The 54,918-nt window shown below is 63.6% G+C and carries 45 protein-coding genes, 1 tRNA gene and 1 pseudogene; 22 read left to right on the forward strand and 25 right to left on the reverse strand.

Features of this window, described 5'->3' with window-relative positions; all coding sequences use genetic code 11:
• Nucleotides 1–114: 114 nt before the first annotated feature.
• Nucleotides 115–2,526: a hypothetical protein gene (locus B8446_RS11195; RefSeq protein WP_148505964.1), complete on the reverse strand. Its 2,412-nt coding sequence runs from the start codon at nucleotides 2,524–2,526 to the stop codon at nucleotides 115–117.
• A 212-nt stretch (nucleotides 2,527–2,738) separates the two neighbouring features.
• Here B8446_RS11195 and B8446_RS11200 point away from each other — a divergent pair, with 212 nt between their 5' ends.
• The 5 genes from B8446_RS11200 (at nucleotide 2,739) to B8446_RS11220 (ending at nucleotide 9,424) form a co-directional block, all read left to right on the forward strand.
• Nucleotides 2,739–3,116, forward strand: coding sequence for a hypothetical protein (locus tag B8446_RS11200; RefSeq protein WP_048849643.1), 378 nt, complete (start codon nucleotides 2,739–2,741; stop codon nucleotides 3,114–3,116).
• Nucleotides 3,117–3,800: 684 nt separating this feature from the next.
• The gene (gene dnaN, locus B8446_RS11205; RefSeq protein ID WP_048849645.1) at nucleotides 3,801–4,925 is read left to right on the forward strand and encodes a DNA polymerase III subunit beta; all 1,125 of its coding nucleotides are present in this window, start codon (nucleotides 3,801–3,803) and stop codon (nucleotides 4,923–4,925) included.
• A gap of 11 nt (nucleotides 4,926–4,936) precedes the next feature.
• Nucleotides 4,937–6,046, forward strand: coding sequence for a DNA replication/repair protein RecF (recF, locus tag B8446_RS11210; RefSeq protein WP_148505965.1), 1,110 nt, complete (start codon nucleotides 4,937–4,939; stop codon nucleotides 6,044–6,046).
• A gap of 116 nt (nucleotides 6,047–6,162) precedes the next feature.
• Nucleotides 6,163–8,634 (forward strand): DNA topoisomerase (ATP-hydrolyzing) subunit B, encoded by a 2,472-nt coding sequence (gene gyrB, locus B8446_RS11215; protein ID WP_048849649.1) that lies wholly within the window; start codon nucleotides 6,163–6,165, stop codon nucleotides 8,632–8,634.
• Entirely contained in the window at nucleotides 8,624–9,424 is an 801-nt protein-coding gene (locus tag B8446_RS11220; RefSeq protein WP_053053832.1) for a DUF3108 domain-containing protein, read from the forward strand. The genes gyrB and B8446_RS11220 overlap by 11 nt, the downstream gene beginning before the upstream one ends.
• A gap of 38 nt (nucleotides 9,425–9,462) precedes the next feature.
• Here B8446_RS11220 and gph read toward each other — a convergent pair whose 3' ends face one another.
• The gene (gph, locus tag B8446_RS11225; protein ID WP_241767754.1) at nucleotides 9,463–10,131 is read right to left on the reverse strand and encodes a phosphoglycolate phosphatase; all 669 of its coding nucleotides are present in this window, start codon (nucleotides 10,129–10,131) and stop codon (nucleotides 9,463–9,465) included.
• A 125-nt stretch (nucleotides 10,132–10,256) separates the two neighbouring features.
• On the opposite strand from gph, the gene glmU reads away from it, so the two are divergent.
• From glmU to B8446_RS11260, 7 genes are all read left to right on the forward strand, one after another.
• Nucleotides 10,257–11,618 carry a bifunctional UDP-N-acetylglucosamine diphosphorylase/glucosamine-1-phosphate N-acetyltransferase GlmU gene (gene glmU / locus B8446_RS11230; protein ID WP_048849650.1) on the forward strand — a complete coding sequence of 454 codons (1,362 nt, stop codon included), beginning with the start codon at nucleotides 10,257–10,259 and terminating at the stop codon, nucleotides 11,616–11,618.
• Nucleotides 11,618–13,441 carry a glutamine--fructose-6-phosphate transaminase (isomerizing) gene (gene glmS, locus B8446_RS11235; RefSeq protein WP_048849653.1) on the forward strand — a complete coding sequence of 608 codons (1,824 nt, stop codon included), beginning with the start codon at nucleotides 11,618–11,620 and terminating at the stop codon, nucleotides 13,439–13,441. The genes glmU and glmS overlap by 1 nt, the downstream gene beginning before the upstream one ends.
• A gap of 4 nt (nucleotides 13,442–13,445) precedes the next feature.
• Nucleotides 13,446–14,411, forward strand: a complete 966-nt coding sequence (locus B8446_RS11240; protein WP_048849655.1) for an FAD-dependent oxidoreductase — start codon at nucleotides 13,446–13,448, stop codon at nucleotides 14,409–14,411.
• 35 nt (nucleotides 14,412–14,446) lie between these two features.
• Complete coding sequence (gene thiS / locus B8446_RS11245) at nucleotides 14,447–14,644, forward strand: sulfur carrier protein ThiS (RefSeq protein WP_048849657.1); 198 nt, start codon at nucleotides 14,447–14,449, stop codon at nucleotides 14,642–14,644.
• Between the two features lie 2 nt (nucleotides 14,645–14,646).
• Nucleotides 14,647–15,417 (forward strand): thiazole synthase, encoded by a 771-nt coding sequence (locus B8446_RS11250; RefSeq protein WP_048849659.1) that lies wholly within the window; start codon nucleotides 14,647–14,649, stop codon nucleotides 15,415–15,417.
• Nucleotides 15,414–16,049, forward strand: coding sequence for a thiamine phosphate synthase (locus tag B8446_RS11255; RefSeq protein WP_048849661.1), 636 nt, complete (start codon nucleotides 15,414–15,416; stop codon nucleotides 16,047–16,049). The genes B8446_RS11250 and B8446_RS11255 overlap by 4 nt, the downstream gene beginning before the upstream one ends.
• Nucleotides 16,050–16,209: 160 nt before the next feature.
• Nucleotides 16,210–18,771 (forward strand): cation:proton antiporter, encoded by a 2,562-nt coding sequence (locus tag B8446_RS11260; RefSeq protein ID WP_048849664.1) that lies wholly within the window; start codon nucleotides 16,210–16,212, stop codon nucleotides 18,769–18,771.
• On the opposite strand, the gene B8446_RS11265 is transcribed toward B8446_RS11260, so the two are convergent.
• The 4 genes from B8446_RS11265 to B8446_RS11280 form a co-directional block, all read right to left on the reverse strand.
• A complete protein-coding gene (locus tag B8446_RS11265; RefSeq protein ID WP_048849666.1) occupies nucleotides 18,768–20,150 on the reverse strand; it encodes a POT-type proton-dependent oligopeptide transporter in 1,383 nt (460 codons plus the stop codon). The two genes, B8446_RS11260 and B8446_RS11265, sit on opposite strands and share 4 nt — an antisense overlap.
• 726 nt (nucleotides 20,151–20,876) lie before the next feature.
• Nucleotides 20,877–22,382: a SpoVR family protein gene (locus B8446_RS11270; protein ID WP_048849668.1), complete on the reverse strand. Its 1,506-nt coding sequence runs from the start codon at nucleotides 22,380–22,382 to the stop codon at nucleotides 20,877–20,879.
• Nucleotides 22,383–22,414: 32 nt separating this feature from the next.
• Nucleotides 22,415–23,719 (reverse strand): YeaH/YhbH family protein, encoded by a 1,305-nt coding sequence (locus B8446_RS11275; RefSeq protein WP_048849670.1) that lies wholly within the window; start codon nucleotides 23,717–23,719, stop codon nucleotides 22,415–22,417.
• A 28-nt stretch (nucleotides 23,720–23,747) separates the two neighbouring features.
• Nucleotides 23,748–25,694, reverse strand: coding sequence for a PrkA family serine protein kinase (locus B8446_RS11280; RefSeq protein WP_148505966.1), 1,947 nt, complete (start codon nucleotides 25,692–25,694; stop codon nucleotides 23,748–23,750).
• A gap of 73 nt (nucleotides 25,695–25,767) precedes the next feature.
• Here B8446_RS11280 and B8446_RS16275 point away from each other — a divergent pair, with 73 nt between their 5' ends.
• On the forward strand, nucleotides 25,768–25,920 hold the full coding sequence (locus B8446_RS16275; RefSeq protein WP_158507578.1) for a hypothetical protein: 153 nt from the start codon (nucleotides 25,768–25,770) through the stop codon (nucleotides 25,918–25,920).
• Nucleotides 25,921–26,008: 88 nt separating this feature from the next.
• Here the strand turns inward: B8446_RS16275 and B8446_RS11285 are convergent, their stop codons facing one another.
• The 9 genes from B8446_RS11285 to B8446_RS11325 all read right to left on the reverse strand — a co-directional run bounded on the left by B8446_RS11285 (nucleotide 26,009) and on the right by B8446_RS11325 (nucleotide 34,538).
• Entirely contained in the window at nucleotides 26,009–26,794 is a 786-nt protein-coding gene (locus B8446_RS11285) for an MBL fold metallo-hydrolase (RefSeq protein ID WP_048849674.1), read from the reverse strand.
• A complete protein-coding gene (locus B8446_RS11290) occupies nucleotides 26,791–27,573 on the reverse strand; it encodes a TatD family hydrolase (RefSeq protein ID WP_048849676.1) in 783 nt (260 codons plus the stop codon). Before B8446_RS11290 ends, B8446_RS11285 begins: the two co-directional genes overlap by 4 nt.
• 1 nt (nucleotide 27,574) lies before the next feature.
• Nucleotides 27,575–29,113 carry a methionine--tRNA ligase gene (gene metG, locus B8446_RS11295; protein WP_048849678.1) on the reverse strand — a complete coding sequence of 513 codons (1,539 nt, stop codon included), beginning with the start codon at nucleotides 29,111–29,113 and terminating at the stop codon, nucleotides 27,575–27,577.
• On the reverse strand, nucleotides 29,110–30,117 hold the full coding sequence (locus B8446_RS11300) for a DNA polymerase III subunit delta' (RefSeq protein WP_084712288.1): 1,008 nt from the start codon (nucleotides 30,115–30,117) through the stop codon (nucleotides 29,110–29,112). Before B8446_RS11300 ends, metG begins: the two co-directional genes overlap by 4 nt.
• On the reverse strand, nucleotides 30,077–30,718 hold the full coding sequence (gene tmk, locus B8446_RS11305; protein ID WP_048849680.1) for a dTMP kinase: 642 nt from the start codon (nucleotides 30,716–30,718) through the stop codon (nucleotides 30,077–30,079). Before tmk ends, B8446_RS11300 begins: the two co-directional genes overlap by 41 nt.
• Before the next feature lie 9 nt (nucleotides 30,719–30,727).
• A complete protein-coding gene (locus tag B8446_RS11310) occupies nucleotides 30,728–31,963 on the reverse strand; it encodes a D-alanyl-D-alanine carboxypeptidase family protein (RefSeq protein ID WP_373277148.1) in 1,236 nt (411 codons plus the stop codon).
• A gap of 64 nt (nucleotides 31,964–32,027) precedes the next feature.
• On the reverse strand, nucleotides 32,028–32,915 hold the full coding sequence (locus B8446_RS11315) for a septal ring lytic transglycosylase RlpA family protein (protein ID WP_048849683.1): 888 nt from the start codon (nucleotides 32,913–32,915) through the stop codon (nucleotides 32,028–32,030).
• Nucleotides 32,902–33,825, reverse strand: coding sequence for a lytic murein transglycosylase (locus B8446_RS11320; protein ID WP_053053838.1), 924 nt, complete (start codon nucleotides 33,823–33,825; stop codon nucleotides 32,902–32,904). Before B8446_RS11320 ends, B8446_RS11315 begins: the two co-directional genes overlap by 14 nt.
• 158 nt (nucleotides 33,826–33,983) lie before the next feature.
• Nucleotides 33,984–34,538 (reverse strand): hypothetical protein, encoded by a 555-nt coding sequence (locus B8446_RS11325; RefSeq protein ID WP_148505968.1) that lies wholly within the window; start codon nucleotides 34,536–34,538, stop codon nucleotides 33,984–33,986.
• A gap of 336 nt (nucleotides 34,539–34,874) precedes the next feature.
• On the opposite strand from B8446_RS11325, the gene B8446_RS11330 reads away from it, so the two are divergent.
• Nucleotides 34,875–35,453, forward strand: a complete 579-nt coding sequence (locus B8446_RS11330) for a DedA family protein (RefSeq protein WP_048849685.1) — start codon at nucleotides 34,875–34,877, stop codon at nucleotides 35,451–35,453.
• 77 nt (nucleotides 35,454–35,530) lie between these two features.
• Nucleotides 35,531–36,619 (forward strand): hypothetical protein, encoded by a 1,089-nt coding sequence (locus tag B8446_RS11335; protein WP_048849720.1) that lies wholly within the window; start codon nucleotides 35,531–35,533, stop codon nucleotides 36,617–36,619.
• Nucleotides 36,620–36,646: 27 nt separating this feature from the next.
• On the opposite strand, the gene B8446_RS11340 is transcribed toward B8446_RS11335, so the two are convergent.
• Nucleotides 36,647–37,075: an MlaD family protein gene (locus B8446_RS11340; RefSeq protein ID WP_084712291.1), complete on the reverse strand. Its 429-nt coding sequence runs from the start codon at nucleotides 37,073–37,075 to the stop codon at nucleotides 36,647–36,649.
• 218 nt (nucleotides 37,076–37,293) lie between these two features.
• Here B8446_RS11340 and B8446_RS11345 point away from each other — a divergent pair, with 218 nt between their 5' ends.
• The 3 genes and pseudogenes from B8446_RS11345 (at nucleotide 37,294) to B8446_RS11355 (ending at nucleotide 42,030) form a co-directional block, all read left to right on the forward strand.
• A complete protein-coding gene (locus B8446_RS11345) occupies nucleotides 37,294–38,136 on the forward strand; it encodes an undecaprenyl-diphosphate phosphatase (protein ID WP_048849689.1) in 843 nt (280 codons plus the stop codon).
• Between the two features lie 44 nt (nucleotides 38,137–38,180).
• On the forward strand, nucleotides 38,181–39,728 hold the full coding sequence (locus B8446_RS11350; protein ID WP_048849721.1) for an amino acid permease: 1,548 nt from the start codon (nucleotides 38,181–38,183) through the stop codon (nucleotides 39,726–39,728).
• Nucleotides 39,715–42,030, forward strand: a pseudogene (locus B8446_RS11355) (penicillin acylase family protein). Before B8446_RS11350 ends, B8446_RS11355 begins: the two are co-directional and overlap by 14 nt.
• Before the next feature lie 4 nt (nucleotides 42,031–42,034).
• Here B8446_RS11355 and B8446_RS11365 read toward each other — a convergent pair.
• Complete coding sequence (locus B8446_RS11365; RefSeq protein ID WP_048849695.1) at nucleotides 42,035–43,258, reverse strand: mechanosensitive ion channel family protein; 1,224 nt, start codon at nucleotides 43,256–43,258, stop codon at nucleotides 42,035–42,037.
• Nucleotides 43,259–43,425: 167 nt separating this feature from the next.
• Here B8446_RS11365 and B8446_RS11370 point away from each other — a divergent pair.
• A tRNA-Met gene (locus B8446_RS11370) sits at nucleotides 43,426–43,500 on the forward strand.
• A gap of 69 nt (nucleotides 43,501–43,569) precedes the next feature.
• On the forward strand, nucleotides 43,570–44,436 hold the full coding sequence (locus tag B8446_RS11375) for a glycosyltransferase family 2 protein (protein WP_048849696.1): 867 nt from the start codon (nucleotides 43,570–43,572) through the stop codon (nucleotides 44,434–44,436).
• A gap of 217 nt (nucleotides 44,437–44,653) precedes the next feature.
• Here B8446_RS11375 and B8446_RS11380 read toward each other — a convergent pair whose 3' ends face one another.
• Together B8446_RS11380 and prmC are read right to left on the reverse strand one after the other, a co-directional pair.
• Complete coding sequence (locus tag B8446_RS11380) at nucleotides 44,654–45,055, reverse strand: DUF4167 domain-containing protein (RefSeq protein WP_241767756.1); 402 nt, start codon at nucleotides 45,053–45,055, stop codon at nucleotides 44,654–44,656.
• Between the two features lie 298 nt (nucleotides 45,056–45,353).
• Nucleotides 45,354–46,214, reverse strand: coding sequence for a peptide chain release factor N(5)-glutamine methyltransferase (prmC, locus tag B8446_RS11385; RefSeq protein ID WP_241767757.1), 861 nt, complete (start codon nucleotides 46,212–46,214; stop codon nucleotides 45,354–45,356).
• A gap of 27 nt (nucleotides 46,215–46,241) precedes the next feature.
• On the opposite strand from prmC, the gene B8446_RS11390 reads away from it, so the two are divergent.
• Nucleotides 46,242–46,694 carry a hypothetical protein gene (locus tag B8446_RS11390; RefSeq protein ID WP_053053836.1) on the forward strand — a complete coding sequence of 151 codons (453 nt, stop codon included), beginning with the start codon at nucleotides 46,242–46,244 and terminating at the stop codon, nucleotides 46,692–46,694.
• Nucleotides 46,695–46,696: 2 nt separating this feature from the next.
• Here the strand turns inward: B8446_RS11390 and prfA are convergent, their stop codons facing one another.
• The 6 genes from prfA to B8446_RS11420 form a co-directional block, all read right to left on the reverse strand.
• Nucleotides 46,697–47,755, reverse strand: a complete 1,059-nt coding sequence (prfA, locus tag B8446_RS11395; protein ID WP_048849698.1) for a peptide chain release factor 1 — start codon at nucleotides 47,753–47,755, stop codon at nucleotides 46,697–46,699.
• A 4-nt stretch (nucleotides 47,756–47,759) separates the two neighbouring features.
• Nucleotides 47,760–49,022, reverse strand: a complete 1,263-nt coding sequence (gene hisS, locus B8446_RS11400) for a histidine--tRNA ligase (protein ID WP_048849700.1) — start codon at nucleotides 49,020–49,022, stop codon at nucleotides 47,760–47,762.
• Nucleotides 49,022–50,164, reverse strand: a complete 1,143-nt coding sequence (ispG, locus tag B8446_RS11405; RefSeq protein WP_048849701.1) for a flavodoxin-dependent (E)-4-hydroxy-3-methylbut-2-enyl-diphosphate synthase — start codon at nucleotides 50,162–50,164, stop codon at nucleotides 49,022–49,024. The genes hisS and ispG overlap by 1 nt, the downstream gene beginning before the upstream one ends.
• 86 nt (nucleotides 50,165–50,250) lie before the next feature.
• The gene (locus B8446_RS11410; RefSeq protein WP_048849702.1) at nucleotides 50,251–51,522 is read right to left on the reverse strand and encodes a helix-turn-helix domain-containing protein; all 1,272 of its coding nucleotides are present in this window, start codon (nucleotides 51,520–51,522) and stop codon (nucleotides 50,251–50,253) included.
• A complete protein-coding gene (locus tag B8446_RS11415) occupies nucleotides 51,519–52,598 on the reverse strand; it encodes an NAD(P)H-dependent flavin oxidoreductase (RefSeq protein WP_148505969.1) in 1,080 nt (359 codons plus the stop codon). Before B8446_RS11415 ends, B8446_RS11410 begins: the two co-directional genes overlap by 4 nt.
• A gap of 32 nt (nucleotides 52,599–52,630) precedes the next feature.
• Nucleotides 52,631–53,872 (reverse strand): aspartate kinase, encoded by a 1,242-nt coding sequence (locus B8446_RS11420; protein WP_048849705.1) that lies wholly within the window; start codon nucleotides 53,870–53,872, stop codon nucleotides 52,631–52,633.
• A gap of 267 nt (nucleotides 53,873–54,139) precedes the next feature.
• Here B8446_RS11420 and ubiG point away from each other — a divergent pair, with 267 nt between their 5' ends.
• On the forward strand, nucleotides 54,140–54,868 hold the full coding sequence (gene ubiG, locus B8446_RS11425) for a bifunctional 2-polyprenyl-6-hydroxyphenol methylase/3-demethylubiquinol 3-O-methyltransferase UbiG (RefSeq protein ID WP_048849707.1): 729 nt from the start codon (nucleotides 54,140–54,142) through the stop codon (nucleotides 54,866–54,868).
• Nucleotides 54,869–54,918 lie beyond the last annotated feature (50 nt).

Below are 54,918 nucleotides of genomic sequence, written 5' to 3' on the forward strand. Positions count from 1 at the left end.
AATGGGCTCACACAGGTCAGAAGCTATAGCCGTTGGTATAAGCCGCGTGGGGCATATGACTTCCCGCTTCGACTTTGTTCCAAGGCGCGTAAGGGCGCCTTCAGCGTGCGTGGCTTAATTGCTCAGGGCATTGTTCTGGCTGTCGGTCCACCTTGATACGCTGGAATGCCAGAACGCCTCGACACCCGCGATCCCGTTGAGCCTGCAATCCGAGCACCACACCTGCGCGCCATCCGTTTCATTGGCCGTCGGCAGGCTGGCAAGCGTGAAGGCCGTGTTCGACACCGCGCCGCCACCGGACACTTCGCTGCTGGCATGCCAGTTCCCATGGCCGTCGGGCTGCCAGAACGAACGTGATCCCATTGCTCCCCCCTGAATCGAACTTGCCAGAATCCCCAGATTTGCGCCGATATTGCCCTGCAGACAGATGGTGTAGCTGTCGCAGGCCGTAAGGCCCGGATACAGGTTGTTGGAGACGTTCGCCGGGTTGAAGAACAATGTCTGGTTCGATCCGATGGATGCGCCGGAGGCCAGTGTCGCATGTACGTTGAATGTCGCCCCGGCATTTTGAAGCAGCGACAGTAAGGGCGAAGCTCCGGACACGCTGTTGCTGGAGTTGATATTGTAGAAGGCAAATCCTCCCGCACCATTGGTCGGATCAACGTTGACGATTTCGGTCCGTGCCGCTCCGCCTGCGATCTGGTTCCAGAGATGCACCGTGCCTTGGCCGCTGACACCAGCCGGTGTGGACCCGCTGGCCGGCTTCCAGGACGGCGCGCCATTCTCCAGGATGCCGCTTGCCACACGGGCCGACCCGTTGAACGTCACGTCCTTCGCAAAATCGGATGTGCCGTCTCCCTCGGTGCAAAGCCCGAGATTGACGTTGCCACCCATGGTACAGACGCCGGAGAGGTGTCCCGGGTAATTGAACGCAAGCGACCCCATCATCGTGCCGCCGGTCAATCCTGTCTGCCGATTGCGGTTGCCATCGATGTTCAGACCCATTCGGATACCGTAGTCGACCCATGTCCCGCTCGTGGTCTGCTCCTTGTTCGACAGGACCGAGAAATTCAGCGTGTTGTTGCTCGGCAGACTGGACGCGAACGATGCCATGATGTGGTTCGTGCCGGCCGGGACACTGGCGGACGCGTTCGTCGTGCTGCCGTCGGAATTGACGATTTCCGGCGCGCCGTTGGATCCGAGCATGGTGCTGTAGCCGCTGTATTCCACCGCATCTCCGTAAAGCTGCGCGCGATAGGCAAGCGGCAACATCGGCCCGTTCACGAGATAGGCGTAGGAACCCTCGTCCATCGCATTGGTGACGCAGCTGTCGCATTCGAAAGATGTCGTCCAGCCGTGGAATGAGACACTGTGCGCCTTGGACCAGTTGGACGCCCGGAAGTCGAACTCTTCCCGCTCGAAGGCATTGGCAATGCTGGTCGCAGTATTGCCGAGCACATGGGAGCCGTCGGCCACCATGTATTCGTTCTCGGCGAAATGCTTGTCCGGAACACCGACCCAGACCATCGGCACGGTATAGGTCGTGATCGTGCGATCCAGGTTGGCAACATCTGGAACCTGACCGGATGCCGAATTTCCATCGCCGGGCACGGCCCAGTCATAGACGTAGAGATGCCCTGCATCCCACGATTTGAGATACCCGTGGTAGGAGGATATCCGAAGCAGCCCGCTTGAGCCCGTCGTGGGATCACCAGGATTGATGACGTTGGTCGCGACATACATGCCCGCATGCAGGGTCGCCATCTGCTCGGCCGTCATGGGTGTTGCAAGCGTCGCGGTTCCTGCCGCGAAGGACGCAACCTGCGCCGTGACGCGCGCGGACCAGTTTTCGTCGAAATGGTAAAAGCCGACCGCTGCGAAATCGCTCTGACTGACGGCGCTGGCACCCGCGCGATAATCGGTTCCCGAAATCCCCGCCTGACCGCCGCCGCCGCCATCACCGGCAGAGGTCGAGAAAATGCACAGTGTGCATCCGGCATTGTAATTGCCGTAGGGCTGGCCGATAACAGTCACTGCGCGATGGATCGGCGTCCCGCCCGCATCGTACAGACCGCCGAACTGCGCGGTTTCCTGCCCAAGCGTGAACATAGAATGTGAATCCGGGACCAGCTTGTCCATCGGCAACGTGAAGGCGGCCGTTGCACCGGGAGCCATATACTGCGCCGAGGTGGCAATGGCCGGGCTCAGGACCGGTGCCGTCATGTTGGCAGCATTGTCGAGCCCTGCGATTCCACCGGCTACATTGATCATCGACTGCGTAATGTCGTTGCACGGCTGCGGCGTGCCGCCAGCGTCAACGCCGCAAATCTGCTGCACCACCGTCGTCGGCTGCCACTGTCCCGCTGCATTGCGATAGGCTGCCGCAAGCGGGACACCGTTGGCGTTCGCGGTCGTCGTCATCAGGATCGGCATGCGCCGGCCCGCGTTGTCCAGATAGGTCGTGGGGGCGGGCGCCGCACAGGCGACAGTTCCTCCGGCAAACCAGAGCAAAGCCAGTTTCTTCATTTTCATGTCCATAAGGAAAGGCATGCAACGGCGACCGTCCGCAAACGGCATTACCCGCGTGCGGTGCATGAGACTCAAGAATTTTTTCAAATAACCGCGAATTTGGAACAGATCAGAAGACGTGACAGTCAGGCTGGCGAACGGGAAAATGATTGGACTATTGCCTTCCAACCAAGGGTACCTGGTTAATATCACGGAGTAAAGTTTTGGAAATGAAATACCAAGAAGAGTTTGATAGGTGCCTGCTCGATATACACCAGCAGCACCTCGCTGGTATATGGTGGGGTTTATTTATACCTGAGATAAAGGATGTAAAGAAAACAGAAGACAATCTGAAAATCCTGAAGGAGTTTTTCGTCTATGCCATGAAGAAGAATGTCGTCCTGGAATACAGTCAGGAAAAAGGTGCTCCGGTCTTCTCACATGAAGAACCTGAAGTCGTCGTGGAGCATATACTTGCTGATTTTCCGTTGGACGAGCTTCCATCAGAGGATGTTGAGAAATACAGTGAGTTCTATGGTTACGCCGCTTTCAAACACGATACGTGGGTGACTCTCCTGGAAGGTACTGGCTACTGCATCCCAGGATGAATGACCGGAATGCTCTGCGCGTCAGCCCACGCGTCCGGTAGGAACCCGGCCCGCCCACGGTTGGGTGGGGACAGGGGGCAGCCCCAGCCCGGAATGACATGTCTCCGGACCTCTCCGGGCTTCTTCTTTGATTACCTGGGACGTCTCGACTTCTTTCCGCTGGCGGGGGCGCGGAAGGAAGTCTTTGTCCATACCGTGGTTGGTGGCCTTCTGCGCATCATTGAGCTGGGTGCAGGGCCTGGCCCGGCTCGGCCTGGGAAGAACGCCCCCAACCCACATCGCAAGCTCCTGCATGGCCTGCTGGGGGTACCGCCCTGAAGAATTCCAACTCGCTCAGGCCATCCGAGTTGATGAACTAGGGGACAGGGAGCGTCCGCCTCCAGAATCCCCCCGTGTATGCCTCCATTCCGTCAGCGTTAACCAGCGGAGTGCGGATCATGATACTGACGCCGTTGGAGACGACCCAATCCAGTTCTGCGGCAGACAACGGCCGCAAGCGGACGACCGCAGGCACAATCGATCCATTCTATTTCGTTGTTTACACAAAGCGCTGCAAAAACACAAGTGCGACGCCGCTTTGCGGGCCCCTTGCCATCTGGTAGGTTCAGCGCCCCGCGACATCGCGCAATGCCCTGCGCCGGGTTGCGCCATCTTTCTATCCGCGCTCCGAGGACCGTCTCCGTTATGAAGCTGAAGGCCGACCGCACCACGCTGATCAGGGCGCTCGCCCACGTCCAGAGCGTTGCGGAGAAGCGCAATACTATCCCCATTCTCGCCAATGTGCTGCTGTCGGTGCAGGACGGCGCACTGCGGCTGACGGCCACCGACATGGAAATCGCGATCGTGGCGGATGTTCCGGCGGAAGGGCTTCGCGACGGCAGCGTCACGGCACCAGCCGCCGTCCTGTACGAAATCGTGCGCAAGCTGCCGGACGGTGTCTCCGTCGAACTCGATCACCCGGGTTCGGACGCACCGCTCGCCTTGCGTGCCGGTCGCTACGCCACGAGTCTGAACGCACTGCCCGTGGACGATTTTCCCGCAATGGTGGCGGGCGATCTTCCGCATCGGTTCAAGATCGCAGCGTCGGTCCTGCGCGGCCTGATCGACCGGACCAGATTTGCGATTTCGACCGAGGAGACTCGCTATTACCTCAACGGCATCTACCTGCATGTAGCCGAAGGCCCGATGGGGAAGGTGCTGCGCGCCGTCGCGACCGACGGGCACCGCCTGGCGCGTATCGAGGCGGATCTGCCGGCCGGCGCCGAAGGCATGCCGGGCGTGATCGTGCCACGAAAGACCGTGGGAGAGCTGCGCAAGCTGCTGGACGAGGGATCTGCCGAGATCGAAGTCTCGTTGTCGGATACGCGCATCCAGTTCGCATGCGGTCCAATCCTGCTGACGTCGAAACTGATTGACGGCACGTTCCCGGAATACGAACGCGTCATCCCCAGCGGCAACGACCGCATCCTGCGCGTGGCCAAGCGCGATTTCTCCGCGGCCGTCGGGCGTGTGGCCGCGATCAGCCAGGAGCGCTCCCGTCCGGTCAAGCTCTCCATGTCGCGCAACCTGCTGACGCTGTCGGCGGTCAGTCCCGATCAGGGCATGGCCAAGGAAGAGCTGGACGAGAATTCGGTGACATATGATGCGCCGCCGCTCGAGATCGGTTTCCAGGCGCGTTACCTCAACGACATCACCGACCAGATCGAGACTGATGTCGAATTCGCGTTTTCGGACAGTGCGGCTCCCACGCTGGTGCGCGACAGCGCGACCCCGTCCGCGCTGTATGTCCTGATGCCGATGCGGGTGTAACGCGAGGCATCTTGCAGATCGAGCGGCTGACGCTGACAGCCTTTCGCAACTACACGCATCTCATCTGGCGCCCGGACGCGGGTGTCACGGTTTTCACCGGCGCCAACGGTGCCGGGAAGACGAACCTGATGGAGGCCGTCTCGCTTCTGGCGCCCGGGCGGGGCCTGCGCGGTGCACCGGGAGCCATGCTGGCTCAGAATGGCGCCAGCCTGTGGGGCGTTGCCGCCCGCATCCGTCGGGGCGACGACCTTCATGAAATCGGCACCGGGGCAGATCCTGCCGGGGGTCTTCGGCGCATTTTCAGGCTGAATGGGCAGGGCATACGGTCGCAGGCCGAGATTGCACGTCTCGTGGCCTGTGTCTGGGCGACACCGCAGATGGATCGCCTATTCACGGAAGGCGCCTCGGGCCGACGTCGTTTTCTGGATCGGCTGGCCATAGCGCTCAGTCCGGGACATGCCCGGGAAACGGCAGCCCACGATCGCGCACTGGCGCAGCGCAACAAACTGCTTGCCGACAGGTATCAGGAAGACGCGTGGCTGCGGGCCTCCGAAGATTCGATTGCTCGGCACGCTGTTGCGGTCACCGCCGCCCGAATGGCGCTGGTCGAGGACATGAACGCCTGCGAGCCGGCCCATGCCGACTTCCCGCGCACCACCCTGGCGCTCGACTGCGCGATTGCGGCCATGCTCGCCGACATGCCGGCGCTCGCGGTGGAAGAGCATCTCCGGGCCAGACTGGCGCAGGACCGCGAAAGCGATGCGGCGCGAGGCAGTTCGGGCATCGGCGCGCATCGCACGGATTTTGTTCTGCGCGATCACGAGACCGGTCGACCGGCAGCCCTGTCGAGCAGCGGGCAGCAGAAAGCGATGCTGCTCGGCACCGTCCTTGCCCATGCCCGGCTGGTCGAACGCCTGATGGGTACAGCGCCTATCCTTCTCCTTGATGAACCATTGGTTCATCTTGATGAACGCCGGCGCGAGGCTTTGCTTGCGACCCTTTCAGCCGCGACATCGACCATCCTGCTTAGCGGCACGGACGGCGCCCCCTTCGATTCCCTGATCGGCAAGGCGGCCTTCGTGGAAATCGCGGATGCACAGCTGCGCGAAAGACCCCGATAAGTCCAAAAATCAGAGGTCTATCCTGTTCTCACAGGACGATCCGGGTTAGAATGACCGACTTTGCAGGGCGTCTTTTCGCGGCGCCCATCTTGGTTCCCAGGAGTACTCCATACGCCATGTCCGATCAGAACGATCCCGCGTCCCCCGCGTCTGCACCCGAAGAGATCGCGGTGCCCGTCGCGGATGAATACGGCGCGGAATCGATTTCGGTCCTGCGCGGTCTCGATGCCGTGCGCAAGCGTCCCGGCATGTATATCGGCGACACCGACGACGGTTCCGGCCTCCACCACATGGTGTTCGAAATCATCGACAATGCGGTGGACGAGGCACAGGCGGGACACGCCACGCGCTGCATTCTGACGCTGAACGGAGACGGCTCGGTCTCGGTACGCGACGACGGCCGCGGAATTCCGACCGATCTGCACCACGAGGAGGGCATCTCCGCGGCGGAAGTCGTGCTGACGAAGCTCCATGCCGGCGGCAAGTTCAACCAGAACTCATATAAGGTCTCCGGCGGTCTTCATGGCGTGGGTGCTGCGGTCGTGAACGCCTTGTCGGAATGGATGGAAGTCCGGATCTGGCGGCAGAATCTCGAGCATTTCATCCGCTTCCAGCATGGCGAACGTGACGAGGCGCTGCGTGTGGTTGGCCCGTCAGACGAACCGCGCGGCACGCTGGTCACGTTCAAGCCGAGTCGTCAGACCTTCACCAGAGTGGATTTCGATTTCGCGATCCTCGAGCGCCGCGTTCGCGAACTGGCGTTTCTCAATTCCGGTCTCGAGATCATCCTGCGTGACGAGCGCCATGCGGAGCCGCGCGAACAGCGGTTCTTCTATGAGGGCGGTCTGACTGCTTTTGCCGAATATCTCGACGCTTCCAAGACGCCGATCGTCTCGCCCCCGATCGTGGGCGCCGTCGATCATGCCGAAAGCGGCATCAAGGTCGAATTCGCGCTGACGTGGAACGACAGCTTTCACGAAACGATGCTCTGCTTCACCAATAACATCCCGCAGCGTGATGGCGGTGCGCATCTGGCAGGCTTCCGCCAGGCGCTGACACGTGTCGTCGGACGATACGCGGAAAGCATCGCCAAAAAAGACTCCGGCACCCTCGTGGGCGAGGATATGCGCGAAGGCATGACGGCGGTTCTATCGGTGAAAGTGCCGGACCCCAAATTCTCGTCGCAGACGAAAGACAAGCTCGTCTCGTCCGAGGTGCAGCCGGTCGTCCACGCCGCGGCTTCCGACACAATCGCGCACTGGTTCGAGACACACCCCAAGGAAGCGCGTGCTATCGTCGCGAAGATCATGGACGCCGCGGCGGCACGGGAAGCGGCTCGCCGCGCGCGGGAACTCACGCGTCGCAAGGGTGTGCTCGATGTGTCCTCGCTGCCGGGCAAGCTGTCCGACTGCCAGGAACGCGATGCCTCAAAGGCCGAGCTGTTTCTCGTTGAGGGTGACTCGGCAGGCGGGACCGCGCGCAGCGGCCGTGACCGTCAGTTCCAGGCAATCCTGCCGCTCAAGGGCAAGATCCTGAACGTCGAGCGCGCACGCTTCGACCGGATGCTCGGCTCGGCCGAAGTCGGTACGCTGATCACCGCCCTCGGCACCGGCATCGGACGCGGTGAAGTGGATCAGGGCGGCTTCTCGATCGCCAAGCTGCGTTACCACAAGGTCGTCATCATGACGGACGCCGACGTGGACGGCTCGCATATCCGCACGCTTCTGCTCACATTCTTTTTCAGGCAAATGCCCGAACTCATTGAAAATGGATATTTGTATATCGCGCAGCCACCACTTTATCGGGCCAAGCGCGGCAATGAGGAACGCTATCTGAAGGACGATGCGGCGCTGGAGCAGTATCTGCTCGACAAGGCACTCTCGAATGCGACGCTGACGTTCGGCGACGGGCGTACCTTCTCCGGCACGGCGCTGATGGACCTCGTGAAGACCATGGCGCGCGTGGCCCAGAGCCTGCAGCGCATGGCGTCCAAGGTACCCGCATGGATTCTGGAGCAGGCGGCCATCGCCCAGGCACTGGTTCTGGACGTTGGAGAGCGTCAGGCGCGCACGCCGGAACTGCAACGGCGTCTTGATGCAGCCTCCGCGCCAACCGAACGCGGCTGGAAAGTCGCGGCTACGGAAAATGGCGGTCTGGAGTGCGCGCGAAGCGTTCGAGGCGTCGGCGAAGTCTATCGCGTCGAGCCCGCGCTGCTTCGGACCGGAGAGGCCCGGTGGCTTGCCAGCGAAGGCGCGGAACTTGCCCGTGACTTCGCGGAGCCCGCCGTGCTGGCGGTCGAAGGGCAGGAGGGCGTGGAAATCGCAGGGCCGGCAGCGCTTTACGAGCGCGCCATGTCGCAGGGTCGTCGTGGCCTTGCCATCAATCGGTTCAAGGGCCTCGGCGAAATGAACAGCGAGCAGCTTTGGCACACGACGCTCGACCCTGCGTCACGCACGCTACTGCAGGTGAAGGTCGGGGATGTCGAAGAAGCCTCGCAGGTCTTCTCGACACTGATGGGCGATGTCGTCGAACCTCGGCGCGACTTCATTGTCGGCAATGCGCTCAAGGTGGCGAACCTTGACGTCTGAGCATGGGCGCAACGCGCTGCTGGCCATAGCGCTGCTCTCGAGTGCCCCTTGTGCCTATGCCGCCCCGAGTGCGAATGCGCCGCTTGAGGCGCAGTATTCCGTGTTCACGCACGGGCTTCACGTCGCCAATGTCGTGGCAACCTACCAGTTGCAGCCATGGGGATATGGCGTCACGACAGAACTCCAGGCCGGCGGCCTGATGAGCTGGTTCCTGAGGATGAACGTCCGCAGCACGGCCAGCGGACGGTTCGACAATGGCCAGATCGATCCCGTGTCCTATGACAGTTCCGGCTTTTCGCGTGGTGCGAACCGCCATATTGCGGTTCAGTATCGCGGCGGCGTGCCGGCCGTCACCATCCATACACCACCCGAGACCGACCGCGATCCCGTGCCTGAGGCCCAACTGCCGCACGCGATCGATACGTTGAGCGCCATGGCGTTACTCCTTGATAGTATGGAAAAAACTGGGAAGTGCGACGGCGAGGCACATGTCTTCGACGGCATCCGTCTCACAGCCATGCAATCGCATGGTCCTGTCCAGACGACGGTTCCGGATGACGACGGCGAATTCTATCACGGGCCCGCGTTGCGCTGCGATTTCATTGGCCAGCAGATTGCGGGCTTCGTGACGCACTCGTCCCATCTGGCTGACATGCAGAAGGCGCGTCCCGGCGCCGCCTGGTTTCAGAACCTGCCGGGCATCGGGATGGTCGCGGTGCGGATCGAGTTCGATCATCCAAAGCTCGGCCACCTGATAGGCGTGCTTCGCTCACCACCGATCCAAGGATAAGGTTTAAAAACAGAAGGTTGTGGGAATTACCTGAAATCTTACTCAGATTTGAACCAGGCCATCATGAACCGGGCCGCATCGTCGATGGCCGAGGCAATAGCTGTCGCCTGATCCCCCATCGCGGCGGCTCCATATCCCCAATCGGCGAATATGGTTCGCAGACCCGCCCCATTACCGGCCACAACGTCGTTCCTGTGATCGCCGACCATCACGGCCTGATCCGGCGTGCCACCAGCCAGCGCAACCGTCCGGCGGACGTGCTCCGGATCAGGCTTGCGAGCGGGGAAGCTGTCGCCGCCCGCAATGGCCGCAAAGCTCTTCGCGAGCTCAAATCGCTCCAGAATGATACGCGCCGCGGCGACCGGCTTGTTCGTGCACAATGCGCAGTTGAATCCTGCGGCACGCAGTGCCTCGATGGTCTCTCGCGTCTCTGGAAAGAGTCGGGTGAGACGCGTTGCGCGAGGTTCGTAGATTGCCATGTAGCGGCGCACCGCTTCGTCGTGATCGATCCCATGAGCCTCTACCGCCGCCAGACCACGCGATACGAGGACACCGACACCATCACCGACCATGGGGCGGACACGCTCGTCGGAGAGCTTGGGAAGCCCGTAGGTCGCCAGCATCTCGCGCAGGCTCTCGGCCAGATCCGGAAGGCTGTCGACCAGCGTCCCGTCCAGATCGAACACGCAGAGAGGCGCGTTTTTCAAGCTTCCGACTTCACCCACGTTCAGCCCCCTCGTTCAATGTCCCGGTGGACGCAATAATCAGCAATCGTAAGTGACTGTCCCGTCGTTTGACAGCGCCGCCATCCACTCGCTACCCCGATGAGATCATGAATTCCGCCTCCCATCCTGACGACGCGCGCTCCAGTTCTCCAACCGTCGCCGTCGTGCTGGCGGCCGGACTCGGAACCCGCATGCGGTCAACCAGACCAAAGGCCCTGCATCCGCTTGGCGGTCGCCCCATGATCGTTCATCTGACGGAAACGGCGTCACGTGTGTTCGATCGCGTGGTCGTCGTGATCGGCCCTGACATGGAGGATCTGGCGCAGGCGGCAGCTCCCCATGCCACGGTCGTGCAGCAGGAACGTCTTGGCACGGGTCATGCCGCGCGCATGGCAGAAAGCCTGTTCGGCGCGGGGGATGTCGCCATTCTCTACGCCGACAATCCGCTGATTACCGAGACCACGATGCGGCGTCTGCTGGATGCGCGGCGCCCGCCTGACGTATCGCTGGCACTGCTGGCCATGCGTCCGACCGATCCGGGACGGTATGGTCGTGTGATCGCTGACAACGGACAGGTGCGGCGCATTGTCGAATGGAAGGATGCAACAGCCGAGGAGCATTTGGTCAATCTGTGCAACGCAGGCGTAATGTGCGCAGGAGCGGATGAACTGCGTCGCTGGCTGTCCCAGCTCGGCGCAGACAACGCACAGGGCGAATACTATCTGACCGATATCGTGGAGATGGCATCGGCGGAGGGGATCGTGCGCGCGGTCGAAGCCCCAGCCGAGGAACTGGCCGGGATCAATTCCCGTGCCGAACTCGCCCGCGCGGAACAGACCCTGCAGTCGCGCCTGCGCGAAGCAGCACTCGACGCCGGCGTCACGCTCGTCGCGCCGGAGACGGTCTTTTTCAGTGTCGATACCGTTCTGGAACCAGACGTTCTGGTCGAGCCGAACGTCGCGTTCGGCCCCGGCGTCACGGTCCGCTCCGGCGCCGTCATTCGGGCCTTCAGCCATCTGGAAGGATGTGAGGTCGGGGCAGGGTGCCTGATCGGGCCTTATGCACGCCTGCGTCCCGGCACGGTCTGTGAACCGGCATCCCATGTCGGCAATTTCGTGGAATTGAAGGCAGCCCGCCTGGGTGAAGGCGCCAAGGCCAACCATCTGAGTTACATTGGCGATGCCAGTGTCGGCGCGCGCACGAATATCGGGGCGGGAACCATCACCTGCAATTATGACGGTGTCTTCAAGCATCGAACCACGATCGGCGCTGACGCCTTCATCGGCTCCGATGCGATCCTCGTTGCGCCGGTCACCATCGGCGACCGCGCGATGCTCGCGGCAGGCAGCACGATCACACAGGACGTGCCTGACGAGGCACTGGCCTTCGGGCGCGCACCCCAGACGAACAAGGCCGCGCGCGGCTATGCCCGCATGAAGGCGCTCAAGGCACGGAAGGAACAAGGCTGATGTGCGGCATCTGCGGTGTCGTCGGCACGCGTCCGGCAGCACCCGTCATTTTCGAAGCGCTGCGACGGCTCGAATATCGCGGCTACGACTCAGCGGGGATCGCGACGCTCGTCGACGGTCAGATCGAGCGGCGCCGTGCGGCCGGCAAGCTGGACAATCTCGAGCGTGTCCTCGAAGCAGCGCCCCTGGCCGGCACGACAGGGATCGGCCACACGCGGTGGGCGACGCATGGCGTGCCGAACGAGACCAACGCGCATCCGCATTCGGCCGGGCAGGTCACGATCGTCCACAACGGCATCATCGAGAATTTCGAGGCGCTCCGCGCGGAGCTGGAAGCCAAGGGGCGTGTCTTCCTGTCCGATACCGATACGGAGACGGTGGCACATCTGCTCGACCAGTATGTGTCCGACGGCCTGCCGCCACGTGAAGCGGCGTTTGCGACGCTGCGCAGGCTCGAAGGGGCCTATGCCATCGCGATGATCTTCGCGGATCACGACGACATGCTGATCGGTGCTCGTCACGGCGCTCCACTGGCCGTGGGTTTCGGCGACGGCGAGATGTTCCTCGGCTCCGACAGTCTGGCGCTCGCGCCGCTCGCACGACGCATCGCCTATCTGGAAGACGGGGACTGGTGCGTGCTCACGCGGGCCGGCGCACAGTTCTATGATGAGCGCGGCGAGGCGGTCGAACGCCCGATCCAGCAGGTCGCCCTGATCGCCGGTCAGGTCGGCAAGGACGGCTATCGCCATTACATGGAAAAGGAACTGCACGAGCATCCGGTCGCGATCGGCCAGACGCTCCAGCGAATGATCGACCCGGCAACGCGGCGCGTGGTTCTGCCTGAACTCCCGTTCGATCCCGAATCCTTGCCCCGCGTGTCGATCACGGCCTGCGGCTCCGCGTTCTTCGCGGGCTTCGTTGGACGGTACTGGCTCGAAGCCCTGGCCCGGTTGCCCGTCGATATCGATGTGGCGTCCGAAATGCGTTACCGGAATCCGCCGCTGACACCGGGCGGCGTCGGGCTTCTGATCTCCCAGTCCGGAGAGACCGCCGATACGCTCGGCACGCTGCGGAGCCTGCGGGCCGCCGGACAGCACATCATGTCGGTGCTGAATGTCGAACACAGCACGATGGGCCGCGAAAGCGACGTCGTGCTCGGCATGGTGGCAGGCCCCGAGATATCTGTCGCCAGCACCAAGGCCTTCACGGCACAGCTGACCGTGCTGGCCGCCCTGTCCGTCGCCTTTGCACGTGCGCGCGGCCTGATCGACGCCGCAGGCGAGCAGGCACTGGTGGCATCCTTGCTCGACGTACCGTCCCGCGCGACGGAAGTATTCGCCCAGGGCGATGCCATCCGCGCCATGGCGGCAATCGTCGCGGAGGCACGCGACGTGCTCTATCTGGGGCGCGGCATCTGCTATCCGATCGCGCAGGAAGGCGCGCTCAAGCTCAAGGAAATCACCTACATCCACGCCGAAGCGTATGCCGCCGGTGAGATGAAGCATGGGCCGATCTCGCTGATCGACCGTTCGGTACCGATCGTGGCCATCTGCCCGTCCACGATCCTGTTCGACAAGACGGTCTCGAACCTTCAGGAAGCCCGTGCGCGCGGCGGCCGCATTCTTGCGTTCACGGATGCCATCGGCGCCGAGCGCCTGCGCGGCATCGCCGAAGTGATCGTCGTCATGCCGGATGTGGACCCGTTCGTGGCCCCGATCCTGTATGCCATTCCCGTGCAGGTGCTGGCCTACGAGGTCGCGCTCCTGAAGGGCACCGACGTGGATCAGCCCCGCAACCTCGCCAAATCCGTGACCGTCGAGTGACGTCGTGACAGGATCTCCCGAGGTCGTTGTTCGAGGTGCAGGTGTCGCAGGACTGGTGACGGCAGTAACCCTTGCCGAGCGTGGCGCGCATGTTCGCGTTGTCGAGGCGGGGCCTCAGGTCGGCTCCGGCGCTTCCTGGCTTGCGGGCGGCATGCTGGCACCATGGTGCGAAGGTGAATCGGCACCTCCCGAAGTAACACGTGACTCTCTGGCGTCGCTCGACTGGTGGGCGTCGCATGTTCCTGACGTCGCGCGCGCCGGAACGCTCGTCGTGGCACCACCGCGTGATCGCGCGGAACTCACGCGGTTCGGTCGTCGCACGGACCATTTCGTCGAGGTTGACGCCACGACGATCGCTGAGCTGGAGCCCGATCTGGCAGGGCGCTTCGAACGCGGCCTGTTCTTCGATACCGAAGGCCACGTGGACCCAAGGCGAGCACTGGTCGCGCTGAGAGATCGGCTTATTTCACTCGGCGGCTCGATCTCGTTCAACACGCCCGAGGATACGGGTCCGCGCGACTGGACCATCGATGCGCGCGGCCTTGCGACCCGTTCTGAAGGACTCCGTGGGGTGCGTGGCGAAATGCTGCTTCTGCGATGCAGCGATGTCACGTTTCATCGGCCCGTCCGCCTGCTGCATCCGCGCATGCCGGTTTACGTTGTGCCCAGGGCAGACCATATCTTCATGGTCGGCGCGACCATGGTGGAAAGCGAAGACACACGCGGGATGACGCTGCGCGCCATGAGCGAACTGACGAACGCGGCCTATACGCTGCATCCGGCATTCGCAGAGGCCGAAATCGTGGAAATGCGGGCCAATCTCCGCCCGTCGTTTCCGGACAATATACCGCGGGTCTGGCAGGACGGACGCTGCGTGCATGTCAACGGCATGTATCGCCATGGTTTTCTGCTGTCCCCGCAACGGGCAGCGACCGCCGCCGCGATCGTGTTCGGCGACGCGCCCGCATAGGCTGATCGCGCCGGTATTTCGCAGGAGGATGAGAGATGCACATCACCGTGAACGATGAAGCGCGCGACGTCACGGCGGACGCGCTCGACGCCATCCTGCTGGAACTCGGCTACGGCAACTCCAAGGTCGCGACGGCACTCGATGGCGCGTTCGTCCCGGCAGCACGTCGTGCGCAGACCCGGGTAGCAGATGGCGCGCGGCTGGAAATCCTGGCACCGATGCAGGGAGGCTGAACATGCAGTTCTATGGAGAAACCCTGTCCTCGCGCCTGATGCTCGGCACCGCGCAATATGACAGCCCGGCGATCCTTGCGGACTCCGTCCGTGCGGCAGCACCCGGCGTCGTCACCGTATCCCTGCGCCGCGAGTCCGCGAACAAGCTTGCAGGCCAGGCCTTCTGGTCTCTCGTCAGCGATATGGGCGTGCCGGTCCTGCCGAATACGGCAGGCTGCCACGGCGTGCGTGAAGCCGTCACGACGGCCCAGATGGCGCGCGAGGTCTTCGGGACGGACTGGATCAAGCTCGAGGTCATCGGTGAGGCCGATACGTTGCAGCCGGATGTCTTCGGTCTGGTCGAAGCTGCGCGCATCCTCACGGACGATGGCTTCAAGGTCTTTCCGTATTGCACGGAGGATCTGGTGGCGGCCGAGCGTCTGCTCCGTGCGGGATGTGAGGTCCTGATGCCATGGGGCGCACCGATCGGCTCGGGCAAGGGACTGAACAATGTGTTCGGCCTGCGGGCACTTCGCGCCCATTTTCCGGACACGCCGCTGGTCATTGATGCCGGTATCGGGCGACCGTCCCATGCGACCATGGCGTTCGAACTCGGATATGATGCCGTGCTCATCAACACGGCGGTCGCGAAATCCGGAGACCCGGTCGGCATGGCGCACGCATTCCGTCTTGCATGTGAGGCGGGCCTGCTCGCTCATGCGGCGGATCTGATGGAGGAACGTGACATGGCCGTCCCATCTACGCCGGTCCTCGGTCGGGCCGTACTCGCATGACGAAGCCGGAATGCAGACTGCCGTCCACGATCTACCCGGTTGTGGACGACGCCCGATGGATCGCACGACTGGGCGGGGCAGGGGCCAGGTTCATCCAGTTGCGCGTGAAGGATCTCCCTGAGGCGGATCTGGAACGACAGGTTGCGGAAGCGGCATCTCTTGCTCTGGCGCATGGTGTCGAGCTGGTCCTGAACGACTACTGGCAGCTTGCTATTCAGGACGGGCGGGCGCGTCCCGGGATCCCTTGGGTTCACCTCGGACAGGAAGACCTCGATACCGCCGATCGCGATGCCATCCTGCGCGCGGGACTGAAGCTGGGCGTTTCCACGCACGACAATGCGGAGCTGACACGCGCTCTGGCGCTCGAGCCGGACTATGTCGCGCTCGGCCCGATCTGGCCGACGAAGCTCAAGCAGATGCCCTGCGGCCCACAAGGGCTTGAGCGACTGCGCGAATGGCGCACATTGTGCGGAGACGTGCCGCTCGTGGCCATCGGCGGCATCACGTGCGAACGCGCGCCGTCCTGCATTGCGGCAGGGGCGGACAGCGTCGCGGCCGTATCCGACTTCATCGGCAATGACGATCCGGAGCAGCAGGTCAGACGCTGGCTCGTGGCAACGACTGCGTCCTGACCTGCGTTCACGATCGGATATCTGTCAGACAGGCACGCCAAATGCCTGTTTCTGTATTATTTTGCATGCCTGATGACGGTTTTGACGCCCATCATGCGCACGCGTTCGTTATTTATGTTACGCTGCCACTTGGAGCGGGAGAACAGGAGAGCAACATAACATGATGGTAACGGGCCTAGCCGCCGTTCTGCTCGCCATCGCCCTTCTTCTCGTTCTCGTCAGCGCTCTCCAGCCGCTCGCGCAGAAGCTCGAGCTTTCGGAGACGGTTCTGTTCGCCATGGTCGGCATCGGGCTCGGGCTCGGCGCCGATCTCGTGCTTCATTCGTCCTATACCGACGTTCTGGACGGCGCCGCCGAAACGCTGCTCGACTTTCCGCTGACCAGCGAAGCGTTTCTGCTGATCTTTCTGCCCATCCTTGTTTTCCAGGGTGCGCTTGCAATCGACGTCCGACGGCTTGCACACGAGACGGCGACCGTCCTGCTGCTCGCGGTCGTTGCTGTCGTCGTGTCGACTGCAACGATCGGCCTCGCGCTGTTTCCCTTTGCGGGCCAGTCCCTCGTTGTCTGCCTCCTGCTCGGCTCGATCGTCGCAACGACCGATCCATCTGCCGTGGCAGGGATTTTCCGGGAGATCGGAGCGGCAACGCGCCTGACGCGCCTCGTCGAGGGCGAGGCGCTGCTGAACGACGCAGCGGCCATTGCGATCTTCTCGATCCTGCTCGCATCCGTCACCTCGCATCATCCGATTGCGCTCAACAGCGCTGCACTGGACTTCGTCACATCCTTCGGCGGCGCGATCGTCGTGGGTGTCGCCCTGGGTCGCCTGACGCTTCTGGCCATCGCCAACCTCAGTGGCGCACCACTGGCCGAGGTGACGCTGACGCTGGCGCTTCCCTATGTCGTCTATATCCTCTGTGACGAGCTGCTCGGATTTTCAGGCGTGGTGGCGACCGCGGCGGCGGGTCTGACGGTCTCCGCATACGGCCCCTCGACCTTCCGGCCGCAGACCTGGCGGTTCCTGAACGAACTCTGGCAGCAGCTGGTGTTCTGGGCGGGCTCGCTCGTCTTCGTTCTGGCAACGATGCTGGTGCCTCGGCTTCTGATCGGCATGACGCGCTGGGACTGCGTCCTGATCGTAATCGCAAGCGTTGCCGGTCTCGTGGCACGCGCGGCCGTCGTGTTCGGCATCCTGCCGCTGCTCGCTGCCACCCGCTTGTCGCCACCGGTGCCCAACCCCTTCAAGATCACGATGGTCTGGGGAGGACTGCGCGGTGCCATTACACTGGCTCTGGCGCTGGCCGTCACGGAAAACCAGCGCGTTTCGGCTCAGGTCGCGCATTTCGTCGGTATCATCGCAACCGGCTTCGTACTCATCACTCTACTGCTGAACGGCACGACGCTGCGCTATCTCGTCCTGTTCCTCAAGCTCGACCAGCTCTCGCCCATCGATCAGGCCTTGCGTCATCAGGTGCTGGGGATCGGTCTGGCCCAGGTTGCCCATCGCACGCGGGACCTTTCCGACGAGCTCGGCTTCAGCCCGGCAGCGCGCGCGTCCACGATCGGGCTGCTCGAGAAGCGTGCCGCCGAGGAGCAGAGCGCCAACACGTTCGATACAGCCCTTGGTGACCGGCAGCGGGTCACGCTGGCGCTGATCACGATCGCCAATCAGGAGCGTTCGCTTCTGCTTGACCTTTTCCGCATCCAGGGCCTCTCCCGGCGCGTCATGGAAATGCTGCTGCGGTCGGCTGAATCAATGATCGACGGCGCTAGGCTGGAAGGCCGCTACGGCTATGTCCGCGCCCTGCGCCGCCGGCTCCGCCCCAGTCTGCGATTCCGGATCGCGCAGGCGCTGCATCATCATTTCCACATCGACAAGCCACTCATGCATTGCATGATGGAGCGGTTCGAGACGCTGATCATCGCGCATCTCGTATCCTTGTCCCTCATGCGTTTCATGCATGAGCGCATGGAGCCGACGCTCGGTCGGCGCATCAGCGAGATCGTTTCCGAAGTTCTGGGCCGTCAGCGCAAGCTGCTCGACGATGCGCTCGGCACCTTGCGCCTTCATTATCATGGCTATTCGGAAGCGCTTGAGGGACGGATCCTTCGTCAGATCGCGCTGCGGCTCGAAGGCGAGGAATACGACGAACTTCTGGCCGACAGCCTGATCAGCGAGGAGCTGCATCGCGAGCTTTATCGGGACGTCGAGAAGCGCCGCTCCAGACTGGACACGCCGCTGACATTCGACCTCAAGAGCGGCATCGAACAGCGACTGCGCCGATTCCCCGGTCTGGCAGGCGTCTCCGATGCCGTGGTCCACGATCTGGCCAGTAAGATTTCACTGCATTTTGCGTCGCCGGGAGAGGTGTTGATCCGCCGGGACCGTCCGATCCGGACTGTCTACGCGATCGTCGCAGGCCTCGCGGAGCTGCATGTCGCCGAACATGACATCCAGTTCGGCGCCGGCGACATGGTGGGCGCCGCAGGTGTACTGATGGGCGGCCGGTCGCGCGGCACTGTGCGTTCGCTTCAGTTCGGACATCTGCTGGCCATTCCGGTCCCGGTCTTCAAACGGCTGCTCGAAGACCATCCGATCGTGCGGCATAATATCGAAGAACGCAGCCACCAGCGGCAGAAAGGCCTGCTGGAACCGACACTGCTCCCGACACGCCAGGCTGATGGACGCCCGACACGTGCCGCGATCAAGCTGGCGGTCGACTAGCCGCGTCTGGGCGCCAGAAGCGGATAGGCCATGACGGTCATCCCGAGCAGGATGACGAAACCAGCCACGCCAAGGCCCGCGTGCATCAGCCAGAACTGCACCGACGTCAGGCGGTCGAGCAGGGTTCCCAGCTTTCCGACGATCAGGTTGGTCAGGAACAGGGACAGGACGAACATCGAGACGAGCGTCGTGTTCAGGGCAGGGGGTGCGGCACGCGAATACAATGCCATGCCGATCGCATAGACATTGGCAAATCCGAGATCGTTGACGACGTGAAAAAGCAGGGCCCAGCCCAAGCCGATCCTGTGATCGCCCGGCGTGACGGCTGCATGCCAGGACGCGAATGCCAGAATGAGCGGGGCAAAGGGTCCGATGGCCGCGCCTACGCACATTTTCACGATTTCATCCGGATCTCTGCCGCGCGATGCGCGCCACTGCCAGAACCCGAGTGTAGCAACCGTCATGATCACGCTGATCGCGCCATCGAGAGAGATGAGCCAGGAGACGGGCATTTCATGGCCGACGACATGCAGGGCATAGTGGCGCTCGCCCCAGATCATATAGGTGTTGAAGATCTGCATGTTCGTGGCCAGCACTAACGCCAGCACCGGCAGCAGTCCGACAAGGATGCCGACCGTCAACCAGGCCGTCCCGTCCAGAGGCGGGGTAGGGACTTTGGAACCTGAAATGGCAGGATCAGGCGGCAGAGCGCGTAGGCCCACCAGATAGACAGCGAATGCGACCAACATCCCTCCAGCCGGCAGCATGAACGCTGCATGCCAGCCATATTGCGCGCCCAGCCATCCACCCAGAACAGGCGCCAGAATCACGGCAAACTGCACTGAAAGCGAAAACAGCTGATAGGCTGCCGCGCGTCTGTGGTCGTCACGCGCATACAGCGCGCCAACCTGGGCCTTGAGCGTCCCGATGCCGCCATAGCCCACCAGCAGACAAGCCAGCCCGACCAGAAACGTCCGATCAATCGGCAGCAGGACAAACCCGAATGTCATCAAAAGGGCGCCCGCTGCGATGAGCGAAGTCCGTCCGAACCCGCGATCAGCAAGGATTCCCGCAAAGAGCGGTGTCACCCACATAAATGCGAGGAAAAGGCCCGCGATGGCCGATGCCATCGGTGCCCCAAGGTTCTGCGGGCCGTACAGAGCTTGGACCGTGTGCGCGAGTGGGCCGTATCCCCAAACCCGCGCGACCCGATCGGGCCGGAGGAGGGCGTGCGTCATATACAATGCGAACAGCGCCTCGAAGCCGTACACGGCGAAGGATGCAAAGCCCTCCGTAATGCACAGCACGGCCAGTCCCTTGGGATGGCCAAGGATGTCTGACGGGCGCGCAGGCTCAGGCAGCCGGGAAGTCTCGCTCATCGCATTCCTTCAGAAGAGGTCGGGAAATAGCCGACTATGGGGTGACACCGAGTAAATGAGGAGCCCGCCGGGCATGCAAGGTGGGAGAGGGGGTGGCAATAAGCCATAGATTAACCATGGCAATCAGCCACATGCCGGCAGTGGCAAAGAGCCAAAGACTGATCATGACTCTTTGCCATTATCGTGATGGCGTTTTGCCACAGATCTGACCTGTGAGACTTTTCGGCGCGTACCCACTGAGAACGATATCTCCAAGCAGTACTTAGTGGCTCAGTGCCACAGAGATCGTATGTGGCATTTAGCCACATACGTTTGATCTGGTTAGGCGCCGATGTCATTCCGCAAGATCGTCCAACCAGACGTGTCTGCGGATGCCAGATGTCCAACACAGCGCCGCAACGTCGGACCGGAATTCGTCAGAATGCAGCGCTGAGTGTTAAACCGGGCTCCGAATAGGGTCAGCATAGAGTCCGCACACAAGTCCTATAAGATATATTATGCCAACTTAAGGCTATGAGGACGGCTCAGAACCGCCATTTAAGACGTTTCTCTCACGCCCGGAATGCCCAAACGCTTACCTTGAGGCCTGCCAGTGCTCCTAGAACGGGTTCAAGCGCTTTGAACGGCCAAAAGTAGGTCAAAGTGACGTGGGGCCCATAGCCTCTTTCTGTAGCCGCATTTCACGATCGGCCCCGTCACGCACCGTTATGGCGCCTTGGCGAGCTGTCAGTCGTAGCTGCGTAGTTCACGTCCAGACTGACTATCGACTTCCTTCAACGCAACCCGATAGCCCCAGAGTGTCTGCAGATGTGCCAGAGTCTGGCGCGCGTCGCCCTGATGGAGCAACTGGCCCGGCCGCGTCCGGTGCTCCAGTCTCAGAAGACGGTCACCATGCATGTCAACGCCGACGATCTCGATTTCTTCGGACAAGGCGCCAGGATCATAGGACGCCGCCACCGTGCGTCGCAGATCGCGATAGCCGGCTTCGTCATGGATTGCGTCGACCAGCAGATACGGCTTGTCGAGATCGTCGCGCAGCCTGAACAAGCGAAAATCACGCATGACCTTCGGTGAGAGATATTGCTGCACGAAGCTCTCATCCCGATACTCGGCCCACGCATGGTGCAGCGTTCCGACCGGATCGCCATTGCCGGCGAAATGCGGAAACCATGCACGATCTTCATCGGTCGGATCGGTTGCGATCCGGGCGATGTCGGACATCATCGCAAAGCCGAGCGCATACGGGTTGAAGTTCGGACCGCCGCCTTGGTCGAAGCCACGCTGCGTGATCACGTTGGTCGTGGAATGGATCGCCTCCAGCATTGCACTGTCGTCGATCAGGCCTTTCTCGTGCAGCCTCCGCATGATGAAGTCGTGCACCCACGTCGCGCACCCCTCGTTCATCAGCTTCAGTTGCGGCTGGGGATAGAAATATTGCGCCGTCAGTCTCACGATGCGGATGATCTCGCGTTCCCAAGGCGCGAGCTTGGGGGCATGTTTCTCCAGGAAGTACAGAATGTTCTCTTCCGGCAGGCCGAGCCCCGTCCCCAGCTCCGGTTCGACCGCCACCTGGGTCCCCTCGCCTGCGCCACCTTCTGCGCCCGGCAAGGTGCGCCACAGATCGTTGTAGGTTCGGTCTTCGTGATCGCGCCGGTCCCGGTCGCGCTGCTGCTCGGCCCGCAAGTCGAGCCGCTTGGATCCCGAGTGCCGGTTGACGCCCTGTCCCTGCAGCGCGTGCGCCGCGTCCAGAACCCGTTCCACCGCCCGCACGCCATAACGCTCCTCGCACCGGCTGACATAGGCCCGCGCAAATTCCAGATAGTCGAGAATCTGGGTCGGATCCGTCCATTCCCGGAACAGACGATTGTTGCGAAAGAAATGGTTGTGACCGAAGGCCGCATGCGCAATGACCAGCGCCTGCATCGTGGCCGTGTTTTCTTCCATCAGATAGGAAATGCACGGGCTCGAATTGATGACGACCTCATAGGCCAACCCCATCAATCCCCGCTTGTAGGCATTCTCATGCCCGACGAAGCGCTTGCCCGCCGACCAGTGCGCATAGGACACCGGCATCCCGTGCGAGGTATAGACGTCGAGCATCTGCTCTGACGTGATTACCTCGATCCGGTTCGGATAGGTTTCGAGCCGCAGTTCTTCGATCGCGATCTTCTCGATGGCATCGTAGCAGTCGCGCAGTGTCGAAAAGGTCCAGTCGGTGCCGGTATAGAGCATGGGGCGTACGCCTCCTGACTGTCTGAAGCGGCTCAGCCCGCTATCGCACCCGGCTTGCGGGCGAAGAGATCGCGAAACACGGGAAAGATCTCGCGCCTGTCCCGCACCTGCCGGATCGCAAGCTGCGGATGACTTTCGGCAATGCCGCGATAAGCCCGCCAGAGATCCGTGTCGTTGCGAATGATGGCGCTCGACCCGGCAACCTCGATGTAGGCAAAATACTGCACCAGAGGCAGGATCCGCTCGCTCAGCAGGCTCGTCACCTTCGGGGTATCGGATGCGATGTTGTCGCCATCCGAAGCCTGCGCCGCATAGATGTTCCACTTGTCCGCCGGATAGCGTGCGCGCTGGACCTTCAGCATTTCCTCGAGCGCCGTGGACACCACTGTGCCACCGGTGCGCGGGTCATTGAAAAACGTCTCTTCATCCACTTCTTCCGCCGTTTCGGCATGGCGGATGAACACGATGTCGAGCTTCTCGTAGCGACGCTCCAAAAAGACGTGCAGCAGCAGGAAGAACTGCTTGCCCAGTTCCTTCATCTTTTCCGTCATCGAGCCCGAGACGTCCATGATGCAGAACATCACGGCCTGGGTCGTCGGCTTCGGCACCGGCTGGAACCGCCGATAACGAAGATCCACCGGATCCACCCAGGCGATGCGACTCATGCGCGTGCGAAACGTCTGCCGCTCCTCCCGCAGTGCGGAAAGTTCGTCGAACGCCTCTTCATCAAGCGGCTTGCGGTCCTCGAGCGCGGCGATACGCGCCTCGATCTCGGCCAACCGCTCGGGTTTGGGACGTTTGAGACCGATCCGACGCGCCACCGAGTGACGCATGGTGCGTCCCAGATCGAGCTGCGAGGGCGAACCTTCACTGCTCAATCCCGCCCGGGCGTGCGATGACTGCGTGACCGTTGCAATCTCGCGCTTGATCAGATCCGGCAGTTCGAGATCATCGAAGAAAAGGTCAAGGAATTCCTCGCGCGACAATACGAAGCGGTAGGAATCTTCTCCGCCGCCCTGATCGCTTGCCTCTCCCTCGCCGCTGCCCTGCCCTCCACCGCCGGGCGGCCTGTGAAGACGATCGCCAGTGATGAACTCCTTGTTGCCCGAGAGCACGAACTGACGGCTGCCTTCCTCGAACACGCGATGGAAGGACGGCTCATGCAAGACATCCGCAGGCACGGTGACCGCATTCTGCTGCGCATGATCGCGAATGCGGCCATTTGCCACCGCATCGCGCACCGCGCTCTGCACCGCATCGCGGGCTCGGGTCAGGACACGCCTGCGGTTTTCGATGTTCTTGCCGTGCGGATTCGGACGTCGGTCGATGATGTCCAAGCCGGAAACTCCGTTCGGGGTCGACGGGTCAGGCAGACTGCCTGACCCGCATGTACCACTCCACCAGACGTCTTACTTGGCGTTCCGTGTAGCCCCGCGCCACCATGCGCTCGACAAATTCATCATGCTTGCGCTCGCTGTCGCTGTCCTTCTTCGATCCGAAGCTGATGACCGGCAACAGATCCTCGACCTGGCTGAACATCCGCTTCTCGATGACGTCACGGATCTTCTCGTACGACGTCCAGGACGGGTTGTTGCCCCCGTTGCTGGCACGGGCACGCAAGCTGAATTTCACGACCTCGTTGCGGAAGTCCTTCGGATTGGCGATGCCAGCCGGCTTCTCGATCTTGGTCAACTCCGCATTCAGAAGATCGCGATTGAGAAGCTGCCCTGTGTCGGGATCCTTGAAGTCCTGATCCTCGATCCATGCATCTGCATAGTCCAGGTAACGGTCGAACAGGTTCTGGCCGTAATCGTTGTAGCTCTCGAGATAGGCCTTCTGGATCTCATGTCCAAGATACTCGGCATAACGCCGTGCCAATTCGGATTTCAGGACAGCAAGATAGTTGGCCTCGACCTCCGCAGGGAACTGCTCACGCCTGACAGCCTGTTCCAGAACATACATCAGATGCACGGGGTCGGCGGAGATCTCCGAACTGTCATGATTGAATGTCGCCGACAGTACCTTGTAGGCAAAGCGCGTGGAGATCCCCTCCATGCCCTCATCCACGCCGGCCGCGTCCTTGTACTCCTGCATGGCGCGAGCCTTCGGATCGGTCTCGCGGATGTTTTCGCCGTCATACACCCGCATCTTGGCAAACTGCGTGGAGTTCGGATGCGGTTTCAGACGTGACAGGACGGCAAAACGCGCCAACATGTCGAGCGTGTTCGGAGCACAGGGCGCGTTGCCCAGGGCCGAGGACTGGATGAGCTTCTGATAGATCCGCGCCTCTTCCGTCACCCGCAGGCAATACGGCACCTTGATGACGCAGACACGGTCGAGGAAAGCCTCGTTCGTACGGTTGTTACGGAAGCTCTGCCATTCGGCTTCGTTTGAATGCGCCAGAATGACGCCCGTGAACGGGATCGAGCCAATATTCTCCGTGCCAACGTAATTGCCTTCCTGCGTTGCTGTCAGCAACGGGTGCAGCATCTTGATCGGCGCCTTGAACATCTCGACAAACTCGAGAACGCCCTGATTGGCGCGGTTCAGGCCACCGGAAAAGCCATACGCATCCGGGTCGTTCTGGCTGTAATGCTCGAGCTGGCGGATATCGACCTTGCCGACGAGTGCCGAGACGTCCTGATTGTTGTCATCACCCGGCTCGGTCTTGGCGATCGCGACCTGGCGCAGACGCGAGGGATGCAGTTTCACAACCGTAAACCGCGAGATGTCGCCGTCGAATTCCTCCAGGCGCTTCAGAGCCCATGGACTGGCGATCCCCGTCAGCACGCGTTTGGGAATGTGGTACTGCTCGAGCAAGGCCGGGCCCATGCGGTCCGGGCTGAAAATGCCAAGCGGGCTCTCGAACACCGGGCTGATGTCGCGACCGGCCTTGAGGACGTAGATCGGCTCCCGCTCCATGAGCGATTTCAGCCGTTCGCCAAGCGATGACTTGCCGCCGCCGACCGGGCCCAGCAGGTAGAGGATCTGCTTGCGTTCCTCCAGCCCCTGAGCCGCATGGCGGAAGAAGCCGACGATTTGCTCGACCGTCTCCTCCATGCCGTAAAAATCCGCGAACGCCGGGTAGGTGCGGACGGTCCGGTTCATGAAAATGCGGCTGAGGCGCGGATCACGCGCGGAATCCAGCAGGACCGGTTCGCCGATCGCCTTGAGCATCCGTTCGGCAGCAGAGGCGTAGGCGGACGGATCTTCACGGCACAGATCAAGATAGGCCGAGAGCGACATCTCGGTCTCGCGACGCTCGTCGCGCATGGTGGCAGCAAGAGAGAAGACGTCAGAGAACGAATCCATGAACAGAACTCTCCATCAGCGACGGTTTCAGATGCTTGAGCGTCTCGCGGACAACGCGCGGGCTTGAAATTTCGTGGTCGGTCGTCGCTGCGTCGTGATCACCTTCGGGCTGAGCAAGGGGCCGATCATCGACCCCGTGCTGCGCAATGCCGCGAACTCCGTATCGGGCGCCCTGCCCGACGCGATCGCATCCGATAAGGGAACGCTATTCCTCTGGTACCGCTGATTTCAATGAAAAAACGCAAAGCCGGACAAAAGGCACCAGAACGTGTGGACACCGCGACCCGTCCGTCTTCCCACGCACGACCAGCGATTTAGATGACGTCGAATTCCATGCCATCCCAGGCCGGTTCCACCCCTTGGGGCAGCGTGTCGCAGAGGGTCCGGTAGTCCATATCCGTGCCCATGTGGGTCAGGATCATCCGGCGCGGCTTGAGGATCGAGCGCCAGTGCAGGACCCGATCCAGCCAGGCATGCGCGCTGTGCGGAGCATTCTGAAAACAGTCCACCATCCACGTGTCGAGGCCCTCCAACGACGCCAGCGCGTCGTCATGGAGCAGGTTGACGTCAGTGGAATAGGCGAACCGGCCGCACCGGACACCTAGGGTCGGAATGCGGCCATGGACCTGCGGAACCAGATGCAGGTCCATGCCCGCGACTCGCAACCGCTCCTCAGGCTCAATCACATGCGGCGTGAAGACAGGCCGGAAGAACTCCGGCGGTTTCCAAGGCGTGAAGGCATAGGCAAATCTGGCACGCAATTCGCCCAGCGTATTTTCAGTCGCATACAGCGGCAGCGCTGCACCGAGAGCCCGGTTGATCGAACGCAGTTCGTCCAGGCCTGCCACATGATCCGCATGCGGATGCGTGTAGAGAACCGCATCAAAGCGGCCGATGCCGCAGTTCAGCAGTTGGGCCCGCAGATCGGGACCGCTGTCGATCAGCAGCGCGCCATGATCCCCCGTCATCAGGATCGAAGACCGCGTGCGGCGATTGCGCGGCTCGTGCGGGTCGCAGGTTCCCCAGTAGCCGTGCCCGTCCGCGCCCCCGATCATCGGCACACCCGATGATCCGCCACAGCCGAGCACGGTGATCTTCATGCCGCCATCCGGGAAAACAGCCTGTGCATGTTGCGCGCTATCGTATCCGCAAGCGCGTCAGGCTCCACGCCCCGCTCCTGTGCCAGACGATGCGCAGTATAGGCGACATACCCCGGCTCGTTATGTTTGCCGCGTCTCGGCACCGGCGCCAGGAACGGGCTGTCGGTTTCGACCAGCAGGCGATCCGCGGGAACAACGCGCGCGACGTCACGGATCTCTCCGCATTTCGGGAAGGTCAGCAGTCCGGAAAAACTGATGTATCCCCCAAGTGACAGCGCCGTTTCCGCAAGCGCCGGACCGGAGGCGAAGCAGTGCAGCAGGAACGGAAACGCGCCACGTCCATGCTCGTCCCTGAGAATGGCCGCCACATCTTCGTCCGCCGCGCGCGCGTGGATGACGAGCGGAAGGCCGGACGTGCGGGCTGCAGCGATATGGGCCCGGAAACTGTCGGCCTGAAGCGGACGAACGTCTTCCGCCCCATGAAAATAATCGAGCCCCGATTCCCCAAGTGCAACGACGCCCGGATGATCGGCCGCGGCCAGAATGGCGGCTTCCGTAGCCACAGGCCCTTCCGCCACGTGATCGGGGTGCGTGCCAACCGCTGCCCAGACCCGAAAATTCGGGGTGTCGAGATCGCACAGGGCGCGCTGGCGCGAAGCGGTCCAGAGCCGTGTCCCGATCGTGATCGCGCCACCGACACCCATATCGCGCGCCCGGATCAGGGCAGCGGCCGGATCGTCAAGCATGTCGAGATGGCAGTGGCTGTCGAACCAGGTCATGTCAGGCAGCAGGCTCCACGTAACGCGGGAACAGGCCCTGGGGCGCCGGGAGTTCGAGCCCGTCCGGCAGACGTGTCTGAAGGGCCGTCAGTGCGCGTGCCTCCGCAGGCACGGCCAGCTGATCCAGCAGACGCGCCATCGTGTCAGGCATGTAAGGCTGGAGGACCGTGCCGATCGTGCGAAGCACATCGGCCAGAACGCGCAGGACAGCCGCCATGCGCGCAGTATCGGTCTTGCGCAGCGCCCAGGGAGCCATGCGGTCGATGTAGGCGTTGCATGCCCGAATCACCTTCCAGACGTCCTCAAGGCCTTCGGTCAGCGCACATCGCTCGACGCACCCGCGCAGAAGATCCGGCAATGCGTCGGCCATGGCCAGCAAAGCGGCATCGTCTTCAGTAGGCGCCGTCCGCGCCGGCAGCACGCCACCGCAATTCCGGGCGATCAGTGACAAGGTCCGCTGGACCAGATTGCCCAGATCGTTGGCCAGCTCGACATTCAGGCGCGTGATGATGGCGCGGCGGTTGAGATCCGAATCCCCGCCGAAGGGAACCTCTCGCAGCAGGAAGAAACGGATCGGATCGAGCCCGAACTCCGCGATCAGATCACGTGGATCGACAACGTTGCCGATCGACTTGCTCATCTTCTCGCCTTCGATCGTCCACCAGCCATTGGCGAAGACACGACGCGGAAGCTCGATGCCGGCCGCCATGAGGAACGCCGGCCAATAGACCGCATGGAAGCGTGCGATATCCTTGCCGACGAGATGCAGATCGGCGGGCCAGAATGCCATCAGGGGGTTGGATACGTCAGGATATCCCAGCGATGACAGGTAGTTGGCCAGTGCGTCGAACCAGACATACATGACATGCGCCGGGTCGCCGGGCACCGGAATGCCCCAGGAGAAGCTGGTGCGTGAAACCGAGAGGTCGCGCAGTCCCTGTTTCACGAAGCTGACGATTTCCCGCCGGCGTCCTTCCGGACCGATAAAGCCCGGCTGGTCTTCGTACAGCTTCAGGAGCCGGTCTTCGAACGCCGACAGGCGGAAGAAATACGACGGCTCACGCACCCATTCGACCGGAGCACCTGTTGGCGCCACCTTCGTTCCATCCGGACGCTCGGTGATCTCATCGGCACTATAGAAGCTCTCGTCACGCAGCGCATACCAGCCTTCATAGGCGCCAAGATAGATGTGTCCGTTGTCCCGCACGCGCTCCCACAGCGCGCTGGCCGACGCCTTGTGGCGCGGCTCGGTCGTACGGATGAAGTCATCGTACGAGATGCCCATCGCATCCGACATGACCCGAAAGCCCTGCGACATCTCGTCGGTGAAGGCCTGGGTCGCGATACCCGCCGCCTGAGCCGCCTGCTCGACCTTCTGGCCATGCTCGTCGGTGCCGGTCGTGAAACGGACTGTCTTGCCGTCCAGGCGGTGAAACCGGGCAATGACGTCGGCCGCAACCGAGGTATAGGCGTGCCCGATATGCGGCGCGCCGTTCACGTAATAGATCGGAGTGGTGATGTAGCGATGCGCCTGCGTCATGATCCTGCCTGATCGTCGCCTGTTGCGACTGCGACCGCCATCTGGACGGCGACCGCCTTGTCGAGATTGAACCGCTCGGTCTCCCGCCGCAAATCCTCGATGGCGCGGAAGGCTCGTGCCTGGGCTGCGGCTGCTGCGACATCGCCTGCGTGACCCGCCGCCCGCGCCGACATGGCAAGCCGCGCACCAAGCAGTTCAGTGAATACCGCGAACCCGTCGTCCTGCCGCGCGATCCGCTCGCTTTGCGCGAGAATAGCCGACGGCGCAACCGTACCGTCCAGAGTGCCTGACACAAAATCCGCGATCGCACCGTCAGAATCGAGCGCCAGACGAGCGGCCCGGCCGGGTGCGCCGGCCCCCTCGGCAATCAGTCGCGCAATGACGTCGTCCGGCTGTCCCTGCCCCGTGAGAACCGCCCGCATCGTCGAGCCATCCAGAGGATCGAGGCCAAGCCTGCGGCACCTGCTGCGAATCGTGGGTAACAGGCGCCCCGGAGCCGCACTCGTCATGAGGATCACCGCCTTGGGCGGCGGTTCCTCCAGAAGTTTCAGAAGCGCATTGGCGGCATTGCGGTTCAGGTATTCCGCCCCGTCGATCAGCACCACGCGCCAGCCGGCCTCCGCGGCTGTACGACGCAGGAACTGCTGAATGGGTGCCACGTCATCCATAACGATTTCCGCGCGAGGACGACCGCGTTTTTCATCAAAGCCGCGCCGGATCACCAACAGGTCGGCATGCGTTCCAGCCGAAACGCGCCGCCCCTCCGGGCTCGCCATGTCCTCCGCGCCGAGAACGATCCTGGCTAGACGAAAGGCAAGCGTCGCCTTCCCGATGCCCTCCGGTCCGTGCAGCAACCACGCATGATGCAGACGCCCGGCGGCCCAGGCGGATCGGAACGCATGCACTGCGGCATCATGTCCAAGAACTGCCGCTGCCGTTCGAGGCGAATCGCTCACCGGATGATCACCGCACCGGAAGCCGCGCCCTGACGGCCTGTGCGACATCCGCTGCCAAACGGTCCACCGTGGCTGCCGCGTCGAACGCGAGGAAACGTTCCGGCTGTGCCGCCGCGATGGCATCGATCCCGTCGGCCACGCGAACGTGGAAGGCTTCCGTATCCCGCTCGAACCGGTCTTCGCGCCCGCCGCGCGCAGCCAGTCGTGCCCGCGCCTGTGCCCGCTCGAGGCGCAGAAGAACCGTCATGTCAGGAACAAGCCCGATCATGGCGTCCAGCCTGTCGATCAGGGCGATGATCGCAGGATCACCGTTCGCCCGACCGTAGCCCTGATAGGCGCGCGTCGAATCGGTGAAGCGATCGCAGATCACGATCGCGCCCTTCCTGAGAGCCGGCGCGATCTTCTGGTCCACATGATCCTGGCGGGCTGCGAACAGGGCCATGATCTCGGCACGGGGCGAGAGCTCCGCCTGACCGAACAAAATGAGCTCCCGCAGGGCTTCCGCCCCTGGGGAACCACCGGGCTCGCGCGTCAGGACAACGTCATGCCCGTCGCTCCGGAGCGCATCGGAAAGCAGCCGGGATTGCGTGGATTTGCCTGCGGCGTCGCTGCCCTCGAACGTGATGAAGATGCCGTTTCGCTCTGTCATCCTGTGCGATCAGCTCGGCTTCGCCTGGGGAAATCCAAGGCGTGTCAACGAGCGGCCAACGATGCCGAGCTTCTCAACGCTGGTGCCTGCAACCAGATCGAGCCGGATGTCCTGCATCCCGGGATTGCTCAGCACGAGTTGCCCCAGAACCTGACCGGCCCGCACCGGCGCGATCACGGGCGACTGGAAATCGACCCCGATATGAGAACGGTTTTGCCAGCCATGCGGCAGCGTCAGGGTGATGTCACGCGTGGCCACCAGGGGAACCCGCGCCTGCGTGCCCATCCACACCGGGGCATGGTCGACAACCGCTCCGGCCTTGAACAGGGTCGCATTCTCGAAATTCGCGAACGCCCAGGCCAGCAGGCGCTCGCCCTCATGCGCGCGGTCGTTGCTCGACGCCGTTCCGTTGATGGCCATGACGATGCGGTTGCCGCCCCGGTCGGAACTGGCACACAGGCCGAAGCCACCCGCATCGGTGTGACCGGTCTTGAGGCCATCGGCGAGCCCCTTGTCCACCAGCACGTTGCGGTTGCCCTGATGGATCTTGTTGAACGTGTAATCGGTCGCCGAAAAGAAGTGATAATACTGCGGATAATCACGGATGATATGCACGGCGAGGTTCGCGACGTCGCGTGCGGTCATGTAGTGATTGTCAGCGGGCCAGCCGGTGCAGTTCTCGAAATGCGATCCCGTCAGGCCGATCTTCGGCGCCTCGTCGTTCATGAGAGCTACGAACTGCTCTTCCGACCCGGCAATGCCTTCCGCCAACACGATGCAGGCATCGTTGCCGGACTGGATCAGCATGCCTTCGATCAGCTCGGAGACTGCGATCGACTGGCCGAGCGGGACGAACATCTTCGATCCCTGCATCCGCCATGCCTTCTCGGAGACCGGCAATGACTGTTCGAGGCTCAGGCGCCCGGCCTTCAGCATGCCGAAGACGATGTATGCGGTCATCATCTTGGTCAGCGAAGACGGCGGCATCCGCTCGTCCGCCGCCTTCTCGAGCAGCGTCGCCCCGGTATTGAAGTCGACGATGCAGGCCCATCGGGCGATCGTATCAACCGGCCCGATCGGCGTTGCCGCCGGAGACCCGGCAGGTGCTGCCATCGCAGCCGCGCCTTCCCCGGCCGGTGCGGCCTTGGGATGGCGACGCGGGCGCGCGTCGACGACGTGCGGTGCAAGCGCTACCGCCGAAAGCCCACCCAGAAGAAACCGTCTGCTCCGCACGTTCACGTCCATCCATCCCATTCGAGCCGGTTTCTGACCGGCCTGAGGCCCCATGGCAAGGCCCGCATTTTCCATCTCAGTCGGCTGTGATCCGAGCGCCCGGCATCCCGCAGCTGAATGCCGCCTGCAAGGCCTCGTCGGCCTGTCTCACGTCAGCGAAAGGACCGCTCCTCACGACCCAGTCGAGGCCGGCGCCACTTTCCGCAGCGCGGCTGACATCTCCCGAGCACCGTGCAGCGACACCCCTCGCGGCGCCGCGCCCTGAAAATCGCCCGATCTCCACCCACAGGCTGCCTGGAGCTACCCATGCTTGGGTATAAACCGCGGGAAGCGGCGTCAGATCGAGCCCCTGCGGTTGCCAGTGCGCGATATTGTTTCCGGATTGATGCGCAGCTCCCGCCGCATGACCGAGATCATCGAGCGGCTGTTCCGAAACGCCGCCGACCGGTGCACTCGCGATCGACAGATGCGGCGCATCCGGGCTCGACTCGGCAAAGGCGCGGCTGGCCGGCTCATCCTCGTCGATTGCAACGCGCGCTGGCCCCGGCCCCATGCCAAGCAGGGCGGCCACACGGGGCGAGACTGCGACAAGCCGCCCCGGATCGGTCGGACCCCGACCGTCGAGCCTGATGCGCACCGTTCGGCCGTTGTCGAGATCACGAACCGTGACGATGCTCGGCAGTTGAAGGGTCTGATGCGCACCGACCATGGCGTCGGGATCATAGGAAACACCATCCGCCATCGGAGCGCCGCGCGGCAGCGCCAGCCTGACTGCAAGGCCGGTCTCATGGTCCGAAAAGCGCTCGCGCGGGTAGAACCATGCGCCGTCGCCCTGCCAGCCGCTTCCGATGACGTAATGCGGCTGCGCCGGCGGCAGGGGCGGCTCGGATTTGTGGCAGCCCGCCAGAATGCCGAGCCCGGCCCCGATGACGGCGCACGATGCGAGGCGGCTACGTAATGTCATATCCGAGCAGCCCGACGCCGAGTGCGTAAAAATCCGACGGATTGTAGCGTCGGATCGCATCGAAATTGCGATAAACCATGAACGCTTCCGTGCCCGGCCCATCCGGCTGCAGGACCGCCCCCATGACATCCGTCCGCGAGAACGCCTGTCCGTCGTCCCGCCGCACGCCATGACGCATCCAGTCGGCGAGAGACATCCGATGCCCCCGACCGATCATGCCGACCGGGAGCGTTTCACGCAGCGTGATCGCCTGCCCCCAGGGCTCGCCCGGCTGCCAGCCCGACTTCGCCAGATAGTTGGCGACCGATGCGAACACGTCCGCGCGGCTCGTCCAGATATCGCGTCGCCCATCCCCGTCCGCGTCAACGGCGAAACGAAGATAGGCCGAAGGCATGAACTGCGGCTGCCCCATCGCGCCGGCATAGGATCCGAGCATCGCCTCGGGGGCGACATCGCCCGCGTTGAGAATCGTCAGCGCCTTGAGCAGCTCCGACCGGAAGAAGACGGCCCGACGCGCATCGAAGCCGAGTGTTGCCAGCGCATCGACAACGGAGAACGTCCCGATATGCGCACCGAATCCGGACTCGAGCCCCCAGATCCCCATGATGACGCCGGTGTCCACCCCGTACTGCGCCGAGATCCGGGACAGCAGTGCCTGCTGCTCGCCGTAGGATGCCCGTCCCTGGTCGATGCGCTTCGGACCGATGACCCGTTCGCGATACTGGGCCCAGGTCAACGTGAACTCGGGCTGGTGCCGGTCAAGCTTCAGCACGTGCGCGTTCGGCTCCCGGGTCAGGGCAAGTGCCCGGTCCACGACGGCCGCCGAAAGGCCCTGGGCAAGCGCCTGCGCACGGACCGATGACAGGAACTGCTGATAGTCCGCAGCGCCGGCAGCATGCCCGACGCCCATGATCGATGCGCCCGCGATCAGCCCGAGCGCATTTCGGCGGCCGAGGCTGGCAGGCGCAGTGGCGCGGATGGAACCGCGCGGCAGAATATGATGGCGCACGCGCGCTCCGTCTCTGTTCAGGGATCGATAAGGGACGCTATCCCCCGGAAGCCGGCGGCTCAGGGCTCGGTCGAACGCCCTTCCGCCGCGCCATGCAGGATATAATGCAGGAACGCATTGATCCCCGCATTGGCGAGATCCGGGTTGGCCGCCATGTAACCCAGCGTGCTGAACGCCGCGTTCGGGTTGCGTCCCTCGAGGTAGCCGAATGTCATGTAGTGCTGGACGGGATCGACGCCGGACAGGCGCACGTCCTCGTAGGCGTCACGATACCAGACGGCATCGAAGAACATCTTGGCCGGATCCAGATCATGCCTGCGGCTGGCCTGCGTCGACTGGTCGCGCTGCTCGACGGCATCACGCACCTCGGCCGCTTCGGCAAGCCGGCTGATCTCGGGCTCGGGAGTATGCGACGCGGGCGTCTCGGAACCGGCCAGAGCGCCCGGAACATGCGTGTCGGAAGCGTAGTCGTCGTCGAAGGCCGCGTCATCGGACGCTTTTGACCGGGCAGCGGCTGATTTTGCGCCGGATGCTTTTTTCGGTCGGCCGCGGGTGGACTTAACAGGAGCGGTCGCGCTTTTCGCGGCGCGACCAGCAGCAGCGGATTTTGCCAAGGCCTCGTTCACTCCGTGCTGGACTGAGGACCGCGCGCAAACAACATGTCCGCGCTGTCGATCGGATCGACGCTAACAATTTCCATGTTCCCTGACCAGCACCACCTTGAGGGGGGCAGCAACAGTCGGTCGCGAGAATGGGGGGTGCCAGTCACGTTCCGACGTGGCACACACGCGAGCCCCGGGAGAAATTCCTCCTTCCAAGGCCTCACCGGGTCCGAGGCCGCCCATTCGCGCCCGTCGCGTGTCGTCCGCACGGTCGCTCCCAGAGCCTCTTGAGGAGCATCGTTTGCCGCGCAACGCCTTCTTCGCCCATCTCGCAACCGACGCGCAGTGATGCATTTCTCGACCTGGACCGCCCTGCTCAAGGCCAGCAGCTCTTCCATCCTGCTTCAGGGCCTGACCGTCATCATCGGCACGTTCATTCTCGAGGATGCAACGACGGTGCTGTCCGCCATAGCGGTTCAGGGCGGCACTCTCGCATGGCCGGTTGCACTGGCATCGCTTTATGTCGGGATCGTGCTGGGCGATCTGGGCCTCTATGGCCTCGGTGCGCTCGCTGCCCGCTGGCCCTATGCCCGGCGCTGGATCAGCCTTCCGAAACGTGATCGCGGACGCGCGTGGTTTGCGGCCCACACGGTGCGCGCGGTCGCCGTAAGCCGCTTCATTCCCGGTGCCCGACTGCCCGTCTACACGGCCTGCGGCTTCTTCGGCGCCCCGTTCGGACGGTTCGCCGCGACCGCCGTCGGCGCCACGCTGGTTTGGACTTCCGCGCTCTTCGCGGTATCGCTTCGAGCCGGACACTATCTTCTGCAGTGCTCCGGGTCCTGGCGCTGGATCGGGATCGTGGGCTTCACGCTTGCGATCATCGTCATCGGTCGCCTGATCGCGCGCCTGCAAACCTGGACCGAATGACTGCGCCAATGCTCGATACCGCTCCCGACACCCGCATCTTCGACCTGTCGGCCGAACAGCAATCCGACGTCGATTCGATGCACGCCGCAATCGTGGCCGAGCCGGAGGGCCACCCACTCTCCCTGTTCGAATTCTGGCCCGGTTCCGTCTTCTACACGCCGATCGTGCTCTACTGGATCGCGATGGGCATCCGCTATGGCGACTTCAGCGTTCCGACGGCCGCCAATCCGCGCATCGAGACCGGCGGCCTGTGCGGAGAAAGCAAAAGCGCGATTCTGGACATGGCCGGACAGATCGCGAAGCCCTGGATCGCAGCCTATGCCACCTTTACGACCAGTCGCGGCCGTGATGACGAAGGTGATCTCTCGCGTGCCCATGCGGCAATGGACGAGGCGTCCCTCTCCTATCCGGTCGTGGTCAAGCCCGATATCGGATGCAACGGCACGGGCGTGAAACTCGTGGAAGACGAAGCGGCCATGAAGGCCGTGCTGGCGCGTTTTCCTCGAGGCGTCGGCCTCATGGTGCAGGACCTGATCGATGCCCCGATTGAAGCCGGCCTGTTCTACATTCGCCATCCCGATGAGCCTCGTGGCCGGATCACCTCCGTTACCTACAAGGAAGCGCCGATCCTCACCGGCGACGGATCAACGACGCTGCGTGATCTCCTGCATGGCGACCCGCGCACAAAGCTCGTCCCGCATCTCTATCTCCCGCGCCTCGAAGGACGATTGAACGACGTTCCCGCTTCCGGAGAACGCGTGCGGCTCGTATTCGCCGGCAACCACTGCAAGGGCTCGATCTTCCGCAACGGTGCCGACGACATCACGGACGCCCTGACCGATCGTCTCGACCAGCTCATGAAGGATGTGCCGGACTTTCATTTCGGCCGGATCGATGTGAAGGCGACGTCCACCGCTGCCCTGCGGCGCGGCGAAGGCTTCCAGATCATCGAGATCAACGGCGTCGGCTCAGAAGCGACCCATATCTGGGACCGACGCACGACGCTCTGGGAAGCCTACCGGGCGCAATTCTTCCATTATCGCGAGACGTTCCGCATCGGTGCGGCAAAGCGTCGCGCCGGATGGAAGACCTGGGGCGCATTCACCATGCTGCGTTACTGGATCAAGCAGCGGCGCCTGCTGGCGTCCTATCCTCTCAACGACTGAAAACGGGCGTCCGGCGCCCGGAACGTCTCAGTTTCCGAGCGTTCCGCCGCCGAAGATATAGTCGCTGACCTGCTGCTCCAGGCTCACCTGGTCGGTGGTCCGGCTGATCGTCGCTCCGAGCGGCAGTGCCGTCGTGCTTTTACCCGGATTGATCGTCAATGCGTTGTCCGCCGTCATGGTCGGCGATGCGATGCCGAGCGTCGTGTCATCAGGCAGATGCAACGAACGAGGCACCGTGAAGTCGACGCGCGCGAGGTCCGACTGCGAATCGAGGGAAATCCCTTCCACCCGGCCAACGATGACACCGGACAGAGCCACGTTCGCGCCGACATGAAGTCCGTTCGCCGATGCGAACCGGCCATGCATCGTGACGCTGTCCCCTATCGGCGCCCGCTGGGTCGCCCCGGCATAGGCCGCGAAGCCGACCGCTACGACCAGCACGAGCGCACCGCTCACGATGCCTCCGCCCTTGCTTTCGCCGTTTGCCGCCACGCGTCTCGCCTTCTCTGCCGACGGCCCGCTGATCCGGCCATCTTCCTGCCGCGACTTAGGCGTCCGCCGCGGGATCGGTCAAGCAAACCTCTCCTCTCCCGAAGTGATCGGACTTGGAGGCGGAGCCGCCTTTCAGTAACAAGTGCCCACCATTCAACCGATCTTCATAACCGGAGTCTCCCATGACGCTGCTGCAGGCCGTCATCCTCGCGATCGTCCAGGGAGCGACAGAGCTGTTTCCCGTCAGCAGCCTCGGTCATGCGGTCTTGATCCCTGCCCTGCTGCACTGGCGGATCGACGAGCACGATCCCCTGTTTCTGCCCTATCTGACGCTCCTGCATCTGGGCACGCTCCTGGCCCTGATGCTGTTCTTCTGGCGTGACTGGTGGGCCCTGATCGCAGGATGCCTCGGCGTGCACGGCGTGCAGCGCCAGATGGATTCGATCCGCGTCGTCGCCCTGCTGGTCGTGGCGACGGTGCCGGTTGTTCTGGTGGGCGCGGCGCTGGAGCACAAGCTGCGCCGCGTGTTCGGCGCACCGGACGCGGCAGCCTGCTTCCTGATGATCAACGGCCTGCTGCTCCTCGTGGTGGAATGGCGCCGCCGACAGCAGGGCCTGCGTCCGACCCGCGCGATCGCCGCGATGAACTTCGTGGATGCCGTGGCCATCGGCGTCTGGCAGTGCCTGGCCCTGCTGCCCGGCATTTCGCGCTCGGGCGCCACGATCAACGGCGGCCTGCGCCACGGCCTCGATCACGAGACCGCCACGCGCTTCTCGCTGCTGATGGCCCAGCCCGTCATTCTGGCGGCATCCGTCCGCGAGGCGTTCGCGCTGCGTCACACGCCGCCGACCCACGACCAGATAACGCTGGGACTGATCGGCTGCGTGATCGCGGCCGTCACCGCCTTGCTCAGCACGGCCTTCCTGCTGCGGTTCATGCGTAACCACGACCAGTGGGCGCTCACACCGTTCGGGCTCTACTGCCTCGCCGCCGGCGTCGGTTCGCTCGTTCTGCTTCACATCTGAAAGGCAGTTCCCACGGGACGGACGTTCCTGCATTGTGGGAAGTCATGTCAGACCCGCAATCATCTCTCGCCTTGCCCGTGACCCGACTGACACGGCGCAAGACGCTCGATCAGGTCACTGCCGAATGCCAATCGCATGATCTCAAGCGAACGCTTACCGCAACACAGCTGACGCTGCTCGGCGTCGGCGCCACCATCGGTGCGGGCATCTATGTCATGACGGGGGAAGCCGCCGCCGATTATGCCGGCCCCGCCGTTCTGGTCTCGTTCGTGATTGCGGCCCTTGCCTGCCTGTTCACGGCATTTTCCTATGGCGAGCTGTCCTCGACGCTTCCGGTCGCCGGATCGGCCTATTCCTATGCCTACGTCTCGATCGGCGAAGGTGCGGCCTGGACTGTCGGCTGGCTCCTCCTGCTCGAATACGGGATATCCTGCGCGGCGGTCGCATCGGGCCTGTCCGGCTACGCCACCAGCCTGCTGTCCGACCTGGGCGTGCACGTGCCGGCCGCATTGTCGCAATCGACATTTCAGACCGTGCTGTCGGGCGCAAACCTGACGCTGACGGTCGGCCCTCGCCTCGACTTCGTCGGGGGGCTGGCCGTGATGATCGTGACGGCCTTGCTGGTCCGCGGCGTGCAGGAATCCGCACGCGTGAATGCGGTCATCGTCGTGATCAAGGTCGGCGTGCTGTTCGTATTTGTGGGATTCGGGCTGCAGGCCATGCATGCCGCCTACTGGCACCCGTTCATCCCGCAGAGCGAAGGCGGCTTCCGATACGGGCTTCCCGGTGTCTTCCGCGCCGCCTCGATCATCTTCTTCGCCTATGTCGGCTTCGAGGCCGTCTCCACCGCTGCCGCGGAAGCGCGCAATCCAAGGCGCGATGTCCCGATCGGGATCGTCCTCTCTCTCGTGATCTGCACGGCCGTCTATATCCTTGTGGCATCCGTCCTGATCGGCATCGTGCCCTATCGCGAACTTGGCGTGGCCGACCCGCTCGCCATTGCGGTGAATGCCATGCACGAGCCCTGGCTGGCCCTCCTCATCAAGGTCGGCGCAACGGTCGGGCTCTGCTCCGTCCTGCTGGGCCTGCTCTATGGGCAGACCCGGATCTTCTTTTCGATGAGCCGGGATGGCCTGATCCCAGCCGCGTTCTCGCGTGTGCATCCCACATTGCGCACGCCCTGGATCGGTACGATCCTGCTGGGCATATTGGTAGCCATCGCGACCGCGACCATGCCGCTCGAAGTGATCTCCGATCTCGTCAGCATCGGCACCGCATGCGCATTCGGGATCGTCAACTTCACGGTGATCTGGCAGCGCAACACACGCCCCGGCATCACGCGCCCGTTCAGCGTGCCGTTAGGTGGGATCACGATTGGCGGCTTCTGGATCGGCATCGCGCCGGCCCTCGGGATCGCATTCTGCGTCATCATGACGCTGCCGCTGTGCATCGACCTCCTGCGCGCACTCGGCAACGGCAACCCGCTGCCTGCCATCCTGCTCGGCATTTACATCGTCATCGGCATTGCCACCTATTTCGCCTATGGCCGCAGCCATTCGCGCATGGCGCAAGCGCCCTTTGACGCGGACTAGCCGCCGACTGCTCACACTGGCGGCGTCTCTCGCCGCCGTCATCTCGGCCACCGGCATCGGTCTCGGCGGCTTCGGCTGGCACGTCCTTCACGCAAGCCGCTCGATCCTTTCAGAACAGATTGAGATCGTCGGTCTCTCGGGGCCCGTCGTCATCACGCGTGACGCGCAGGGCACCCCCCGGATCGTCGCATCATCCCGTCCCGATCTCGCCCGCGCCCTCGGCTTCCTGCATGGCCAGGAACGTTTCTTCGAAATGGACCTCATGCGCCATGCCGGCGCCGGCGCGCTGTCCGAACTTGTCGGCCGGGGCGCGGTATTGCTGGACCAGCGCCTGCGTCTTCATCGTTTTGCGCAGCGTGCCCGGCATCTGCTCGGCCTCCAAAGCCCCGACGACCGTGCGCTGCTCGACGCCTACAGCGCCGGCGTGAACGCCGGCCTGCACGCTCTCGGCCATCCGCCGTTCGAATACTCGATCCTGCGCGTCAGACCACGAGACTGGCAGCCAGCCGACTCGCTGCTCGTCGTCTATGCGATGTATCTCGATCTCCAGCCGAGCGCGCCGCGCGCGCAGCAGGACCGCGCCATGCTGCGGCAAGCACTCGGGCCCGACATGGCCGCGTTCCTGATGCCACGCGCAACGCCTCTGGATGCGCCCATCGACGGCAGCGTCCTGCCCGCACCGCCCATGCCCGAGACGATGGCTCTTCCGTTAGACCACAGCCAACAGGCTCCCCTGCCCGTGCCAGAACATGGATCGAACAGCTTCGCCGTCTCGGGACATCTGACCGCGACCGGCAGTGCCATGCTCGCCAACGACATGCATCTGGCACTCAGCGTGCCGAACATCTGGTACCGCGCAGAACTCGTTCAGACCAGCGCCCACCCCCGGCATCTTGTCGGCGTCACACTGCCCGGCGAGCCGTTCGTCATTTCCGGCAGCAATGGTGCCGTCACCTGGGCCCTGACGGACGGTTATATCGAAACGGGCGAGGCGATCCGCCTCGATCCCGTGCCCGGCGCATCGAACGCCTACCAGACGCCGGACGGGCCACGCCCGATCACGACATCTCATGAGCATCTGGTCGTTGCCCACGGGGCATCACATGACGTGCCTGTCGAGGAAACGATCTGGGGCCCCGTCATGGGTCGAGACGCCTCGGGCGTAAGTCTCGTCTGGCGCTGGAGCGCCCATGACGACAACGCCATACAATATGACGGCTTCCGCGGGCTTGAAGACGCAAGGAGCGTGCAGGAAGGACTGGATGCGGCCCATCATGCAGGCCTTCCACAGCAGAATATTCTGCTGGCCGATGCGCAGGGGCACATCGCGTGGAGCATCATAGGGCCCGTTCCCGACCGCTATGGGGTCGACGACGGCCTGCCACACTCCTGGGCCAGCGGAGATCACGGCTGGCACGGTTATCTGACGCCTGACCAGGTCCCGCAGATCATCGACCCTCCGGGCGGCCGCTTATGGACCGCCAACGGACGCATGGTCGGTGGAGACGCACTGCGCCTTCTGGGCGACGGGGGCTATGCCGACGGTCTACGCGCAAGCCGAATCCGCGACGACCTGTATGCATGAAACCGGTTCGCTGAATCGGACATGCTGGCCATCGAGACGGACGACCATGCGGATGCGTTGCGCACGTGGCAGGCCCTGCTCCTGCACGCAACCACCGTGGCCAATATACCTGATCTTCGTTCGGAGACCCGGCACTGGGGTGAACGCGCCGTGCCGGACTCCATCGGCTACCGGCTCGTGCACGACTATCGTGCCCATGCGCTCCAGATCGTGTTCGGGGCCTATACCAGCCTTCCGATAACGCCACGCAGCGCATGGTCGGTGGAAACCTTGCTGACACGGCGCCCGTCCGGTCTCGTTTCTCCGGGCTTCGACTCTTGGGATAATGTGGACCGCGCCATCATCGCCCGGATCCAGGCCGACGTGGCGAAAGCCGGGACGCTCTCGCAGTTCACATGGGGCCGCGCGAATCATGTCGGCATCCATCACCCGTTGTCGCGCTTCATCCCCGGGCTGCACGTTCTGACCGATCCACCGGGCGTCGCCGAAGCCGGTGACACCATGCTACCGCGTGTCGCAGTGCCCGGTTTCGGTGCATCCGAACGACAGGTGATCAGCCCCGGCCATGAAGAGCAGGCCCTGTTCGATATGCCGATGGGCGAAGCCTCCGATCCGCTTGCGCCCTATTACGGTGCAGGCCAGGCCGACTGGGTCGCAGGGCGCGCAGAACCGCTCCTGCTTGGCCCAATCCGCTGGACGCTGGTCCTGACGCCATGAACGGCTACGGGTTGGGAGCCGACGGCTCCGCACTGCTCCGGGGGCCCATGTATGACCCGGGCGGCGGCCGCATGATCGGCGGCGAGATCATGTCGTTCGACAGCACATCGCCGTCCGGCCACGCCGCCCCGCCCGGAACGTCGGCCACGACCGCAAGGCGGTTGCGGGGCAGCGCCTCGGGGCATTCCTCGCGGATCCGGTTGATGATCTTCTCGCGGATCTCGCACCGCAGATCCCAGCTCTGAAGCGCATTGCGCGCGCTTGCGATGATTCGGATGCTCATGATCTGCGCGTTGCAGTCCGCCACCTGGCAGTCGAACACCTTGCCGTCCCAGAGCGGGCAGGTCTTGATGATGTCCTGAAGCTGCTCGCGGATCTTGTCCATCGGCGCCTGGTAATCGAGGTACAGGAACACGACGCCGATGATCGCCGCCGAATTATGCGTCCAGTTCTCGAACCTGTTTTCGAGGAAATAGGAAATCGGCACGATATGCCGCCGCCAGTCCCATACCCGCAGCACGACATAGGTCGCGGTGATTTCCTCCACCCAGGCCCAGTCACCATTGATGATGATCAGGTCTTCCATGCGGATGGGCTGGGTGATTGCGATCTGAACGCCTGCGATCAGGTTGGTCAGCAGGCCGCGCGCGGCAAAGCCCACCACGATCGATGCGGCACCGGCGGAAGCGAACAGCGACACGCCGTAATTGCGCACCGAGGGAAAGGTCGTGAGCGCGATCGCGACCGTTACGACGCCCGTCATGATCTCGCCCATGCGTCGCAGGACCCGGATCTGGGTCTGGTGCGTACGGGCCATGATGTCATCGGTATGTTCGCGCGATGACAGCCGGATCAGATAGGCCTCGGTCGCAATGCGAAACGCAATGACCGCCGAATAACCGACGAGGAGGATGAAGGCGATCAGCAGGATACGGGCGAAGATCTGGATCGTGTCGTATGACAGCCCCGACGCCGCCGGCAGCGACGACCCCACAGCGAGAATGACCAGCATGAGCCGCGCCGGACGCCGCATGGCGAGGGCGACCGTACGCACGGCCGCGCCGCCGCGTGAGCCCGGCACCCGCAGCAACGCGTCGGTCGCAAGCCGACTGACATAAAATGTCACCAGCCCGATGATGAACAGCATCAGGACAGAGGCGACCGGCCCGGGAAGCCAGTCGAAATACTGCCGGAAGGCGAACATCGAACTGAGATATTGCTGCTTCAAATGTTGTGTCCTATCGGCCGGACGGCCCTCCGGCCCCACCTCGTCCCGCCCGTGTAGGGACCTTTTGCCGTAATTGTGAAGTCCAATTCGCCCCCGTGCATCCCGACGCGTCTCCATGGTTGACACCAAGGGACACGTTCTTTAAGTCGGCCTCCACCGGAGGCCATGGCGGCGTAGCTCAGCGGTAGAGCAGGGGAATCATAATCCCTTGGTCGGCGGTTCAAATCCGTCCGCCGCTACCATCGGCCCCGGTTCCGATAATCCCTACATGACCATGGCGCGATGCGCCTGGGATCGCTAGAAGCGTCGCCATGAAAGCGCCGCTCGCGATCGTCACGATGGTCTACAACGAACCGGAATTCCTTCCGGTCTGGTGCCGCCACTATGCCCGGCAGGCAGGGCCCGCCAACTGCTACGTGGTGGACCACGGGTCCAGCGACGGCTCTGTTGACCGGATCGGCGAGGTCAACCGGATCCGCCTGCCCCGCTCGCCCCAGGATGATGAACGTCGAGCGCAGGCGATCTCGTCGATCTGCACGGGCCTCCTGTCCTACTACGATGCCGTCATTTATGTGGACGTCGACGAGATTCTGGTCGCCGATCCCGCGCTCTATCCATCACTGCGCGATTTCGCCGCCCAGACGCAGGGCGATGCCGTCGTCGCAACCGGTCTCGACGTCATTCATGCGATCGAAACGGAAGCCCCGATCGACTGGTCACGGCCCGTATCCACGCAACGTCGCTGGCTCCGCTTTTCAAGCGCCATGTGCAAGCCCGCGCTCATCCGGCGTCCTGTCGCCTGGGCACCGGGCTTTCACAGCGTGAACATTCCGAGCGTCTTTGGAAGCCCGTTGTTCCTGTTCCACCTGCGCTATGCCGATCTCGATTCCGGGCTTGTCCGTCTGGGGCGGACGCGCCGGCAGGCGTGGAGCAGCGAGTATCTCGGACAGCATCAGCGCATGGGCGATCAGAACTGGGCCTCCATGCTGTCGGGCATGGCCCACCTGCCGCAGATCAACGACACGTCTCTGGCCGAGAGCGACCCACAGCTTGCCGACTGGCGCGATCGCGTGCGGGCCAGCATGGTCGGGCGCGAGCACGAACGCTACACACTCGATCTGCATGTCAGCGGAGACGCGCTGTGGCGCCTGCCCGACCGCTTCGTCAATACGTTCTAAAAGCTGCCGGACCATAACGCGACCGGGCGTGTCTCAGCCTGCGCGCAGGGTCCGGATCGTGTCGCCCTGCCCGCTTCGGCCGTGGATATGTACCAGCCTGACAGGCATCAACGATATCAGGCACCCTGGGTGGCGACTGATAAGCCGTATCGGGTAATCCGGTAGCAAATGCATGCCGATGGCCGCGCCTTGCGCTGCCATCGGCATGAGCAGGCTGTCAGTCAGCCGGAGATTCGGCCACTTCCGGCTGTTCCGTCGCTTCGGCGCCAGACTCCTGCGAGCGGCGCTCGTCCGTGTCGGCATTGGCGCGCTGGCGCTGAACGTGACGTTCCTGCTGGCTCTGCTGCGCTGCCTGCGTCATCGCGTTCAGGATACGGAAATAATGCTCCGCATGCTGGAAATACGCCTCGGCCAGAATCCGGTCCCCTGTCCCGGTCGCATCGCGTCCCAGCTGGAGATACTTCTCGAACAGCTGCTGGGCGGTGCCGCGTACGCGCAGGTCCGGGCCGTTGCTGTCGAACACGTGATTACGGTTCAGGGGCGTCTGGCCATTGCTGTGACGCACCCCGCCACCACCGCCACCTGTCGGCCGATGATGACGGCTTCTCATACGTTTCATGTTCATGGACTTGCGAAGCACTTTCCTGTTCGCGGCCGTGCCGAAAAGGCGAACGAGACGCCCTTGAGCGACATCGCGACCACACACCGGCCCGAAGACCAACATGGAGCCGCCGGAAACAACTCCGGTCGATATCGCGTCGATATGCCGAACTGCCATACCGGGCCATCTAGGCACCGAAATCGTCGCATCCGCAGGACCAACCTGCCGGCCGTCCGGGTTCGCGGACGGTCTTCGATGCGGTGAATGGCAGCGACGCCCTATCGTTTATCGCAGAAGTCCGCCCGCGCCAACCGCTTTATGCGTCTGGCGCCTCCAGCACGAGCGCTCGCGCGATCCCGCCCAGATCCTGCCAGCGCCCACGTTCCGCAAGACCCTGTCCGCGCGCCAGTGCCGATACCTGATCGATCTGCCCGATACCCATTTCAAGTATTGCGCATCCACCCGGCACAAGAAGATCGGGCAGACGGGACACGATCACGCGATAGGCATCGAGCCCGTCCACACCCCCGTCGAGGGCGCGGCCGGGTTCGTATTGCCGAACTTCCGGCATCAGGCCGGCTAGATCGGCTCGCGGAATATAGGGGGGATTGCTCAGCACCACGTCAAAGCGCGCGTCCAGTGCCGTATCCCATGATCCCGCGAAACAGGCGCATCGCTTGTCCAGCCCGTTCGCGCGGGCATTGCGCATGGCGAGTACTGCCGCGTCGGGCGACAGATCGACACCGATCCCGATGGCCTCCTGATATTCGGACAAGGCCGCCAGCAGCAGACACCCGGTCCCCGTCCCGAGATCGAGCACCGAGCGGACCGACGCACGATCCGGGCGCATCTGCAGCAGCGCTTCGATCAACGCCTCGCTGTCGGCCCGGGGAATCAGCGTCTCGCGCGACACCGCGAGAGAAAGCGTCCAGAATCCCGCGTCCCCGGTGATGAATGCCGCAGGCTCCCGCGCACAACGACGCTCTACTGCCTGTTCCAGCCGTGCGAGTTCCTGTGCCGTCAGATTTTCACGTAGCAGGAGCCCGGACGCGTCGGTCTCCAGTACATGGCACGCAAGCCATCGGACTTCGCGCGCGGCATCTTCGATCCCGGCCGTGTCGAGATCACGAAACAGGCGTGCTCGCACCTCCCGCCACGCAATCGGGCTCTGGCTCACAGGACGGCTCTCGCGGTATCAAGGGGCATGTTCAGGATCTCTCTCGCCTCATGTCGGGCGGCGGCGCTCGCAGGTTTCGCTTTCTGCGGCGCAGCGCACGCCGGAAGTTTCACGGTCGTCGATGACCGGGCGCCGGTCGAAGTGTCCGAAGTCTCACGGCTCTATATCGACGGCAATCTGGCCGCCACGTTCAGGCTCGATCCCAATACCCCGACCCAGTCGCGCGTCGTGCAGACCCCGATGGGCCGTGTGAACCACGATTATGCACTATGCGGCGAGATCACGATCCAGACGCCTGACGGTCGTCACGAAACCCATCAGGTCAGCAGCGAAGGCATCCTCAATCATCCGGATGGCCATACGCTTCAGGCGATCGGTGCCGCCGACTTCACCGATTTCTACCTGACCGACCCTGACGATCCGACGATCGCCGAGCATCATCCGGGCCGGTCCGGCGCCTGCATCAGCCCGTCCGTCTGACCTCAGGCCAGACCCTCGGCCGCCAGCAGCGCCGTCTGCTCGTCCTGCGCCAGTGCATCCACGATCTCGGCGAATTCGCCCTGCATGATCCGGTCGATCTTGTAGAGCGTCAGGTTGATCCGGTGGTCGGTCACGCGACCTTGCGGAAAATTGTAGGTCCGAATCCGCTCCGAACGGTCGCCAGTACCGACCTGTGACTTCCGGTCCGCGGCCCGGCTCGCATGCGCCTGCGCGCGCTCGCGTTCATACAGCCGGGCGCGCAGGATCTTCATCGCCTTCGCACGGTTCTTGTGCTGGCTTTTCTCCTCCTGCATCGCAACCACAATGCCGGAGGGAAGATGGGTGATGCGAACGGCACTTTCCGTCTTGTTGACGTGCTGCCCGCCGGCACCCGACGCGCGATAGACGTCGATCCGCAAATCGCCATCATTGATTGCGACGTCCACCTCCTCGGCCTCCGGCAGCACCGCGACGGTGACCGTCGACGTGTGGATCCGGCCCTGGCTTTCGGTCGCAGGCACGCGCTGCACGCGATGCACGCCCGATTCGTATTTGAGACGCGCGAACACGCCGCGCCCCGTGACCGTCGCCATCCCGGCACGCAGACCGGCAAGCTCGCTCTCGTCGTATTCGAGAACCTCGAAGCGCCAGCCACTCAGATCCGCGAACCGTCGATACGCGTCGAACAGCTCGGATGCGAAGAGCGCTGCCTCGTCGCCGCCGGCCGCCGGCCGAATTTCAAGGATCGCACTGCGCTCATCCGCCTGATCGCGTGGCAGCAGCGCCAGCCGCACAGCCTGATGCAGCGCGTCCATCTGCGCGTTCAGCGCCTCGAGCTCGGCCTGCGCCAGCTCGCGCATCTCGGGGTCGTCGAGCATCGCACGAGTCGCTTCGCGTGCCCGGTCAGCGCCGCGATAGGCCTCGATTGCAGCCACCACTGGCGCGAGCTCGGCATATTCGCGTGAGGCCGCCGTGAAGTTCTCGCCGCTGCCCTCGGCCAGAATCGCTTGCAGTTCGTCATGGCGCGCGACCACACGATCAAGCCGCTCGTCCAATGCCACGGTCTTATGCGCTCCCGATCGCCCGGATCTGATCGGCAACCGCATCGATCGGAACCTCGCGCTGCGCACGCAGGCGAAGGTCGCGCAACTGCACGCAACCGCGCGAAAGCTCCTCGTCCCCCAGGACTACCGCATATTCGGCGCCTGATTTCACGATGCGCTCCATGCGCTTCTTCATCGCGCCGCGATAGACGATCTCAGCGCGCAGGCCTCTGGCCCGGAGCGACTGCGCAACGGCCGCAGCCGCCGCCATCGTATCTTCGCCGGTCGGCAGCACCGCGATACCGGGAGCCTCGGCGGCCATGTCCTCCAGCAGAAGCGCCAGACGTTCGATGCCACCGGCCCATCCGATGCCAGGCACTTCCGGACCGCCCATCTGCCCAACCAGACCTTCGTATCGGCCACCCGCCAGCACGGTTGCCTGAGCGCCAAGCCGATCGGTCGTGAATTCGAAGGCGGTATGGCTGTAGTAATCGAGCCCGCGCACGATCCGCGGGTTTTCGACGAACGGTACGCCGAACGCTTCGAGCGACCAGCGCAGCCGGTCCCAGAACGCCTTCGATGACGCATTCAGGTAGGCCGAGAACGCCGGTGCCTCGTCCAGAAGGGCCCGATCCTGTGCATCCTTGCTGTCGAGAATGCGCAGTGGATTGGTCTCGAGCCGCTTGCGGCTCTCACCTGAAAGCGCATCCGCGCGCGCCCGGAAATAGTCGACCAGCGCGGAGCGCCACGCGGTGCGGCTTTCCAGATCGCCCAGTGTGTTGATTTCGACGCGCAGGCCCTCTGCCAGACCGAGAGCCTGACAGACGGCATAGGCCATCGCGATAACCTCGGCGTCCGAGAACGCGTCCGTCGTGCCCAGAAGCTCGGCGCCGATTTGATGGAACTGCCGATAGCGCCCTTTCTGCGGACGCTCGTAACGGAACATGGGCCCCTGATAGAACGCCCGCTGCGGCAGGGTCTGGGTCAGGCCATTGGTTACGAGCGCACGGCAGATGCCCGCCGTCCCCTCCGGCCGCAGCGTCAGGCTGTCACCGCCACGGTCATCGAAGGAATACATCTCCTTCGACACCACGTCGGATGTATCGCCCAACGTCCGCGCGAAAACGCGCGTGTCCTCGAAGATCGGCGTAGTCCATTCCGCATAGCCGTAATCCGCGACGACACGACGCGCCGTCGAGACGACATGCTCGAAGCGGCGCGCCTCGTCGCCGATCAGGTCGTGCGTGCCACGTGCGGGCTGGAGCGCGTTCGATGGTGCCGCCATCAGGCGACCGGGTCCATCTGCTTCGCCGTGGTCGCGTCTTCCTCGCCCGCCTGGATCTTGGCAACCTTGGCTTCGACCAGCTCGACGATGTGCTCGATCATGCTCGCGCCATCCATCGTGTGGTCCTGACGTCCGGCCGAATAGACCATGTGGCGCCCACCGCCACCGCCGGTCACGCCGATATCGGTCATCAGCGCCTCGCCCGGGCCATTCACGACGCATCCGATGATCGACAGCGTCAGCGGCGTCTTGATGTGCTGAAGGCGATCTTCCAGCGTCTGCACCGTTTCGACCACGTTGAAGCCCTGACGCGCACAGGACGGGCAGGAAATGATCTTCACGCCGCGATGGCGCAGGCCGAGCGACTTCAGGATGTCCCAGCCGACCAGCACTTCCTCTTCCGGTGCTGCCGAGAGCGAGACGCGCATCGTGTCGCCGATGCCGGCCCACAGAAGGTTGCCGAGGCCGATCGACGACTTCACCGTTCCCGCGCGCTTCGAGCCCGCCTCGGTGATCCCGATGTGAAGCGGGTGATCGCACTGCTCGGAGAGCTGCTGATAGGCCGCAACCGCCATGAAGACATCCGACGCCTTCACGCTGATCTTGAACTCGTGGAAGTCGTGATCCTGCAGGATCTTCGCGTGCTCGAGGGCACTTTCCACCAGCGCCTCAGGGTTGGGTTCCCCGTATTTCTCGAGCAGGTGCTTCTCGAGCGAACCGGCGTTCACGCCGATACGGATTGAACAGTTGTGGTCGCGTGCCGCGTTGACGACTTCGCGCACACGTTCGGCGGAGCCGATGTTGCCCGGGTTGATCCGCAGGCACGCAGCTCCCGCCTTGGCGGCCTCGATCGCGCGCTTGTAGTGGAAATGGATGTCCGCGACGATCGGCACGTTCACTTCCCGGACGATCTCGGCCAGAGCCGCCGTGCTCGCCTCGTCCGGGCAGGACACGCGCACGATATCGACGCCGGCCAGCTCGGCGCGTCGGATCTGCTCGATCGTCGCCTGTGCGTCTGACGTGAGCGTATTGGTCATCGTCTGGACGGATACGGGCGCGTCGCCCCCGACCGCGACCTTGCCCACGTGAATCTGGCGGGATTTGCGGCGCTCGATATGCTGATACGGGCGATAGCTGCTCATGACCTGTCCTCTGGCTCCGATTTGGGGCTTTGGCGCGTGTTACCTGCCAAAATCCATGTGCCGTGGCTAGGGCGAATGCCGTAACCCTATTGTGCGGCCGCAGGCGGCATGGCGTCCGACGCGGGTTTTGGGGCGCCCGACTGCGGAACGACATGGCCTGACCGAATGGCATCGGCGGAAACCGGCAATCCCCGAACGACCGCGCCGCTGCGGCCCAAAGGCCCGGTCATCGTGCTGCCGACACTGAGCGTGATCCCGCCCGCGTTGCCGACCGTCACGCGATAGACTGCATCCGATGCCGAATCGGCCGGAGGCATCCAGGTCTCGCCCGCCTTCAATACACGCTGCACCAGCATATGACCTTGTGCGTCCCGGACGGAAAGCCAACTGTCTGCCGAAGCGTGAATGACGGGCACATCCGGCGACACCGTCGGCGCATCTGCTGCGGGCGGTGCCGGAGGTGTCGTCGTCGGCACGCTCGGTGCGGGCGTCGTCGGAGGGACGGGTGCCTGAGGCAATGCGCCGGCCGCCAGTGCCGATGTTTCGTCATGCAGAGGCGGCACAGGCGTATTTGCGCCCTCGCTGCCATTCGCTGCCGCATTCGGGGCGCTGGCATTCGGCATGGCCGCGCCGGATGCCGTTACTTCCGCGCCTTCACGGGGCAGCACGACACCCGGCGCTGGGACAGACGGACTCGCGACGGGCGGCTGAACGTGCGGCTGCAAGGGAGGCGCACTGCCCTGCCCCGATGCTGGAACACCGGACGCGGGCGGCGTCACCGGACGCGGCGTCGGTGCATGGCCGGGTTCCGGCAGAACAGACGCAACCTGCGGCGACGCCGTTCCATGGCTCGTTACGCCGGGCATGACCTCGGCGACAGACGGCACATGCTCGGACGGCACCACCTGGTGTCCGGTAGTGCGATACCAGACGACATAGGCGATCACGACGACGACCAGCCCTGACGCAACACGGACGCTGACCGGAATGCTGCGGTCGGGCTCCGGCGCGGGAAACGACAGCTCCGGCTTGCGATGGAGCGCACCGCCCGCCTCGCGCGAAAAGCGCTGTGCCATTTCCTCGCCATCGAACCCGAGGGCGCCTGCATAGGTTTTCAGAAAGCCAACCGCATAGGCTGCCCCCGGCAGATCCTCGACCCGGCCTTCCTCCAGCGCCTCGAGATGCGGCAGCCGGATGCGAAGCCAGTTGGCGATATCAAGCAGCGCCCAGCCAAGCTGCTCCCGCCGCGCCCGCAGTTCCGCGCCGATCGCCTGCGCCTCGCGCGGACCCTCCATGCGATTGGGCGATCGCCCACCCGGCCGGCTCGGCGTCCGGTTCGGCCGCGCATCGGATTTCATCGCGCGGTGCGCTCCTCCCGCTGGATCAGCGCATCGACCGCCTGCTCGACCAGATCATGCAGGATTGCGGCAACGGGCTCGATGCTGCGGACCATCCCGACGGACTGGCCTGCCATGACCGAGCCGTGTTCGACATCGCCGTCGATCACGGCCCGTCGCAGTGCACCCGCCCAGAAATGCTCGATCGAGAGTTGCGCGTCCTCACGGGACAGGGCGCCATCCTGAAACTGCCGTAACGTATCGGCCTGATGCGCCATGAAGGCCCGGCTGGCTGCATTGGCCAGCCCGCGCACCGGGATCACGGGGAACCGGTCGTCGAGTTGCACGGACGTAATGGCATCGCGCGCATTGGCGCGCACGAAGGCCGCCTTGAATTGCGGGTGCGCAATGCTCTCGGCCGATGCCGCGAACCGTGTGCCGAGCTGCGCGCCCGAGGCGCCGAGTTCGAGATACGACAGAACCGCATCACCTCGCCCAAGCCCGCCGGCCACGAAAACGGGCACGCTTTTGAGATACGGCAGGATTTCCTGCGCCAGGACCGTGAGCGAAACAGGGCCGACATGCCCCCCTGCTTCCGAGCCTTCGATGACGAGCGCCTCACATCCCAGTTTTACCAGACGCTTGCCGAGGCCGAGCGCCGGCGCGAACCCGATCACCCGGGCCCCGCCATCGCGGATCTTGCGGATCGTGGCCCCGGACGGCACGCCGCCCGCCAGCACGATGTGACCGACATTGCGCTCAAGACACACATCGACCAGCGCATCGAGGCGCGGATGCATGGTGATCAGGTTCACGCCGAACGGACGCGACGTCAGGGCCTGGGTCGCATCGATCTCTTCGGCCAGCCGCGCCGGCTCCATCGCCCCGCATGCGATGACACCGAAGCCGCCGGCGTTCGAAATGGCGGATACGAGGTGTCGCTCGCTGACCCACGACATCGCACCGCCCAGAATGGCCATTTCGCTGCCGAGGAACGATTTTCCGGCCGACCAGAGATGGTCGAGCGTCCGGCGCGCTTCGAGACGCGCGTGGTCGTCCGTGGCGACCGGGACATCCGAGACGGCAGGGTGCGTCATGGTGTCGTTGACTGCTGACATGGCGGTATCGGTCACCGCGCGTCCAGACCGTAGGCCGTATGCAGGGCGCGCATGGCAAGCTCCGTGTATTCCGCGTCGATCAGCACGGAAATCTTGATTTCGCTCGTCGAGATGACCTGGATGTTGATGCCCCGCTCGGCAAGCGTGCGGAACATCGTATTGGCGATGCCGGTATGGGACCGCATGCCTACGCCGACGACGCTGATCTTCACGACATCGCGCGACGTATGCAACTCGGCATACTGGATATGATCCTGCTGTTCTTCGAGCACTGCCACCGCACGCGCCTGATCGACGCAGCCGACCGTGAACGTCATGTTCGTCAGACCGTCCGTGCCTGTGCTCTGGACGATCATGTCGATATTGACGTGCGCCGCCGTGAGCGGACCAAAGATCGCAGCCGCGATCCCGGGACGATCCGGTATGCCGCGCACGGAAATCTTCGCCTCGTCGCGCGAGTAGGCAATACCGGCGACAACCTGCTTCTCCACGATCTCTTCCTCGTCAACAACCAGTGATCCCGCCTGCACCAAGCCCGACTCCGCGAAGCTCGACAGGACGCGCACCCGAACCCGCTCGCGCATGGCGAGACCGACGCTGCGCGTCTGCAGAACCTTTGCCCCCACGGACGCGAGCTCCAGCATCTCCTCATAGGTGATGCGGTCGAGCTTGCGGGCCCGCGACACGATACGCGGATCGGTCGTGTAGATGCCATCGACATCGGTATAGATGTCGCAACGATCCGCCTTCACGGCTGCCGCCACGGCCACGGCCGACGTATCCGAGCCGCCCCGCCCCAGCGTTGCGATCCGTTCCTCCGGGCCGATGCCCTGGAAGCCGGCAACCACCGGCACGACGCCCGCCTCCATGCAGCCGATTAATGCAGCGCCATCCACGCTCTCGATCTGTGCGCGGCCATGCGCATTATCGGTGAGCAACGGGATCTGCCAGCCGAGCCAGGATCGGGCGGGAACGCCGAGAGCCTGCAATGCAATGGCGACAAGCCCGCTTGTCACCTGTTCGCCGGCTGCCACGACCGCGTCGTATTCCCGCGGATCGGCGAGATCGTGCAGTGCCGCGCAATCGGCGACCAGGCGATTCGTGACACCTGCCATGGCGGACACGACGACCGTCACCTGCGCACCGGCGGCGACCTCGCCCCGCACGCGCTCGGCGACGGCACGGATTCGGTCGAGATCTCCAACCGATGTGCCACCGAACTTCATGACGATCCGGGCCGGCGTGCTGGACATTGGAACCTTGCTCTCCGGGACACGCTTTCCGTCACGCGCGGTCATACCGTGATGCACGCGCGGGGGATGCCCGCATTCGGGCGATTGCAATTTCACGCCCGACGCCGCAAGTCAGCACGCAGATGACAAACGGTTTCCCGACACGCGATGCGGGCGAAGGCGGCTCACATACCGTCTGGCACGCTCCACGTCCAGACGATCACGCGGTTTACCGCCATTTTTCATTGCGGTTTTGCACCTCTCTTCAAATAGGGCCACACGATACACATGCCTGACGGACATTCGGTTTCCGCGCGCGAGATCGCTCATTTCGATAAACTCGCCGCGACATGGTGGGACGCAAGCGGATCGATGCGCGTCCTGCACGCGATGAATCCACTGCGGACCTCCTGGATCGAACAGCGGCTCGAACCGCTGACGCAGGCCCGCGGCGGACCGCTGAGCCTGCTCGATATCGGTTGCGGTGCCGGCCTCGCCAGCGAGGCCTTCGCGAAGATGGGCCTCAACGTGCTCGGGCTCGATGCGTCGAAAGAGGCAATCGCCGCAGCGGCCGCCCATCAGGAGCAGGCCCCCCTGCCCGCCACGGCTGGCACCCTCTCCTACCGCGCCGGCAGTGCCGAGGATCTGGTCAGCGAGGGCGCGCAGTTCGACGTCGTGACCGCGCTCGAGGTCATCGAGCATGTCACCGACCCGCAGGCCTTTCTGAAGATGTTGAGCACGTTGACCCGGCCCGGCGGGTCGGTCGCCATCTCGACACTTAACCGGACGCTCCGCTCCTTCACGGTCGCCAAGGTCGGGGCGGAATATCTCGCACGCCTGCTGCCGGTCGGCACCCACGACTGGCGCAAGTTCATTCGCCCGGACGAGTTGTCGGCCATGGGACGGAAAGCGGGCCTGCGCATGACGGACGTGGCCGGCATGACGTTCATCCCGCCGCGCTGGCGCGCGACCCGCGATACGGGCGTCAACTACATCGCGATCTTCACACGCGACTGAGCAATTTCGCGAAGACTAAGGCTCGGCGGGCGCGACATTTATCGCGCCCG

Source organism: Tanticharoenia sakaeratensis NBRC 103193, from assembly GCF_000963885.1.
Taxonomy (GTDB): Bacteria; Pseudomonadota; Alphaproteobacteria; order Acetobacterales; family Acetobacteraceae; genus Tanticharoenia; species Tanticharoenia sakaeratensis.

Bases quoted from the DNA above. Each gene is read 5' to 3' on its own strand.
- B8446_RS11310 (WP_373277148.1), bottom strand. From the start codon at position 31,963: ATGGACGTGAACGTGCGGAGCAGACGGTTTCTTCTGGGTGGGCTTTCG.
- B8446_RS11285 (WP_048849674.1), bottom strand. From the start codon at position 26,794: ATGAAGATCACCGTGCTCGGCTGTGGCGGATCATCGGGTGTGCCGATG.
- glmU (WP_048849650.1), top strand. From the start codon at position 10,257: ATGAATTCCGCCTCCCATCCTGACGACGCGCGCTCCAGTTCTCCAACC.
- gyrB (WP_048849649.1), top strand. From the start codon at position 6,163: ATGTCCGATCAGAACGATCCCGCGTCCCCCGCGTCTGCACCCGAAGAG.
- B8446_RS11380 (WP_241767756.1), bottom strand. From the start codon at position 45,055: ATGAAACGTATGAGAAGCCGTCATCATCGGCCGACAGGTGGCGGTGGT.
- B8446_RS11280 (WP_148505966.1), bottom strand. From the start codon at position 25,694: ATGGATTCGTTCTCTGACGTCTTCTCTCTTGCTGCCACCATGCGCGAC.
- B8446_RS11265 (WP_048849666.1), bottom strand. From the start codon at position 20,150: ATGAGCGAGACTTCCCGGCTGCCTGAGCCTGCGCGCCCGTCAGACATC.
- thiS (WP_048849657.1), top strand. From the start codon at position 14,447: ATGCACATCACCGTGAACGATGAAGCGCGCGACGTCACGGCGGACGCG.
- B8446_RS11330 (WP_048849685.1), top strand. From the start codon at position 34,875: ATGCATTTCTCGACCTGGACCGCCCTGCTCAAGGCCAGCAGCTCTTCC.
- hisS (WP_048849700.1), bottom strand. From the start codon at position 49,022: ATGGCGGCACCATCGAACGCGCTCCAGCCCGCACGTGGCACGCACGAC.
- B8446_RS11290 (WP_048849676.1), bottom strand. From the start codon at position 27,573: ATGACCTGGTTCGACAGCCACTGCCATCTCGACATGCTTGACGATCCG.
- B8446_RS11410 (WP_048849702.1), bottom strand. From the start codon at position 51,522: ATGAAATCCGATGCGCGGCCGAACCGGACGCCGAGCCGGCCGGGTGGG.
- ispG (WP_048849701.1), bottom strand. From the start codon at position 50,164: ATGAGCAGCTATCGCCCGTATCAGCATATCGAGCGCCGCAAATCCCGC.
- B8446_RS11200 (WP_048849643.1), top strand. From the start codon at position 2,739: ATGAAATACCAAGAAGAGTTTGATAGGTGCCTGCTCGATATACACCAG.
- B8446_RS11415 (WP_148505969.1), bottom strand. From the start codon at position 52,598: ATGACGCACCCTGCCGTCTCGGATGTCCCGGTCGCCACGGACGACCAC.
- ubiG (WP_048849707.1), top strand. From the start codon at position 54,140: ATGCCTGACGGACATTCGGTTTCCGCGCGCGAGATCGCTCATTTCGAT.
- B8446_RS11255 (WP_048849661.1), top strand. From the start codon at position 15,414: ATGACGAAGCCGGAATGCAGACTGCCGTCCACGATCTACCCGGTTGTG.
- B8446_RS11350 (WP_048849721.1), top strand. From the start codon at position 38,181: ATGTCAGACCCGCAATCATCTCTCGCCTTGCCCGTGACCCGACTGACA.
- B8446_RS11345 (WP_048849689.1), top strand. From the start codon at position 37,294: ATGACGCTGCTGCAGGCCGTCATCCTCGCGATCGTCCAGGGAGCGACA.
- B8446_RS11390 (WP_053053836.1), top strand. From the start codon at position 46,242: ATGTTCAGGATCTCTCTCGCCTCATGTCGGGCGGCGGCGCTCGCAGGT.
- B8446_RS11335 (WP_048849720.1), top strand. From the start codon at position 35,531: ATGCACGCCGCAATCGTGGCCGAGCCGGAGGGCCACCCACTCTCCCTG.
- B8446_RS11420 (WP_048849705.1), bottom strand. From the start codon at position 53,872: ATGTCCAGCACGCCGGCCCGGATCGTCATGAAGTTCGGTGGCACATCG.
- B8446_RS11260 (WP_048849664.1), top strand. From the start codon at position 16,210: ATGATGGTAACGGGCCTAGCCGCCGTTCTGCTCGCCATCGCCCTTCTT.
- B8446_RS11315 (WP_048849683.1), bottom strand. From the start codon at position 32,915: ATGACATTACGTAGCCGCCTCGCATCGTGCGCCGTCATCGGGGCCGGG.
- glmS (WP_048849653.1), top strand. From the start codon at position 11,618: ATGTGCGGCATCTGCGGTGTCGTCGGCACGCGTCCGGCAGCACCCGTC.
- B8446_RS11195 (WP_148505964.1), bottom strand. From the start codon at position 2,526: ATGAAGAAACTGGCTTTGCTCTGGTTTGCCGGAGGAACTGTCGCCTGT.
- tmk (WP_048849680.1), bottom strand. From the start codon at position 30,718: ATGACAGAGCGAAACGGCATCTTCATCACGTTCGAGGGCAGCGACGCC.
- dnaN (WP_048849645.1), top strand. From the start codon at position 3,801: ATGAAGCTGAAGGCCGACCGCACCACGCTGATCAGGGCGCTCGCCCAC.
- B8446_RS11300 (WP_084712288.1), bottom strand. From the start codon at position 30,117: ATGTCGCACAGGCCGTCAGGGCGCGGCTTCCGGTGCGGTGATCATCCG.
- metG (WP_048849678.1), bottom strand. From the start codon at position 29,113: ATGACGCAGGCGCATCGCTACATCACCACTCCGATCTATTACGTGAAC.
- B8446_RS11250 (WP_048849659.1), top strand. From the start codon at position 14,647: ATGCAGTTCTATGGAGAAACCCTGTCCTCGCGCCTGATGCTCGGCACC.
- B8446_RS11320 (WP_053053838.1), bottom strand. From the start codon at position 33,825: ATGGGCGTCGGGCATGCTGCCGGCGCTGCGGACTATCAGCAGTTCCTG.
- B8446_RS11270 (WP_048849668.1), bottom strand. From the start codon at position 22,382: ATGCTCTATACCGGCACCGACTGGACCTTTTCGACACTGCGCGACTGC.
- B8446_RS11375 (WP_048849696.1), top strand. From the start codon at position 43,570: ATGAAAGCGCCGCTCGCGATCGTCACGATGGTCTACAACGAACCGGAA.